The sequence below is a fragment of the Hymenobacter lapidiphilus genome (genome assembly GCF_013377885.1).
Taxonomy (GTDB): domain Bacteria; phylum Bacteroidota; class Bacteroidia; order Cytophagales; family Hymenobacteraceae; genus Hymenobacter; species Hymenobacter lapidiphilus.
The window spans coordinates 1-57,671 of record NZ_JABKAU010000008.1 but is presented as its reverse complement, the minus strand read 5'-3'; the positions used below and the strand labels follow the sequence as shown (position 1 = coordinate 57,671).

The window sequence follows — 57,671 nt, the reverse complement described above, 5'->3', positions numbered from 1 at the left end:
TCGCTTTTTTTATTGGCTTCTCTAGCTGATGTTTACGTATTCAGATAACTGACCCGGCCTCTACGTGCCCCTACCACTGCTACTGGCCCTCACGCTGCAACAAGCAACCACCCTGCCGCCCGACACCACCCGCCTGCGTCAGCAACTGCCCGACGTGGCGGTGCGGGCCACTCGCAGGGTGCTCGCGTTACGGGCTCCGGGCGAAACCAAGGGCCTACAAACTGCCTTTGGACGGGAACTGACCCCAACGGCGGCCGTGGCCGTGTGGCACGGACCACCCGATTCGAGCCGGGTGTACGTGGTACGGGCCGTGCGGGTGCGCCTGGGTTCGCGTCCGCCCACAGCCGCTAAAGATGTACCCAAAGTCCGCCGAAATTTCTCGGAAGGTGCCATCCGGCTGTGGCTTAGCCCCGGCAGCCAGACCGGTGGACCGCAACCCGCGCAGAACCTACTGGCCGCCCCGCTCCTGCTCACGGCCAATACGACCGCCAAAAAGGGCTGGGTGCGCTTTGATGTGATGCAGCAGCGGCTGGTGTTGCCGGCCCGGGGCCTGTTTGTGGTGGCCGAAGGCGAAACGACAGGAAGCGAAACGTACGTGAAGCAACGTAGCCTGGCGCGCCCACTGAATGGAAAAAATCTGCCCGAAGATATTGACTTCCAGAAAGCAAAACCGAAAAAGGGCCACAAAGGCGTTGAAACGTTTCGCTGCGTAGAGCTGCGCCGCGCCGATGGCAGTAGCCGACTCGCGTTGACCAATGCATTTCCCACGCTGGCCTACCGCCAGGTTCCAGCGCCTGCCAACTCTCAGTCTTGGATTCGCCGGATACGACAGCCGGATAAAACCGTGTTCTGGCGTAGTGTCCCGCAGGATTTAGCCCCCTTGCGCAAAGCGTTTCCCGAGGTTTCTGCCCCGGACTACAACTACGAGCTGGAGTTGGAAGTGGAGGAACTGTAGCCCCGCGCCTACTTCTCACCCGTCTGTCCGCCCAGGTTTACCACAATGCCGATCTGAAACACCGAATTGGCGGCCTTGAGGTACTTGCGGTGCTTGAGGCCGAAGTTGTAGCCGCTGATAAACTGGCCGTCGAGCGGGCCGATGAGCTTGACGCGGGCGTAGGTGATGGGCTCAAACAGGATATTGTCTTCGTTGAAGGCGGGCTGGCCGTCGAGGCGGAAATCGGTGAGCGTGACGTAGCTGGCGCGCAGGGCCGTGCCGTAGGTCAGGGGCCAGTCGCGGCCCAGCAGGTGGTAGCTTTTCTTCTCTTTCGAGCTATAATTTACCTGCACGAAGTACTTGTTCAGGCCTGCTTCGAGCGTGCGCGTAACGCCCTCGGTGGGGTTGCGCTCCACGCGCTTGGTGCGGCCACCGCCGTAGCCGCCGTACACTTCCAGCACCCGCTTATCGGGCAGGCGGGTGAAGTAGCCCACGCCCAACTCGGCAAAGTCGTGGTCAACGGCTTCCTTCTTCTTGTTGGTGTGCAGAAACGAGGCCGAGCCCATCACGCCCAGATGGTCGGTTAGGGCGTAGGCACCCTGCACGGCGGTGTTCTGGCTCAGGTTGGTGTGTACGCCGGCGCTCCATTCGCCCTTTTGGGTGAGCAGCGGCACTTGGGGCGGCGGCGGGAAATAGAGCGACGCGCAACCCGTCAGCAACAGGAGCAGCAGGGGCAGGATGAAAACCGCGCGAAAAGGCAAAAACATGGGCAGGCAGAGGTAAGCCGATGCGGTAAGATAGAAAAGGAGCGCCAAAGTTGGGGTAACGTGGCCGCACCGTGGCCCTGGCTGCGGGCCTAACGCAGAAACCCCGGATTCGTTGTCCGGCCGGAAGTGCGGCGGCTGCGTACAGAGGGCGGGGGCGGCTCTGACCTGGTCCCTACTCTCTGCCAAATTCCGTTTTCATGCCTGCTACCTCCTACGACGCTCTTATTATCGGCTCCGGCCAGGCCGGCACCCCGCTGGCGTATGCGCTGGCCGACGCCGGACGCCGCGTGGCCATCATCGAAAGCGCCTACCTCGGCGGCTCGTGCGTCAATTACGGCTGCGCCCCCACCAAAATGATGCTGGCTTCGGCCCAGCGCGCCCATTTGATACGCACGGCTAGCGAGTTAGGCATTGAAGTCCCTGCCCCCGTGGTGGATTTTGCCGCCGTAGTGGCCCGCAAAGACCGGCTGACGCAGAACTCGCGCGACGGCATCGAACGGAAGCTCACCACTGCCCACCCCAACATCCGGCTGGTGCGCGGCCGGGCGCGCTTCACGGCCCCCAACACCCTGCACGTTGAGCTGAACGATAACGCCGGTCAGGAGCAGCTGACGGCTCCGCTCATCTTTCTCAATACCGGCACCCATGCCGCCGTACCGCTTATTCCGGGGCTTGAACTGGCGGGCTACCTTACCAACGATACGCTGCTGCTGGGGTTGCAGGAGCTGCCCGAGCACCTCATTATTCTGGGTGGCAGCTACATTGGGGTTGAGTTTGGGCAGATGTTCCGCCGGCTGGGCTCGCGCGTGACCATCATCGAAATTTCGGCCACCATCATGGACCGGGAGGATACTGATGTGAGCTTACCGATGCAGGAGTTGCTGGAGGCCGAGGGCATCGAGTTCCTGCTCGACGCAGAGGCCCGGCATGTGTCGCGTAATGAGGACGGTGTGCTCACGCTTACGGCCGACACACCCAGCGGCGAGCGGCGTATCCGCGGCTCGCACCTGCTGGTGGCCACCGGCCGCGTGCCCAATACCCTCGATATGGGCCTGGAGCTGGCCGGCATTGAAACCGACGAGGACGGCTACATTGTGGTAGACAGCCAGCTGCGCACACCCGCCAAAGGTGTGTATGCCCTCGGCGACGTGAAGGGCGGCCCCCAGTTCACCCACATCACTTACGACGACTACCGCATCGTGCGCGACCAACTGCTGCACGGCCGCGCCCGCGACACCCACGACCGACCCGTGCCCTATGTAGTTTTCACCGAGCCCCAGCTGGGCCGCATCGGGCTGTCCAAAGATGAAGCGCGTAAGCAGAAAATCCCGTTCCGCGTCAGCCGGCTGGGGGCCAACACTATTGGCCGGGCCGTGGAAACGGGGCAGATTGAGGGCTTTGTGGAAGTGCTGGTGGGCGACGACGACCGGCTACTTGGCGCGTCCGTACTCTGCGAGCAGGGCGGCGAAATCATGACCATGTTTCAGCTGGCCATGACTGGCGACCTGCGCTACCAGCAGCTCGAAAACCTCATCATTGCCCACCCTACCTGGGCCGAAGTGCTCAACAACGCGTTTCAGAAGCTGGAGCGCGGGTAGCAGCTGCATGAGTGCATGCTTAGTGCTGAGCTATTGAAGCTGTTTAGAAAGTCAAAAGGACGTCATGCTTCATCTGGCGTCCGCGTAGTCGAAGCATCTCTACCGTTTCGTTACAGTCATTCAGCGAAGCGGTAGAGATGCTTCGGCTACGCGGACGCCAGATGAAGCATGACGTTGTAATTGATTCCGGGTACTTCCTAAACAGCTTCATTACGGACATGGTACCAGCCAAAAACGGTGACATATCATCAGCCAAAATAAAATGTATCACAAGTTTCAATAATTACTGAAACTTGTGATACATTTGAAGCGGATAGAAATATCAGCCGCTGGAACCCTCCAGCCCCTGATCCTTCCGCCAACCGGCATGGGGCAAGCTAAAATGGTAATTGCGGGCGGCAACGGGTTTCTGGGCCAGCACCTGCAACGACACTTCCAGAACCTGGGCTACGAGGTGGTGATTTTGAGCCGCACCACGAAGCACCAACCGGGGTACGCGCACTGGGATGCCCAAGAACTGGGGCCCTGGACTGCCGAACTGGAAGGCGCTGATGTACTGGTGAACATGGCCGGCCGCACCGTAGACTGCCGCTATACTACTACCAACCGCCATCAGATTATGGCCAGCCGGCTCGACAGCACCCGGTTGCTAGCCCGAGCCATCGCCGCATGCCAGCAACCTCCTAAGGTGTGGCTCAACTCCTCCACTGCCACTGTCTATGCCGATACGCCAGGCACACTGCCCGCCAATACCGAGGCCGGTGGCGTGATTGGCGAGGGTTTTTCAGTGGACGTAGCGCGGGCCTGGGAGGCCGCCTTTGCCGAGACCGAATTACTCGCCACGCGCCGGGTGGCGTTACGCACGTCGATTGTGCTGGGGCCCGATGGCGGGGCTTTTCCGGTAATGGCTCGACTGGCGAAGTTGGGGTTGTGCTCGCCGCAGGGCTCCGGCCGGCAGTGGATCAGCTGGCTTCATGTAGCAGACTTCTGCCGGGCCGTGGAATTCCTGATTGACACGCCGACGGCCAGCAGCGCCTTTAACGTGTGCGCCCCCAACCCGCTGCCCAACCACGAATTCAACCAGCTATTGCGCGAGCGGCTGCAGCCCTGGCTGGTGCTGCCGCAACCCCGGTGGCTGCTCGAAATCGGGGCGTTCGTACTGCGCACGGAAACGGAGCTGATTCTCAAAAGCCGCAAAGTGTACCCGCAACGGCTCCTCGATTCGGGGTTTGAATTCCGCTACGCGCAGTGCGCCGATGCGCTGGACGACTTGTTAGCAGCATAAATTCGGGCCGTGTGTAGCCGCCAATACCATCCGGGCCATCCGGAAGCATTGAGCACTACTCGGGTATCACGCTATTTATCAGACAATCAGTTCAACACCAAGCATGGAACCAAGCATGAGTCTGGCAGAAGCCAAAGCGCAGTTTATTCATACCTGGGGCGTATCGGGCTCTAGCTGGGGCGTGAGCAAAACGCTGGCCCAGGTGCACGCACTGCTGCTGGTAAGTGCCGAAGCACTGAGCACCGAAGATATTATGGAGCAGCTTACCATCTCGCGCGGCAATGCCAGCCAGACGGTTCGCGAACTGCTCGACTGGGGCCTCATTTACAAGGAATTGCGGGCGGGCGAGCGGCGCGAGTATTTCGTGGCCGAGAAGGATATGCTGCAAGTAACGCGCTGCATTATTCGGGCCCGCAAGCGCCGCGAGCTGGACCAGATGAAGTCCAGCATCGACCAACTGGCCGCTCTGCCTGGCAACCCCGACGATGCCGATTACCGAGCGTTCCATTCCGTGCTGACCGACATTCAGCAGCTGGCCACCGTGTCGGACAAAATGCTCACCCGGCTGATGCAGGCCGAGCGCAGCTGGTTCTGGGACAAGTTCATGCGCCTTTTTCTATAGCCGCCCGGCCAAGGTCGCGGGGCATTTTCCTTTATGTTTTAGCATAGATGCACAATGGAAAATTCTGAAAATCAGCCACCTGCTAAGGAGCAGCGAAACCGTCGGCCAGTTCCTACCTGGCGTACCAGTGCCTGGGGCAGCGCCTGGACGTCGGTAGTGGGCACGGCGATGGTAGCAGGTTTTGTTGGAGCTGGCCTGATGTGGGTATCGGTGGGCAGCTACGAGTCGTATGGCATCAGCCTGTTTTGCCTGTCGCCCTTCATTTGCAGCTTTGTGGCCGTCATCATCAACCAGTGGCGCAACCCCGCCGCGGGCCGCGACATGTGGCCCGTGGTCCGCGCAGTGGTGGGGGTGCTGGCCGTGGTTACTTCAATGGCCTTACTTATTCTATCCCGCGGCGAGGGGTTGATATGCGTGGTGATGGCGCTGCCGTTCGCGCTGGTAATGGCCCTGTTCGGCGTGCTCTTGGGAAGTGTAGTGATTGATTTAGGGGGCGGCCGCCGCCCGGTGCCGCTGCTTTCGGTGGTGCTACTACTCTATCCCGCCATCCAGCACTACGAAGCGGCTAGCCCGGCCCCGGCCGTTGCGCAGCTGGTTACCACTACTGTAACAGTGAATGCCGCGCCTGCCGCCGTATGGCGCGCCCTAATGCAGCCCACGAACTACCCGGCGGCCTCGGGCTGGTTTCGGGCGGGAGTCGTGTACCCCACGCGCACGGCTTTTGCTCTTGACAGCGCTACCGGCCAACGCACGCTGGTATGCCACTACTCGCAGGGGCTGGCGCGGCTGCCGGTAGTAGACTGGGAACCCGAACGCCGCCTCACGTTTGCCGTGCCGCCCCCTGCTATGCCCGCCCCCATGCGCGAGCTCAGCCCCTACCCCGACATCCACGCCCCGCATTTACATGGCTATTTCCAGGTTGATAGCGGTACGTTCCGGCTGCGGCCCCTGCCGGGCGGGCGCACCCTGCTCGAAGCCCGCACCATTTACCGCCACAGCATCGGCCCGCAGTTTTACTGGCACTGGTGGAGCAACTACCTGCTCAATGCCATGCACGAGCAGGTACTCACTACCCTCGGCCACCGCGCCGAGTCCCTGTCGGCCATTAACCGCACTTCCACACCTGCTCCGCTGGCAACCGTCGAATTGAGTTCATCAGCAGCCGGAACTTCGGCAACCGTTTATTCAACCCCGAATTTCCATGAGTAGCACCGCACTCTTGGCTCTGCCATTCCAGGCGTCGGTCCCTACTCCGGCAGTACGTCCGGCCGCGCTGCCCGCTCGGGCCGGGCACTACCAGCCAGCATGCATCCGGTCCCTTTTCGATGAGTTGGCCGCCACCTACGACTGCGCGGCCTGGCTATCGGGCGGGCTTTTGGGGTGGTGGCGCGCGCGGCTGGCAGCGGCCCTGCCCCGCCCGCCCGGCAGCCTGCCAGCCGTGATAGTAGACCTAATGGCTGGCGGCGCCGACTTGTGGCCGGCGTTGCGGCGGCGGTTTGGGCCGGGGCTGCGGGTAGCCGCCATAGATTTTTCGGCCCCCATGCTGGCCCGCGCCGCCCACCATGCCTCCAACCCGGCGCTGACACTGCACTGCGCCGACGCGCTGGCCACGCCGCTGCCCGACGCCTGGGCCACGGCCCTTACCTGCGCCTTCGGCCTCAAAACCCTGCCGACAGCCGCCTACCCTACCTTAGCTGCGGAGGCTGCCCGGCTTCTGCAGCCAGGCGGTACGCTGGCCCTTACCGAACTGGTGCTACTGCCGTCGGGCTGGCAGCGCGGCCTGTTGCTGCACTACCTAGCTGCTATGCCACGGTTGCTGGGCCGGCTGTGGCCCGCCGCTACCGCCCACGCCGCGCTACTGCGCTATGCCCGCTCCGGTCCCGACCTGCCGGCTCTAACCATGGCGCTGCGGGCTGCGGGCTTCGAGCAAATACAGCAGCAGCGCCTGTGGCCCGGGTGCGCCGTACTGATATCGGCGCGTAAACCCAGCGAGCCACTATAGGCAATTCGGTTACTGCCGAGGTTTCTCCCACGCAACCAGGATCCGTTGGACGAGGACGGTAATCGGCAAACGATTATACCGCCCTCCGGGGCGCCGGCCCGTATAGGAAGCATGTAGCTGGTATTCCACCGATTAAGCTACGTGTTCCCTTCGCCTTAAAAACCGTCCATGACCATCCCCTGCAAAACCACCATTACCACCAAAGAAACACTGAGTGAAATTCCCGGCACCTGGCAGCTTACTGACTACCGCTCCATTATGAGCGCGGCCGGTTTCACCGACGGCGACACCATTTCGGAGGCTGAAACCCGCGAAATGACCTTGATGGCGCTGGCCGACCTCGACCCTTCTGAAGCCGCCACCGTGCTGCTCAGCTACCGTCTGGCCGACGATCTGAGCGACGGCCAGATCGACCAGATTTCGCACGATATGCAGAACGACAAGATTTTCGAGGAATACCCGGAAATCGGCCTGCACCGTCATCTGTTCGACGCCAACCAACTCCTACGTCTGGCCTACAACGGCAAGTTTCCGAACGGCGTGGCTGTGTTGGTAGAGGCTACCGTGCAGCTCACTGGCCCAGATGCCCCTACAGAACTTACTGCTGGCCTGGCACTGCGGGCCCTGGCCCCGGCCCTCTCCGACCGCTCGCTCATCAAGCGCCTCTACGCCGCCGACCTAGAGTCCTCAACCCCCTTCGAGGCCGCCGACAACATCCTCTGGGAGCTGACCGCTACGCCCGACTCCAATGCCCCCGGTACCTTCGCCGTGCGCCTGATTTCGTCGGAATACTGGTTGCAGGATCTGGCCGATTCCGGCGAATTCGAGGGTGAAATTGTGCTGCCTGAGGTAGTAGAGGAGTAGCAGCGTCGCCGCCACCTACCAGCCGCCCGCTTTAAACAGATGCGGCAGGATAATAATGCTCACCGTCAGGCAGGGAACCTCTTCCGCCAATTGGCTGGCCACAAACGATGGGCTGATGGCCGGGCGCTGGTTGAGGCTGGTAGAACCGGTAACTGCTACTTGCCCGCGTAACCAGGGAACGGCTCCTTCGGGGCGGCCGAGCTGGCAAAACACCATGGGCTCAAAGCGGGGCAACCGCCGTAGGCCTACAGGCTGGTTGTTGAACGTCAGGGCATCGTAGCGGACGTCGGTGAGGCGGCCGGCCACGCCCAGCGTGAAGCCGTTGTCGGTGTAAGAGGCGGCCAGCTCAGCAAACAGCCGGTGGTAGCGGGCTTCGTAGCGGCGGTATTCCCGGTCGGCGTAGCGGTTATCGGGCCCCAGGTCCCAGTAGGCGTAGCCGCTACGGGCCTGCCCAAAACCAGCCAGCCCGCTCACCAACCAGCACCGCCCCAGTGGGTAGTAGCCTCCGGCCGCCAGTTCGTACTGCCGGCTTCGGGCGAAAGTGCTGTCGTCACCCCGGCTGGTGCGGATACCCCCGGCGGCCCGCACCAGCACATATTTGGCGGGCGAATAAGTGGCGCCAGCTTCCCAGCGCCGATTCAGAAATGAGGTGCCGTGGATTTCCACCTGGCCTTTTTCCCGGATCTGCGGGGCCGCCGGCAACATGGGTACGTACAGCGAGCAGCCCGTCAGCGAGCCGCTCACCAGACCAGCCAGCGCCTTTTTCTGCCATGATTTCAGTTGCATGAAGTAGCGCGGCTGGGTTGAGTGTCTGAGAAGTAGTGCCGGGGCGCAGGCACCCGGGCGTAGCTACGGGAGCCCACGCAGTGGCTTACGGTTGCAAGAAGCACGAAAAAGCCCGCCGGAAATGCAACCGGCGGGCTTTTCTTGTGGAAAACGGTTTATGCAACCGGGCTACTTGGCGTAGGCCACGGCGCGCATTTCGCGGATTACCGTGATTTTGATCTGGCCGGGGTACTGCATCTCCTTCTCGATTTTCTGGGATATTTCGTAGCTCAGCTCGGCGGCGCGTTCGTCGGTTACGTTCTCGGCATCTACCATCACGCGCAGTTCGCGGCCGGCCTGAATGGCGAAGCACTGATTGACGCCCTTGAAGCCGTTGGCGGTTTCTTCGAGCTGCTTGAGGCGTTTGATGTAGCTCTCCATCATCTCGCGGCGGGCACCCGGGCGCGAGCCCGAAATGGCGTCGCAGGCCTGCACGAGCGGCGAAATCATGGCCGTCATCTCCATCTCGTCGTGGTGGGCACCGATGGCGTTTACCACGTCGGGGTGCTCCTTGTACTTCTTGGCCATCTCCATGCCCAGAATGGCGTGGGGTAGCTCGGGCTCCTCGGTGCTCACTTTACCAATATCGTGCAGGAGGCCGGCACGCTTGGCGTGCTTTACGTTGAGCCCCATTTCGGCAGCCATCGTGGCGCAGAGGTTGGCTACTTCGCGGCTGTGCTGGAGCAGGTTCTGACCGTAGGAGGAGCGGAAACGCATCCGGCCTACCATTTTAATCAGTTCGGGGTGCAGACCGTGGATACCGAGGTCGATGATGGTTTTCTCCCCGATTTCCACGATTTCCTCGTCGATGTTCTTGCGGGTTTTGGCCACAATCTCCTCGATGCGGGCCGGGTGAATCCGACCATCTTTCACCAGCAGGTGCAGGCTCAGGCGGGCCACCTCGCGGCGCACCGGGTCGAAGCCCGAGATGATGATGGCCTCCGGCGTGTCGTCCACAATGATTTCAACGCCCGTGGCGGCTTCCAGAGCCCGGATGTTGCGGCCTTCACGGCCGATAATCTTGCCTTTTACGTCGTCGCTTTCGATGTTGAAAATGCTGACGCAGTTCTCAATGGCGTGCTCGGCGGCGGTGCGCTGAATGGTTTCGAGTACAATTTTCTTGGCGTCCTTGGTCGCCGTGAGCTTGCTCTGGGCCACCACATCCTTGATATAGGAACTGGCCTGAATCTGGGCTTCGTTTTTGAGGCCTTCCACCAGCTGCTCGCGGGCCTCGGCGGCCGTGAGGCCCGAAATAGCTTCGAGCTGGCTGGTAATGGCGCTGATTTTCTCGGTGAGCTGCTGGCGGATCTCGCGCAGCTCGGTTTCTACCTCCTGCTCGCGGGTTTCGAGCTTGGCCAGCTGCGTTTCAAGTGTCGCTTTGCGCTTTTCTTCCTGGATTTCCAGCTTTTCGCGTTGCTGCTGGGCCTGGGTTTCGAGGCGTTCCTTGGCCGCATCAAGCTCCTGCTCCTTGCGCTGTACCTGGTCGAGTTGCTTCTGGGTGGTTTGGGTGAGCTGCTTGATGCTCTGCTCCTGCTCTACTACGCTGGCGCGGCGCTCGGTCAGCTCCTGGTCGAGCGCCTGTTTCTGGCGGCGGCTTTCCTGCTCAAATTCCTGCTTCAGATTACGGAATTTGTCTTTCGATTGCTGAATCCGCTCGTCGCGGATGCGGGTGGCTTCGACTTCGGCTTCGGCCAGCAGCTGCTTGGCTTTGGTGCGGGCGTCGCCCTCATGGTCCTGCCGGGCCTTGCCGGCCTGCAAGCGTCCCAGCACCACGCCAACCACAAGGGCCAGCACGGCTGCCAGAACAATATAAAGAGTTTGAGACATGATCTTAAGGGGATTGAAATTGGAAGTTGAATGCTGATTCTCAGCTTTCAGTTCTTGCTTTTGGTCTGGCAGGAGTCAAAGCTGACTACTACCAACCATAAACCAACAACCAAGTGCTCAGAACCATTACTCCACAGCCCCCGCTGGAAACGCCAAAGGCCCGTACGATGGCCGGGCCGTTTGCCCCGCCCCGCACCGGGCTGTTACTTCGCGCCGAACCGGCCCCGTGCCCACGTAGGGCGGCCGGTTCAGACCAACACCGTCCCCGATAGCAGCTCGTCCAAACGCGCCAGGCGCTCGGTCAGGGCTGCATCGGTCCCATCCTTTTCCGTCGTGACCTTCAGGCGGTCAGCCATGGTCGATAAGGCAATCATGGCCAGCAGGTCCTGTTTGTCCTGAATGCCGTACTGGTCCCGAAATTCCTTCAGCCGCTCGCCTAGCAGCCGGCCTGCAAGGCGCAGGCGCTCCTCATCCTGGGGGCTTACCTTCATGGGGTAGTCCCGGTCAGCAATTCGGATTTTAATGGAAAGATCGGACATCAGCAGGTTGCTGGCAGTGGTAGGTTACGTTTGGGTTGGTTCGGTATGGATTACTCCCTCAAATAGGCAAGGCACTTATCTATTTCGCGGATGTATTCGTTCAGGCGAAGTTTCAGCTCGTTGACATTGGCCGGTTCCCCGGTCGCTATGGTATTGACAAGTTTAGTGATATTCTCCTGATTCTGGAAATCCTTGATGGCTCGCTCCCGGTCGCGCACGTCGGCCTGCAGTTGCTGAACAGTAGTCTGGGCGTCGGCCAGCTCCTCGCGCAACTGCTGATAGGCAGCCACTAAAGTGGTTACCTGCCGCTCCAGGCGGTCGAGTTGGGCAAGCTGCTGGGTGGATGCCATTTTTTGGTTTTTGGTGGCTTGAAGTTATAAATGTATCCTAACTCCTCAATTGAGATGCCTCGTCTGAGGGCAGTAGTTTTATCAATTGTTCTTTGGCAATCACGCCAATAGCTACAATTCTACGCCATTCTAGATCATTGACTATTGCCAGATCGTTGTAGTTTTCGTTGTTAGGTGCTTTATGGGCATCTAACAACTCATGCCAGTCCTTGACGCAATCATACTCAGCTTCAGAAATCCAGCCATCCGATAGGAAATCCTCATATTTCCTTCCTTGGAACACGTCATCAAAATAGCAGCACATGAACTCTACGTACCCCCAATGAGGATTCGCATTGCTTGCATCTAGCCACTTCTCAATCTGTAAGTCGAGATTAGTCAACTCAGCAATTGAACTGAGCCACATGGAGCGCCAATACTGCTTGTCCATTTTCCACTCTTTTTCCATATTAGAAGGAGGAATGTGAAATACTTACCGCCGGATAACAGCGCCGGCCTGCTGCTCGAACTGCTGAATGAGGCGGTTCATCACCTGGTCGATGGCCTGGTCGGTGAGGGTCTGGGTGGCATCCTGGAGCAAGAAGCTGACGGAGTACGACTTCTTGCCTTCACCCAGGTTGTCGCCCTCGTACACGTCGAACACGTTGATTTGGCGTAGCAGCTTCTTTTCGGCACGGCGGGCAATCTGTCGGAGCTGGTCGAAGGTTACGGTGCGGTCGACTACCAGGCTCAGGTCGCGGCGCACTTCCGGGAACTTGGGCAGCTCCTGGGCCATGAGGCGGCTCTTGTACTTGCGCATCAGGCCATCCCAATCCAGCTCGGCATACCACACCGGCTGGCTCACATCGAGGCGCTTAAGCACGGCCGCCGACACGGCCCCGAGCTGGGCTACCGGCTGGTTCTGGGCCAGCAGCGTGAGCCCCCCCGCCAGGTAGGGGTGCTCGACGGGCTTCGAAACGGGCTCGGGGAAGCCCAGCGCGGCCAGCACCTGCTGCACGGCGCCGGCCAACTGGTGGAAGGAGCTTTTGGCCGATTTCTGCTGCCAGGTTTCGGCGGCCGTATTGCCAGTGAGGTAAATAACGAGCTGGTTCTGCTCCTGATGGCTGCCATCGGGCAGCTGGCGGTAGGTTTTGCCAAACTCGTAGAGCTTCAGGTCGCGCTGGCGGCGGTTCACGTTGTGGCGCACTACCTCCAAGCCGCTGGGCAGCAGGCTGGGCCGTAGTACGTTCAACTCGGCGCTGTTGAAGTTGAGCAAATGCACCAGTCCGGCATCAGGCGCGTCCTCGGTTTCGAAGTAGCGCGAGTTGGTGATGGAGTTGGTGATGATTTCCGAAAAGCCCTGCCCGCTCAACAGCCGGGCCACATGCTGGCGGATAATTTCGGGGTCGGGGTTCGGGAATTTGGCCAGGAACGAGGCCGAGTTGTGGGGCCGCAGCGCCACGTGGTTGTAGCCGTAGATGCGCAGAATCTCCTCAATCACATCAGCCTCCCGCGTCACGTCTACCTTATGCGGCGGCACCGACAGAATCCATTCCTCATGGCCGGCTTCATCGGTCAGTTCCTCCGTGATGAGGACATCAAGGTCAGTAAGAATCTGGCGGATGCGGGCGGGGGCAATAAACTGGCCGACGAGCTTTTCCACACGGGGCAAGCGCAGGCGCACCAGCGTAGAACCGATGTGCGTAGGATACGCATCGACAACGGGCGCGGCCACGGTGGCACCCGCTACTTCCTGCAGCAGCAGCGCGGCCCGCTTCAGGGCCAGCGGCACCATATTGGGGTCGGTGCCCCGCTCGAAGCGGAAGGAGGCGTCGGTTTTGAGCTGGTGCGTCTGGGCAGTTTTGCGCACTACGGCCGGCGCGAAGTAGGCGCTTTCCAGGAACACCCGGGTGGTGGTTTCGCTCACGCCCGAGGTCTGCCCGCCGAATACGCCGGCCAGGGCCAGCGGCTGGCCGTTCGTGTCGGCAATGACCAAGTCGTCAGCCTTCAGGGTGCGCGTGACGCCATCGAGAGTAATGAACTTCTCCCCGGCTTCGGCCCGCTTCACGCGGATGTGGTTGCCGGCCAGCTGGTCGGCGTCGAAGGCATGCAAAGGCTGGCCCAGCTCGTGAAGCACGAAGTTGGTGACGTCGACTACGTTGTTGATCGGGGCAAGGCCGATGCTGCGCAAACGGCGCTGCAGCCACTCGGGCGAGGGAGCTACCCGCACATTCTCCAGCAGCAGGCCGGCGTAGCGCGGGGCGGCCGCAGGGTCTTCCAGCGTAACGTTTATGTTGGCAGCCGCTTGGGCGGGGGTCTTAAAGCCACTCACGTCGGGCAGCTGGCAGGGCTGGCGCAGCAAAGCGCGCAGCTCGCGGGCCACGCCGTAGTGCGAGGCCGCGTCGGCCCGATTCGGAGTCAGCCCTATTTCAAACACCGAGTCGGAGCCCAGGCCGAAGTAGTCGGCAGCGGGCGTGCCGTTGGGCAGCTCGGTTTCGAGCACCATAATGCCGGCGTGCGACTGGCCCAGACCGATTTCGTCCTCGGCGCAGATCATGCCTTCGGAAGCCGCGCCCCGGATTTTCGACTTCTTGATTTTGAACGGCTCGCCGCCCGTGGGGTACAGCATAGCGCCATCGAGGGCTACCACCACGCGCTGGCCGGCGGCCACGTTGGGGGCACCGCACACAATCTGGCGCGGGGTGGCGTCGCCCACATCCACGGTGGTCAGGCTGAGCTTGTCGGCGTCGGGGTGCTTTTCGCGGGTGAGGACCGTGCCCAGCACCAAGCCGCGCAGGCCGCCGGGCACGCTCTCCAGCTCCTCAATGCCTTCTACCTCCAGCCCCGAACCGGTGAGCAGGGCCCCTATTTCGGCGGCGGGTTTATCGGTAGGTATAAGTGTGCGGAGCCAGTCGTAGGATATCTTCATTTCAGTTGCCAGTGGTCGGTGGTCAGTTGCCAGGGTGCAATGGGCCGTTGCCGGGTTGCTTGATGAACAAACCGGCAACTGACCACTGACTACTGGCAACTAAATTCGGGCAAAGGTACAGATTCGGGCGGGCGGTATGAAGCGGTGCGCCGCGCCACGCCGACTGGCATATGTGGCAGCCGGCCGGCGCGGGCTAACCTCAACAGCTATACCTGCTTAAAATGCGGGTCTTTTGTTGAACGAATGGCATGTTTGCCGTAACTTTCCGGACCTTCCTTCAATTTCAAAGTGAAATTTCTGCCTATTTGATGAAAAAGTTACTTACCGTGCCGGCATTGCTGGTCAGCCTGGCTGGTTTCAGCCAGACACCCAAGTTCACCCTCGACTCTGCCCCCGCTCCGGCTACCATCTGCTATGCGCGCCCCGAGAGCATGCACACGCAACTGCCGCCACCCGCCGCCTACCTGGAGCAGCAGCGTAGTGGCCGCCGCGTTAACGGAGTCAAAATTGAGGTAACCTACACCGGCTTTTCGCCCGAAGCGCAGGCCGCCTTCCAATACGCCGTTGACATCTGGCAGTCGGTGCTGATTTCGCCGGTGACCATCCGGGTGCAGGCCAACTGGACCACGCTGGGCACCAACGTATTGGGTTCGGCCGGCCCCACGGCCTACTACCGCGACCTAAACGGGGCTACCCGTGCTGGCGTGTTGTATCCGGTGGCCCTGGCCGAAAAAATCAGCGGACAGGACCTGAACCTGCCAACCGACCCCGACATTACCACCCGTTTCAACAGCAGCTTCAACTGGTATTACGGGCTCGATATGAAGACCCCGGCCGGCAAGCACGATCTGGTGTCGGTGGTGCTGCACGAACTGGGCCACGGGCTGGGCTTTATTGCCGGTACCAGCTACACGGCTCCCAACGGGTTTTATGGCAACCCGCCATCGGTTTTCAGTACCTATATTGAAAACCTGGCCGGCGAGCAGCTCACCAACAACCCCGCTTTCCCCAACGGCTCGGCCGCACTCGGCGCGCAGCTGATTAGTGGGCAGCTTTACTTCAACAGCCCGCTGGCCCGCTCTGTCAACAACGACAACCGTCCCCGGCTATTCGCGCCGGCTACCTATTCGGCCGGCTCCAGCATTTCGCACCTCGATGAGGCCACGTACCGCGCCGGCGACATCAACTCGCTGATGACGCCCCAGATTGGCGCGGCCGAAGCCATGCACAACCCCGGCCCGATCACGCTGAAAATGTTCGACGAGATGGGCTGGTTCAACACGGCCATCCGCACCACGCCCCTCAAAGACTCGGAAGTGGCCCGTGACTTCCCGGTTACGGCTACCATCATCAGCGACGGCACCGTTACGCCCGGCTCGGTGAAGCTTAACTACGCCATCGACAACGCCGCGCCCGTGGCCGTTACGATGACCAATACCAGTGGCAACATTTACCAGGGCGTTATTCCGAACCCGGGCCTCAACCACACCGTCAGCTACTTCATCACGGCTACCGATAACGAAACCAAGCGCACCTATACCGCCCCGGCTGTTTACCAGCCCAACGTGGCCACCGTCGACCGCTACTCGTTTGTGGTGGGCCCCGATGCAGTAGCACCGCTCGTGCAGCACCGGGCCGCGACCTACGTGTTTGCCGATAAGCTGCCATTGAGCCTGCAGGTGCAGGCCACCGACAACCTGGGCGTAAGTACCGTACAGGCCGAGGTATTTGTGAATGGTGTGGCCCGGCCCACCATTACGCTCACCCGCCAGGGCACTTCCAACAACTTTGTGGGCAACCTGACGGCCGCGGGCGTAGTAGCCGGCGACGTGCTTACCTACCGCATTGTAGTTCGCGACGTGGCCACGACTCCCAACCAGACCCTGAACCCCGCCAGTGGTTTCTACACGGTGAATGTGGTGAGCTTCAAGCCCGCCCAGGATACGTACACCAACAATTTCAACAGCACCACGCCCCTCGATTTCGTGGGCGAAGGTTTCCGGATCAACCAGCCCGCCGACTTCGCCAATCCGGCTATCCACTCCGACCATCCCTACACCGACGACTCCACCCGCATCTACCAGATGCTGGTGCCTATCCGGGTGACGTCGAAGAACACGAGCATGACGTTTGACGAAGTAGTGCTGGTGGAGCCCGGCGAGCCCAATTCGACCTTTGGCACCCCAGAGTTTTACGACTTTGTAGTGGTAGAAGGCAGCACCGACCAGGGAGCTACCTGGAAGCCTGTGGCCGACGGCTACGATTCGCGCCTGCAGGCCGACTGGCTGGCAGCCTGGAACGCCAAGGTTACGGCAGCCGGTAACTCCACTGCCGTGGGTTCGGCCTCGTTGTTTAAGCCGCATACCTTCAACCTGGGCAGCAAATACAACGTGGGCGACGAAGTGCGCCTGCGCTTCCGCCTTACCTCCGACCCCGGCGCATTCGGCTGGGGCTGGGTCATCGACAACGTGGTGGTCAGCAATGTGGTGACCAGCGTTGCCTCGGAGCTGAAAGCCAGTGGCAGCCTCGTAGTATCGCCGAACCCCAGCGCGGGCCAGTTCCGAGTGCAGGCCAGCTTTAGCCGGCCCACCAGCGGCCTCGAAGTGGTGGTGCGCAACATGTTGGGCCAGGAGGTGTACCGCCAGGCGGTACCCGCTACGGCCAACCTCAACCTACCCATCGACCTGGGCCAGCTGGCCAACGGCATTTACCAGCTCAGCCTGGGCAACGGTGCCGATGCTGCCTCGCGCAAAATCCTGATTCAGCGGTAGGTGTTTTGAGCTGTTAGCCATTAGCTGAAAGCTGTTAGCTTTTTGTTTTCATCGAACTGAAGCTGCGCAAAAAGAAAAGGGCGGCCCCTCCACATTGGAGGGGCCGCCCTTTTCTTTTTGCTGGAACTCTTCACCTCAACTTGGGCATTCGGGTTGAAATGCACCAGCAGCTAGTGACATTATTTGAACGCCATTTCGCCGGCTTCTATTTGCAGCTTCAGGCGGTTATCGGCCGGGGGTACGGGGCAGGCATAGTCGGCGGAGTAGGCGCAGTAGGGGTTATAGGCCTGGTTGAAGTCGAGCAGCACTTCGGTATCGGCGGCGGCGGGCAGGGAGGCGTCGAGGTAGCGGCCGCCGCCGTAGCTGCCGAAGCCGTTGGTGCGGTCGGTGAAGGGCACAAACAGGGTGGTGTCCTTACCATCGGCCTTCAGGAAGAGCGTGAGTTGATACTCCTGCTTATTGAAGATGAACTTGGCCCGGCCCCAGCGCAGGTATTTATCGGCTTTGCCGTCGGTGAGGGGCATTTCGACGGTGTCGCGCTGCGGGAAGTGCTCTAGTTGCGCCTCCAGGCGGAAGTCGCGGTTGGGCGGGTAGAACCGGAGGCTGTCGAAGCTTTGGCGCAGCTCGGTGCTGAGGGGCGAGGAGTTGGGCCGGCGGAAGGCGTTGTTCTTGGCTTCGCGCTGCTGTAGCAGCCGGGCAGTGTACTGGTCCTGGCCCAGCACAAGGTCTTGCACAAAGTAGCCGAACACGAGCAGCAGGCCCAGGCCGATGAGGAGTTTAGGGTTGAAGCGCACTAGAAGGAGGTAAAAAGTAAACGAGGAAGTAAAAGTCGGAAGAACAAGTGGCAAACCATGCCGGAGGCGGCAGAAGCACGCTGCTACGCAATGTGCCACCTCTTCTGCCAGCCTGTTTGCTTAGCCTGCTTTCCCTTTTTCGCCTCGCGTTTCTACTTCACCCCCTCATAGCATCCCTTCATCGGCGAAGCTATGGTAGCCCTGGTCAGTGAAGATGAGGTGGTCGAGCACGGGCAGGTCGAGCAGCTGGCCGGCTTCCTTGAGCTTGCGGGTGAGGGCAATATCGGCGGCCGAGGGGTTGCGGTTGCCGCTGGGGTGGTTGTGCACCAGCACAATGCTGCTGGCCAACTGCTCCAGCGCCTCCTTGAAGATGAGCTTGGGGTCGGCCACGGTGCCGGCCACCCCGCCCCGGCTGATGCTGACGGTGCGCATCACCACGTTGGCCCGGTTCAGCAGAATAACCCAGAATTCCTCGTGGGGCAAATCCTGCAGGTGCGGTTGCATCACGTGGTAGATGTCGCGCGAGCAGGTGATGGTGTTGCGGGCGGGCGTATCGGCTTCCTTGCGGCGGCGGCCCAGCTCCAGGGCCGCCACAATGGTAATGGCGCGGGCCTCGCCGATGCCTTTCTGCTTCATCAGCTCCTTCACCGAGAAGCGGGCCAGCGTGTTGAGGTCATTCTGGGCGGCTTTGAGCACGAGCTTGGCCACATCAACGGCCGACAATTTGGCGGTACCCGAACCGAGCAGGATGGCCAGCAGCTCGGCATCCGAGAGCACGGCGCGGCCTTTCTGAAGCAGCTTTTCGCGCGGCCGGTCTTCTTCGGCCCAGCTCTTGATGCCGCTGACGACCGGGGTATAGGGCACTGGCGCTCCATTGGAGGTGATTGGGCCGGGCGGCGCCGGGTTTTCCGACAGCTTGTCAAACTCTTGCATGGGGCACCGTTGTTGTAGGCCCGGAATTTACTTTAAAATCCGGAGGCCCAGCATACCGTTGCCAGCCTCAGTGCTTTACTTTGTGGTCCCATTTACGGGAGCCCGCTTTCAATTATGTCCCGCAAACTCTTTTTGCCCATATTTCTGGCCCTGATAGTCGCTGCCGAGTGGTATGCGTTCCAGGCCGTTCGCACGCTTGTTCAATCGGTTTCGCCTGGCGTACGCCGCACTACGGTGGTGTTGTACTGGTTTATTACGGCCCTGGTGTGGGGGCTAGGCATGTGGGCCGTGAGCAACCGCCGCGAGCATGCCTCTTACAAAGCCTACCTGGGCGGCGTGCTGCTGGCAGTTATTGCGGCCAAAATGGTCGTCATTGTTCCGCTGCTGCTCGAAGACGCGGTGCGCCTGGGCCGCTGGGTTGTGCAGCTGGTGGGCCGGCCGGCCGGAGCCGGCTCAGGCCCATCTATTTCGCGCAGCGAATTCCTGAGCAAAGCGGCGCTACTTGCCGGGGCCATACCGTTTGTGGCGCTGCTCTGGGGCATGTTCAAGGGCCGTACCGACTACACGGTAAAGCGCGTAGTACTGCGTTTTCCCAACCTGCCGGCCTCGTTCGATGGGTTCAAAATGCTCCAGATTTCCGACCTCCACGCCGGCTCGTTTCAGAGCCTCGCGCCCCTGCGCCGGGCCGTAGCCATCATCAACGAGCAGGCCGCCGACCTGGTAGTGATGACTGGCGACCTGGTAAACAACTACGCTACCGAGGTAGAGGAGCATATCAACACGCTGGCCGGCATCCGGGCCAAGCTACCGGTATACTCGATACTGGGCAACCACGATTACTCCGACTATGTAGACTGGACCAAGGAGGGCGGCTTGCCGGCCAAGCAGGCCAACCTGGCCCGCATCAAAGCCAACCATGCTAAAATGGGCTGGAACCTGTTGCTCGATGAGGCCCGGACTATTGAGCGCGAAGGCGAGAAAATCAGTCTGCTCGGAGTGCAGAACTGGGGTGCCCGCGGCTTTGCGCAGTACGGCGACCTGGCCAAGGCCCACGCCGCCGCCGACCCCGCGGCCCCATTTAAAATCCTGCTCTCCCACGACCCTTCGCACTGGGATGCGCAGGTGCAGGAGTACCCCGACATCGACCTGATGCTGGCCGGCCACACCCACGGCATGCAGTTCGGCGTCAACCTGTCGTTTCTGAAATGGAGCCCCGTGCAGTACGCCTACAAGCAGTGGGCGGGCCTGTACCAGCGGGGCCGCCAGCACCTGTACGTGAACACCGGCCTGGGCTTCATCGGCTACCCCGGACGGGTGGGCTTCCTGCCCGAAATAACCGTGTTTGAGCTGCGGCGCGGGTAAAAGAAGGCTGTTCGCCCCGGGGGCTGCACGATGCGCGAGTGGGCATTTCGGCGGGTTTCTACCTGTTCGAAATGCTCACTCGCTTCTTTTTGCGGCTACTGCTTGCCCGGTGCTGCAGCGGCTAAACTTAAAAACTTCCCTTGCCGTATACGCGCCATTCGTTCTCTCTCCTGAATTTCACTCTCTCCCCATGAAAAAGACCCTGCTCCTGCTTTCGGCCGCCGCTGCTTTCACACTCGGCTCGTGCTCCGACAACACGCCCGCCGAAACGACCACCACGACCACCGACACCACCATGACGACGACCACAACGGCCGGCAGCATGGATTATTCGCCGGAGGCCGTTAGCAGCCGGGCCGACCGCATGGCCGCCGACATGGCTACCAGCATGCAGCTCGACGAGCCGACCCGCACCCGCGTACGCGACATTTACGTTACCCGGGGCCAGCGCATGGCCGAGCTCAACCAGAAGTACATGACCGACACGATGGGCATGGCCGCCGCCCGCCGCGACGTGTACGCCAACACCGACACGGAAATGAAAACCGTGTTCACCGACCCCACGCAGTACTCGGCTTACGAAAGCAGCCGCAGCAGCTACTACGACGACCGGTACATGGGCAACACTACCATGAGCTCGTCGGACAATATGTCGACCGGCAGCTCATCGGCTGATATGACCAGCTCCGATATGGAGAAAATGAAGATGAAGGGCGAAGACGGCAGCAAAATGAAAATCAAAGCCGACGGCGACGTAAAAATCAAAGATGCCGAGGGTAACAAGGCCAAGATGGATGGCGACGATGGCACCGTGAAAATGAAGCCTGAAGACGGCGACAAAACCGTTATCAAGTAATTCTTTTCGGCGGCCAGCATATTTTCGGCCGACGATTTGTTAGCCTACAGAAGCCCGCACCTGCAACGGTGCGGGCTTCTTTTGTCTCCTTCCGGCGTTATGGCCAACTGTCGGCCGGCCCACCGAGCGGCGGCTGGGGAGTATTTTCCCGCCGTGCTGCCGTAGTTTACCTATTGATGCTGTTTTCTGCCCTCCCATCCGTCGGTCCTGTTCGTTTCCTGGTGCTGCTGCTGGCGCCGCTGCTGTTGCTGGCCGGGCTGGCAACCGGGCAGGTACGCGTAACGGGCCGCATTTCGGAAGAAGGCTCGCGCCGGCCTATTCCGGGCGCCTCTATCACGGTGCGGCGCACGCAGCTGGCCGTGGTGGCCGATGCCAGCGGCGACTTCGGCGTTACCGCCCAGCGCACCGACACGCTTATTTTCCGGGCCGTGGGCTTCAAGCCCCGGCTGCTGCCGCTGGGTGGCACCGGCCTCTCGCAGCTCGTAGTCCAGATTCGGCTGCGGCCCGATACGGTGCAACTGGGCGAAGTGCGCATTGTAGAAGGCCGGCCCGACCAGGAGCTCATCGACCGGGCCCTGCGCAACATCAAGCGGCCCAGCAAGGCCCCCACCAGCGCCGTAAAGCGCCCGCCCGCTCCCAAGCCCATGTTCCCCGTCGATTCGGCGGCGCCCAAGGCCCCTACGCCCACCCTGGCCAGCCCCGTGAGTTTGCTGTATGAGCAGTTTTCCAGGGCCGGTAAGGAGCGGGAAAAGCTACGGGAGATTGAGGCCCAGGAAGCCGCCAAAAAGGCGCTGCAGGAGCGCCGCCGCTACAACCGCAACTTCAAAGACAACCGCGGCTACGAGTAGGCACGTAGGGCGGGCCGGTAGCGGGCCAGAGGAAACAGGTGATTCCGAAAGTGACGCTAACGACCTGACGGAAGGCTCCAGCTTTTGGCCGCGAAGGGCTTTTTTGCCGTATGCCTGCTGAAACAGCACTTCCTGCCCTTCTCCCATCCGCGCCTCTACCATGCGAATCGGTTATCCCTGCGTCAACGAAACGCTCGACTGCACTTCTACCAGCACTTTCCGGCTGGCTTCCTACACCGATGAGCGCCTAGAGCTGACGGTAGCCAACAACCTGCGCTGCCTGCTCCGGATTTTGGAGTGGAACGTGGCCCATGGGCTGCTGTTTTTTCGCATTGGCTCGGGCGTGGTGCCCTTCGGCTCTCACCCCATCAACACCTTTCCCTGGCAAACGCGTTTTGCGGCCGAATTCCGGGCCATCGGCGACTACGTGCGGGCCAATAGCCTGCGCATCTCGTTTCACCCCGACCAGTTTGTGGTGCTTAACTCGCCCGATGCCGGCATTGTGGAGCGCAGCATCCAGGAGCTCATCTACCAGGGCTCGATGCTGGATTTGATGGGCCTCGACTCCAGCCACAAGCTCCAGATTCATGTGGGCGGCCTCTACAACGACCGGGAGTTGGCTATCAGCCGCTTTATTGCCACCCACCAGCGCCTGCCTGAAGCCGTGCGTGCCCGCCTGGTTATCGAAAACGACGACCGTCTGTTCAGCCTCCAGGATTGCCTACGGGTACATGCGGCGGTGGGCATTCCGGTGCTGTTCGATAATTTCCACCACGAGTGCCTCAACCACGGCGAACCCATGGCCGAGGCCCTGCGCTTGGCCGCCGCCACCTGGCACCCCACCCACGACGGCGTGATGATGATGGATTACAGCTCGCAGGCTCCCGGCGAGCGAAAGGGGAAGCACACACCCACGCTCGAAAACGACCTGTTTGCCGGTTTCCTGCGCGACCTGGGCGACCTGGACGTGGACATCATGCTCGAAATCAAGGACAAGGAGGCCAGTGCCCACCGCGCCTGCGCCACCATGCGCGGGGCCGGCCTGCTGCCCGGCATACCGGCCCCGGTGGCAACCTGACCTTTACAGCCACTTTTTGCGTAAGCCTAATTGCCCACCGGGCTATCCGTTTTTCTTCTGCTTTTTCTTTTCCTATGATTTTCACCGACCTGCTCAACGCTACCACTCACTCCCTCAGCAACGGCCTCACCGGCATCCCGCTGAGCGCCGCCCAGGACAATACCGAAACCTGGCAGCAACACCTGCTGCAAAGCGGCGAGCCCCGCCTCCAGGATATCGGCCGCGAAATCGGCAACCTCCAGTCCTTGCTCAGCGAGGGCGATGTGGGCCTGAACGGGCCGGCCATCGGCCGCTCGCTAAGCATGCTGGCCTCGCAGACTGCCCAGGTAGTGGCCCAGGCCCCCGACGAAATCCGCGCCAGCCTCACCGAACTCTCCGACCTGCTGCTGCGCGCCGGCGGCCAACTGGAACAGAAAGCGTAACTACCGGCACCAGGCATAAAAAAACCGGCCCGCACGATGCGGGCCGGTTTTTTTGTGCCTGCCTAACGCAACGGCGTACTACCTGATTGGGGCAGTGCTGCGCGGTACGTTGGCCTTGCGGGTCGAGCGCCTGGTTGTGGTAGTGCGGGTGCTCCGCGGCTCCGTGGTCGTCATAGTGGAGGTACGGCGTTCGGCCTCAATGGTCGTGCGACTCTCCACGGCCGGGGTCCGGTCCATCGTCCCGACACTGGTTTGGGTGGGGTTGCTGGTAGTAGGCGTGCGCTGGTCGAGCGTGCCGGGGTTGGTGGTCGGGTTGGCCGGATTGGGTAACGTGTTGGTCGATTGGTTCAGCGTACCACTCTGGGTTGCTCCGGTGCTCATAGTCTGGGCCGAGGCGGCCGTGGCGGTGCCCACAAACAGGGCAGCGGCCAGCAGGAAATTGCGTTTCATATAAAATCAGCTGTAGGGTGAATAGCCCTGACCCAGATAGGGCCAGCGGCAGGATTCTCATACGTTTAAAAGATAGCGAAGGCCGGAAAAGTCCGAACTTTTAGCTCGCACAACAATCTATATATCAGATAATTAATCTAAACCGTCGGGCTGCGCGCCGGGCAAATAAAAAACCCCGCCGGCCGAGGCCAGCGGGGTTTTTACATCGTTCAGAAGTGGAGCTGCAGAGATTCGAACTCTGGTCCAGACAAGGAAAACGTCGAGCTTTCTACGTGTGTATCTATGCTTGGATTGTCGAAGGAAACCAGGCGCACATCAGGCCTTTGATTTCCCCTTATCTGTTTGAGTTTCGCTCGCAGGTCACAGCGCCCCACGAACTATCCTAACTGCTTTCGACGCCCCGAACTCACCCGTGAGCAGGAAGACGGATGCGGGACGATGGCATTACTTAGTACCTAGACTAAGCAGCCATGGCGTAGCTATACTCGCCAGTTGTGTTTTGGACGGCTTTTTTTACGGGAGATTCATCCAACTCCCGACACGCTTACTCGCGCAGTGCACAAGCTGTCAATTCCGGTCAGCCCCAGTTGTGAAAGAACGATGCCCGCCACGAATGGCGAGGTGCGAATGTACGCACACTACCCGATAAACGTTGTGCCGGCCCCCGAAAGTTCCGGCCAGGGCCCAACCGACGGGCCAGAAAAGCGGGTGCCACCACTCCGGCCGGGGCCGGCAAATGGCCGGCGGGCGGGCTTCCAAAGCCGGGCTTTTCGGGGTAACTTTGTGGGAAGACCTATGGAGAATTTCGTTGTTTCGGCCCGCAAGTACCGCCCGGCCACGTTCAGGAGCGTGGTGGGGCAGCAGCACGTTACCACTACGCTGCAAAACGCCATTGCCTCCCAGCATCTGGCCCAGGCCTTCCTATTCTGCGGTCCGCGGGGCGTGGGCAAAACCACCTGCGCCCGCATTCTGGCCAAAACCATCAACTGCGAGTTCGTGGAAGAGCACGTGCGCCGCGGCCGCTTGGTTTCGGAGCTGATTGCCCAGCAGCCCGGCATCGTACCCGAGGCCCTGCTGACCGCCGCCGACCCCGACAACACGCCCTTCGAGCTGGAGGCCTGCGGCAAGTGCGGCTCGTGCCGGGCCTTCCAGGAAAGCGCCTCCTTCAACGTGCACGAGCTGGATGCGGCCTCCAACAACTCGGTCGAGGACATTCGCAGCCTCGTGGAGCAGGTGCGGTATGCGCCCCAGCAGGGCCGCTACAAGGTCTATATCATCGACGAGGTGCACATGCTCTCGAATGCGGCCTTCAACGCGTTTCTGAAGACGCTGGAGGAGCCCCCGGGCTACGCCATCTTCATCCTGGCCACCACCGAGCGCCACAAAATCATTCCTACCATTCTGTCGCGCTGCCAGGTATTCGACTTCAACCGGATCAAGGTAGACGACATTCGGGGGCACTTGCGCCACGTGGCCACCCAGGAGCAGATTGAGGCCGAAGACGATGCACTGCACCTGCTGGCCCAGAAGGCCGACGGCGGCCTGCGCGACGCGCTGAGCATGTTCGATCAGATGGTGACCTTCTCGGGCCACAACCTGCGTTATCAGGACGTGATTCAGAACCTGCACATTCTGGACTATGAGTACTACTTCCGGCTGACCGAGGCGCTGCTGACCGAGAACCTGAGCGCCACGCTGCTGCTGCTGGAAGAGGTGATGCAGAATGGCTTCGACCTGCACAACTTTGTGGTAGGCGCGGCCGAACACCTGCGCGGCCTGCTGGTGTGCAAGGATGCCGTGACGGTGCAGCTACTGGAAGTATCCGACAACATTCGGGCGCGCTACGTGCAGCAGGCCCAGGCCGCGCCACTCGCCTTTTTACTGTCGGGCCTGAACTTGGTCAGCCTCTGCGACCGGGAGTTCAAGCAGGCCAAAAACCAGCGCCTGCACGTCGAGCTGATGCTGATGAAGCTGGCCTACCTGAACGGGGCCGTGCAGTTTGCCCGCGACCTGAGCGCCGGCCCCGCCGCTTCGTCTGATAACGGCGAGGCGAAAAAAAAAAGTAGCGCAAGCACTCCCCCCCCCGCAGTAGCCCCCGCCCCCACCGGCCAGCTGGTGGCCGACGGTACCGCCGAAGCACCCGCCGCTTACATCACGGCTCCGTCTGCTCCGGTAGAACAACCTGACAACCAACAACCAATAACTGACAACCAGCTAGCCCACGCGCCCGCCGACCCCGAACCCATTGTGCCGGTGGAAAGCGGTGTGGAAGAGCTGCACGATACGCCCAGCATCGAGGACGAAACGGCTACCCAGGTGCCCACCACCAGCCAGCTGCGCGACACGGTGCCGCATATTGAAACCGGCCGCCCCAGCATTGCCGGCCACGAGCCGGGCATGATGCCCGTAACGGCTGCCCCGCTGCCCCCGCCCGTGCCCAAGCCTGGCATGCCGCCACTGGGCAAACCCCTGGGCCTGGGCACCAAGCTACCCGGCCTGGGCAGCCTGAACGCCATGAAGGCCCAACTGGCGGAGAAGGCTGCGGCCGGCAAAGCCACCGCCGAAGCCGAGCCCAGCGGCCCCGTAACCGGCCTACCCGCCATCGACGACGCTAAGCTGCAACGCGCCTGGAAGGAGCTGACCGAGGAGCGCAAGGCCGGCAGCATGATGCACTACAGCATCCTCAACCGCCCGGTGCAGGCCAACGAGCAGCACGTTATTCTGCTGACTGTGGATAACCCCGTGCAGGAAGACCAGTTCAACGACTTCCGGGGCGAATTTGTAACCGAACTGCGCCGCCGCACCGGCTACCCGCGCCTGAACGTGCAGGTAAGCATTGTAGAGCGCCAGGAGACCGGCCGTAAGCTGTATACTGCCACCGACAAGCTGGAATACCTGACCGAAAAATACCCCATGCTGGCCGAGATGAAGCAGCGCCTGGGCCTGGATGCCGACTAAATCACGGATTGGCGCGGACTTTAACGGATTCCACAGATTTTTCAGTCGATTACAAGACCACCTCTAAACAGGTGGTCTTTTCGGTATGAGCTTATATGGGCTCGGAGGCATATACCCGGCGGTCCTTCCATAAAATCCGTGAAAGCCGCTAAAAATCCGCGCTAATCCATGGTCCTATAAGCAATTTTTCGCAATTGAAAGGCGGAACGGTTATCGGTGGGCTTTTTATTCCCGGGGGGGACGCCTATCTTTGAGTTTATTATTAGAATCTGCTCTCTCCGCCTCCCTTCCATCGTGAGAAAATCCTTTCTGCTTTTCGTTCCGGCCTTGGCTACGCTTGGCCTGACCCAGTGCCAATCCAGCAAGCCCGCTACTTCGGTCTCAACCCCGGCCACTGAAGCGCCCGCAACGACCCGGCAGAAGGAATACACGTACCAGACCGTTCCCGGCGACCCGCTCAAGGCCCGCATCTACACCCTCGACAACGGTCTGACGGTGTATTTGTCGGATTACAAGGACGCCCCGCGCATCCAGACCTACCTGGCCGTGCGGGCCGGTTCGAAGAACGACCCGGCCACTGCCACCGGCCTCGCCCACTACCTGGAGCACATGGTGTTCAAGGGCACCTCGCAGCTGGGCACCCAGAACTGGGCCGCCGAAAAGCCTGAGCTCGACAAGATTGAGGCGCTGTACGAGCAGTACCGTGGTCAGCGCAACGACCCCGCCGCCCGTAAGAAAACTTACCACCAGATTGACTCCATCTCGGGCGTGGCAGCCAAGTACGCCGTGGCTAACGAGTACGACAAGGTGATGGGCGCCATCGGCTCGCAGGGCTCCAATGCCTACACCTCGGTCGAGCAGACGGTGTACCAGGAAGATATTCCGAGCAACCAGCTGGAGAAATGGGCCGCCATCCAGACCGAGCGCATGGGCGAGCTGGTACCGCGCCTGTTTCATACTGAGTTGGAGGCGGTGTACGAGGAGAAGAACCGGGGCCTCGACAACGACTTCAACAAGGAGTTTGAGGCCCTGAACCGCACGCTGTTCCAGCAACATCAGTACGGTACCCAGACTACCATCGGCACCATCGAGCACCTGCAGAATCCGTCTATCACGGAAATCAAGCGGTATTTCGAGGCCTACTACGTGCCCAACAACGTGGCCCTGGCCCTGAGCGGCGACCTGGACTACGACCAGACCATCCGCACCATTGACAAGTACTTCGGCCAGCTGAAGCGCAAGCCGGTGCCAGCCTTCACGGTGGCCCAGGAGGCTCCGCTAACGGCCCCGGCAATTACCAAAATCGTGGGCCCCAGCGCCGAGAACGTGATGCTGGGCTTCCGGTTTCCGGGTACCAGCACCCCCGACGCGCTGGTGCTGCGCATGATTGACAAGATTCTCAGCAATGGCCAGGCCGGCCTGATTGACCTCAACCTCAACCAGCAGCAGAAAGTGTTGCAGGCGGCTTCGTTCACCAACATCAACAACGACTATTCGGCTCACATTCTCTATGCTACGCCCCGCCAGGGCCAGAAGCTGGAGGAAGTGCGCGACCTGCTGCTGGCTCAGCTCGACAAGGTGAAGAAGGGCGACTTCCCGGAGTGGCTGATTCCGGCCATCATCAACAACGACAAGCTGCAGCGCACCAAGAGCTACGAGAGCAATGAGGCCCGCGCCGGTGCTTTCGTGGATGCCTTTGTGGCCCGCACCGACTGGAAGGACTACCTGCAGCAGGTAGACGAATTCGGCAAAATCACGCGTGCCGATGTGATGCGCGTGGCCCAGCAGTACTACGGCCCCGGCTACGCGCTGGTGTACAAGCGCACCGGCGAGGACCCCAACAAAGTGAAGGTGGTCAAGCCCGCTATTACGCCCGTGCCTGTCAACCGCGAGGTATCGTCCGGGTTCTACAAGCAGGTAATGGCCATGTCGGCGCCTGAGCTGCAGCCGGTGTTTCTGGATTACAAGCAGGATATCAAGGAAACCAAGCTGGCCTCGGGCATCCCGGTGTTCTACACCCGCAACACCGAGAACAACCTATTCAACTTGTACTACGTGCTCGATATGGGCACCAACACCAACCCGCGGCTGGGCTTGGCGACTGATTACCTGCAGTACCTGGGCACTGGCAAATACTCGGCCGCCGAGCTGCAGCAGGAGTTCTATAAGTTAGGCTGCTCGTTTGCCGTGCAAAGCTCGCAGGACCGCACCACCGTTAGCCTCAGTGGCCTCGACAGCAACATGGAGCCCGCGCTGGCGCTATTCGAAAGCCTGTTGGCCGCGCCCAAGCCTGATGCCGCCGCCCTCAAAAACATGGTGGCCGGCGTACTCAAGGCCCGCGAAGATGCCAAGCTTAACAAGGGCGTGATTCTGCAGCAGGCCATGGTGAACTACGCTAAATACGGTGCCAAGAACCCCTTCACCACCCAGCTCAGCGAAAAGGAACTGAAGGCCCTCAAGCCCGAGCAGCTCACCAGCCTCATCCAGCAGCTCCCGACCTACCAGCACCGGGTGTTATACTACGGGCCCAAGCCAGAAACCGGCCTGACTGCTACGCTTAACCAGCTGCACAAAACGCCCGCCACACTGGCCGCGGTACCTGCCAACAAAGATTTCACCGAGCAGCCGCTGAATACGGCCAAGGTGTACTGGGTGGATTACAACATGGTGCAGGCCGAAATCCTGTTCCTGAGCAAAGGGCCCATATTCGACAAGGGCCTTGTGCCTACCACCAGCCTTTACAACGAGTACTTCGGGGGCGGCATGGGCAGCATCGTGTTTCAGGAGTTGCGCGAGAGTCAGGCGCTGGCCTACTCGGCCTCCTCGCGCTTCTCCAACGCCGATAAGCTGGGCCGTAGCTCTTATAACATGAGCTACATCGGGGCGCAGGCCGACAAGCTGCCCGAGGCCATGGCCGGCATGCAAACCCTGCTCACCGATATGCCCGCCGCCGAAGCCAACCTGCAGATTGCCAAGGCGTCCATCCGCAACAGCATCGCCACCGACCGCATCACCAAATCCGACATCCTCTTCAGCTACGAGCGCGCCAAACGCCTCGGCCTCGACTACGACCTGCGCCGCGACGTGTACGAGCAAACGGCCAACATGAGCTTCGCCGACCTGCTACAGTTTCAACAGGCCCGCGTGAAAGGCCAGCCCCAAACCATCTTGGTCATCGGCTCGAAAGACCGCCTCAACTTCAAGGCCCTGGCCAAGTACGGCAAGGTCGAGCAGCTGACGCTGAAGGAGATTTTCGGGTATTAGGAATAGGGCTCAGATGGAACAGAACGTCATGCTGAGCGCAGCAAAGCAGAGCCGAAGCATCTCTAACGCAATGCTAACCCAGTCGTTGAGTTTACCACTGCGGTAGAGATGCTTCGACTTCGGCTTACGCCTCCGCTCAGCATGACATTGCTCTTTTTCTCACCCAGCTCACTGCTTACCCACAACACACGCACTAACCTCAAAATACCTGTCACGTAACACCTGACACCTTTTTTTCAACAATGGCAGAGAAAATAACCATTAAGAACGGCAAGCTCAACGTGCCGGATCAGCCGATTATTCCGTTCATTGAGGGCGACGGCACCGGACCAGATATTTGGGCAGCGGCCGTCCGCGTGCTAGATGCGGCGGTAGAGAAGGCCTACAACGGCAAGCGCAAGCTCGAGTGGAAGGAAGTACTGGCCGGTGAGAAGGCCTTCAAGCAGGTAAACAACTGGCTGCCCAACGAAACCCTCGACGCCTTCCGCGAATACCTGGTGGGCATCAAAGGCCCCCTAACGACGCCTGTGGGCGGCGGTATCCGGAGCCTGAACGTGGCCCTGCGCCAGGAGCTCGACCTGTACGCCTGCGTGCGCCCCGTGCGCTGGTTCGAGGGCGTGCCTTCGCCCGTGAAGCGCCCCGAGCTGACCGACATGGTTATCTTCCGCGAGAACACCGAGGACATCTACGCCGGCATCGAGTACATGAACGGCACGCCGCAGGCCCAGAAAATGCTGGAATTCCTGCAGGATGAGATGGGCGTGAAGAAAATCCGCTTTCCCGAAACGTCCTCCTTCGGCATCAAGCCCGTGAGCAAGGAAGGCACCGAGCGCCTCGTGCGCTCGGCCATCGAGTACGCCATCAAGCACAAGAAGCCTTCGGTGACCATCGTGCACAAGGGCAACATTATGAAGTTCACCGAGGGCGCGTTCAAAACCTGGGGCTACGAGCTGGCCGAGAAGGAGTTTGGCGACAAGGTGTACACCTGGGCCCAGTACGATAAGGTGCTGGCCAAGCAGGGCCAGGAAATGGCCGATGCCCAGCAGAAGCTGGCCCTCGACAGCGGCAAAATCCTCATCAAGGACAGCATTGCCGATGCCTTCCTGCAGCAGATTCTGCTCCGCCCCTCCGACTACTCGGTAGTGGCCACGCTCAACCTGAATGGCGACTATATTTCCGACGCGCTGGCCGCCATTGTGGGCGGTATCGGCATTGCACCGGGTGCCAACATCAACTACGAAACCGGCCACGCCATCTTCGAAGCCACCCACGGCACAGCCCCCAAGTACGCCAACCTCGACAAGGTGAACCCCGGTTCGGTTATCCTTTCCGGTGCCCTGATGCTGGAGCACCTGGGCTGGAACGAAGCCGCCGACCTCATCTACAAAGGCCTCGAAGCCGCCATCGCCAGCAAGCGCGTCACCTACGACTTCGAACGCCTGATGGACGGTGCCACCTTGCTCAAGTGCAGCGAATTTGGCGACGAAATTATCCAGGATATGTAGTAGCTTGGCGCAAGCCAACTACCTCAACCGCAACCCCCGCGTTGGCTGTAAGGCTGCCGCGGGGGTTTGTTTTTTAATCATCCAGAAATCATAATGCAAAAGGGTAAACTGTTCTCGTTTCTATTCCGGGGCTACTTCGGTTCTTATGGTTTTCTCTCCTTCGTATTCGGCGTTTTCTCTCTCTGCGGAGTAATGCCGGCAAATCTGAACGGCACTTCTTATTACGGCATTACTGGATTCTTTATTACGATATTATTTGCCCCTTTATTTGCGCTTATTTTCGCTGCAACCAGCTGGATATTCATTGCTCCAGGATTAATAGTGTATGATTTCTTTGCTGATGTATTTCAGAATTTACGGCGCTCATCTTAACTAGTCCTCGTGCAAACCAGCCAGCAACTCGTTGGCTACTCTACGCGGCCTGCTGTCGCTACTCCATATGCAGCACCAAGTCAGAATTACTCACCCGTGTAGAGCACGAAAAAGCCCGGACTTCTCTGTGTAGAGAAACCCGGGCTCTTTCGCCTTGATAGCCATTAACCCGCCGAATCATTCTTGCCACCTTGCGCCGGCCGCGGCTCGGGCTGCGGCTGCTCAGTTGATTCGGGTAGCTGCAATGGCTCGGCCTTATTGTCGGCCAATTGGCGCTGCTGCTCCGCGTGTTTCTCGCGTTGCTCCTGCTGCGCCTGGGCCCGCGACTGGGGCACGTCGCCGGAGCCGGCGGGCCAGCCTTCGCGCTGCTGTTTGCGGTTACCGTCGGTAACTTCGGTCTGGTCGTGGAAAAGGATTTGCTGGGTCGGGAAGGGCAGGTCGATGCCGGCTTCGGTGAGCTTGTTCTTGATGGCCGTGAGCACCGCGTCCTGCGAGTTCATGTAGTCGGCGCGGCGGGGCGGGTTGATCCACCAGCGGGCCCGGATATTCACGGTGCTGTCGGCCAGCTCGACTACCAGGGCCTCGGGGGCCGGGTCGGACATGATATCGGCAACCGATTTGACGGCCTCCAGAATCAGCTGGCGGGCCTTTTCAATGTCGTCGCCGTAGCCGATGCCGATGTCGTACTGCAGGCGGCGCTTGTCGTAGGCCGTATTCACGGTAACGGCATTGATGAACAGCTCGGCGTTGGGAATCACCACCCGGCGGCCGTCGTAGGTTTTAATGGTGGTGGCCCGGGTCTGGATGGTTTCTACGGTGCCCTCGAAGTCCTTGTACTTGATCTGGTCGTTGATGCGGAACGGCTCGGTGAGCAGCAGCAGCACCCCGGCCAGGAAATTCTGGAAGATGTCTTTGAAGGCAAACCCAATAGCCACGCCCCCTACCCCGAGGGCGCTGAGCAGGCTGGTGGGCGTGAAGCTGGGAATCATGATGGTAAACATCACCAGCACGCCCAGGATAAGCACGAACACATAGGCCAAGCGGCTCAGCAGCAGCGTCAGGCTCTGGTGGCGGCTGGCCGTGAAGCGCTGCACCAGCGAACGGACGGCCCGGGCAATGAACACAAATACCACGAGCACCACCACCCCGATAAGCAGGTTGGGCAATATGGCCATAAAGCTGCGGCCCATGGCGTTGAGCTTCTGCCAGGCAATAGAAAAATCCATACAACGTCGGGGAATAAGGGGAAATACGGGCCGTTGCGTAGTGGCCAGCAGTATAGCACACGTAATTTCCCGGCCAATAGTTATAGCGGCCGCCAGCCCCGTATCGGCCCGACCGCCGCTTTCTACGTAGGCCCTACCATGACGAAGCTGCACACCGCGACCCCCGACTCTCCCCTCGAACTGCGCGACCGGCTGGCCATGGAGCGCACCCGCCTGGCCAACGAACGGACGCTGCTGGCCTACCTGCGCACCGGCCTGACGCTGGTTATTGCCGGCTTAACCTTCTTCAAATTCTTCCGCAGCAGCGCGTATGTGTGGGCTGGCGTGTTGTTTATACCCCTGGGCCTGGCCATTGTGGTATTGGGCTGGCGGCGCTATCAGGTGCGCGCCCGGCACATCGAGCAATTCGTGGCGGCGGCCGATGCCATGGCTTAAGTAACCGGCCTTTCCTGCCCTCACCAGCTCGTGTATAATTATGTCATCACGCATGACTACCTCTGCCTCAGCCATATATAGAGGCAGCCACTTACAGGTCTGGATTAATTGCACTGAAATGGGATACAGGGCATTTTTCGGGGGAGGCTACACATGGCGGGAAGCGCTACGCAGGCAGGCAGGTGAGTGACTGGCGGAGTCGGGGCCAGCTGCTTTTTCGGCGCGAATGAAATATTGTTTTATCATTGGCGTTTCGACCACACTCCACAACCAAACCCTTCTATCTCATGTTCAAACCATCATTTTCCGCCCTGGCCTATTTGGCCTTATTTGGTACTATTTCATTAGCGAGCTGCAGCAAAGAGCAGCAGGTCCAGCCCGACCAGCCCGAGCAGGTGGCCCAGGACCAGGCCGAGCTGGCTTACCCTGGCCAGACCGGGGAAGCGAAAGCCGGGGAGTGGGGCGGCCAGCCCGTCAGCTACCAGGAAATCAACGGAGATAAAGTGTACGAAGGCGACATTCTACTCACCAGCGAGCAGCTAACCTCCGGCTCCGATGGCGACCAGCAGCGCCCCGGCAGCGCCGGCCGCACCACTGGCCGCTGGCCTTCGGGCATCGTGTATTACACCATTGATGCAGCTCTGCCTAATCAGGCCCGCGTAACCGATGCCATTGCGCATTGGCAGGCCAACTCGCCCGTCCGGTTTATTGCCCGCACCACCCAAACGGCCTACGTAACGTTCCGGGTGGGCTCGGGCTGCTCCTCCAACATCGGGCGCACCGGCAGCCGCCAGTACATCAACCTGGCTTCGGGTTGCAGCACGGGCAACACCATCCACGAAATCGGCCACGCCGTGGGCCTGTTCCATGAGCAGACCCGCAACGACCGCGACACATTCGTTAACATTCTCACCCAAAACATTCAGTCGGGCTACGAAGGCAACTTCACCAAGTACTCTGCCTCGGGTTACGGTGGCACCGACTACGGCGCCCTCGACTTTGGCTCTATCATGATGTACGGCTCGTTCTCGTTCTCTTCGAACGGCCAGCCGACCATCACCAAAAAGGATGGCTCCACGTTTAACATCCAGCGCACGGGCCTCTCGGCTGGCGACAAGAGCGGCATCGACGCCATGTACTAACCCACAACCATTGGGCACCTCGTGGGCCTGCTAAGCACCTACCAGGTATTTTTATAGTGAATCGGGCGGCTTTCCTTCGGGGAAGGCCGCCCGATTTTTGCTTCTCAGTCTGTATCGAAGCCCGGTCGTTCTGCGTTTAAGGCATGTTGGGAGTTGCCCTGCTTCATTCGCTCGCCAACGCCTGACCGAAGCAGTGTTTTTCACCGGCTTCCAATGCGTTCCTTACCAGCAGCCTTCAATCCATTCAGCGTGTCCAAGCAGTACCTGCCGGCCATCTGCCGTTTACTCCTATGCCTGCTACCGCTGCTAACGGCAGTGCTACCAGCCGAGGCCCAGCGCCGCCTGCGCTATACCGACTGGCAGCTGGTTTTTCTGGAAGACTTTGATACCTACCGCGACGTGGCCGACATGGCGGCCCGCTCGCCCTGGCAGTTTACGCCCGACAACGCCCCTACCCTCACCGGCAATCAGTACGAGGATGAGTACTACGATTCGGCCGCCATTTCACTGAAAAACGGTTACGCCTACCTCACAGCCCGCCCTTTGCCCGAGCCGCGCACTTTCACCTTCAAAGTAGCCGGTCGCGATACGGTGAAACAGCTGCACTTCGAGTCGGGCTGGCTAAGCCTGAAACCTGCATTTGGGGCAAACCGCGCGCTGGGTGATACGGCGCGCTGGCCGGGTAATCAGGGTTTCGAGTATGGCCTGTTTGAAATTCGCTGCCGGTTTGGCGGTGGTGAGGGCACCTGGCCGGCGTTCTGGCTGTACAGCGGCCCCACCGAAATCGATATATTCGAGGGTGGTGCTGGCCACGAGTACTCCAACAATGTCCATTACAACCGCGAGCAGCCTGCCCGCATCTCACAGGCCTCTTACCAGTCGCCGCCCTGGAAAGACCTGACCGCTGACTTCCACGTTTTCTCAGCCATCTGGACACCCGCCGAAGTGACGTTTTACTTCGACGGCCGGCGGCTACGTACGGTGCCATCCAGCCAGTTGCCCACCTTCCCGTCCCCGGCCACCATTATTGTCAACCAAGCCGTTCTGTCGTATGCCAACACATCGACTTGGCCTGTAGGCCCCAGCGGCCCTTATAGCAGCCTGGTTGTTGATTATATAAAGGTGTACAAGCCGAAGAAGTAGCCTTAGCCTACCCGAACAGCCACAAAAAGCCCCAACGCCTTTCGCATAAAGCGGGGCATTGGGGCTTGCTTTTTGGCATTTTTCTGAACCAAGCAGTAGGCAGCTTAAATCAGGGGGCTGCTACTGAGCAGCGTATTCACGGCTACATCCTGGTCCAGGTATTTAGAGGAATAGCGGGTATCGGGGCCGTTGATGAACATGGCGGTTTGGCCGCCGATGGCTTCAATGATGGCATCCTTCTGGTCCATAGGCAGCGCCGGGCAACCCAGGCTGCGACCCAAGCGGCCGTTCTGGCGAATGAACTCGTCACTCACGTAGTCGGCACCATGCATTACCACCGAGCGCATGAGCGCATTCGTGTTGTAGCCTTCATCAACGCCAGCCAGCTTGAGCGAGCGGCCATGCTTGCCCACGTACTCGCCTTCGGTTACATAGAAACCCAAGCTGCTTTTATTCGACTCGTTCTCGTTGGAAAAAGTCGTGGCCATGTTCTCACCCGAGTTGCGGCCGTGTGCCACCAGCGTGTGGAACTTCACCTCCTTAGCCTCCAGATCGAGCACCCAGAGGCGCTTTTCGGTGGAAGGCAAGCTGAAATCGACTACGGTAAGCAGCTTTTTTTCGCTGAGCTTATCGGTTTCCTCCAGGTTGAGGTAGCCGGTCATGGCCTTCTCGAATACCTCGAAGGTCAGGCCCTGCTGCTCCACCTGCAGGTCGCGGTACAGGTCGTACACTTTTTGCTCGAATACAGTGGCTTTGGAAACGGCCACTGGTGCAGAAGCGGGCAAGTGCATTTTGGAACCGGTAACCGCGGCTTTGGAGCGCGTAACCGGTGCAGCCATGGGGGTAGCCATAAACAGGGCCGCCACAAACGGCAACACCCGCCGGGCAAGGCGGCGCGACTTTAATTTGAGCCGCTGACGTTGAACCACGCTTTTATTTTCCATCATCACAAGTCATTTCGGTTGCAGAAAAGGGCGTTACGCGCTTGGAGCGCCCGGGTGCCAGTATACGTAGCAGTGACGTAAACGGTTGAACGAACATACTATCGGGCCCGGTACCTGATTAAACATAGCCCTAACCCGATAAATTCCCCGGCCCAGACCCAAGCGGCCAAAACACTACCAGTATGCAGCAATACAACACCGGTATTTTACTATTTAAATACCGAATTTGTGTTACCTAATTCCGTGCCTTCCAGCCGGCTCTGCTCTGCGGTTTTCTGACTGCCAATTCTCAACTAATTTCCCCAATTCCCACATGCACACCTCTACCAATGCCTGGTGGCGTAGGCTCACGCTTGCCGCCACTGCCCTGCTCGTACTGGGCGGCCAACCTGCAAAAGCCCAAAAAGTAGTCCTGCAAGGCTACTGGTGGGACTACTGGAACACCAACTACCCCAATGGCTGGGCCAACTACATTGCCCTGCTGGCCCCGCGCCTGAAAGCCATGGGCATCGATGCGGTCTGGCTGCCCCCAAGCATCAAGAACGGCAACCAGGGCAACGGCTACTCGCCCTTCGATAACTACGACTTAGGCGATAAGTACCAAAAAGGCTTTACTGCTACCCGCCTGGGCAACAAGGATGAGCTGCTGCGGGCCGTGGCGGTGCTGCATGCCAACGGCATTGAGGTGGTGCAGGACATCGTGCTCAACCACAACGACGGAGCCGGCTCGCAGACCGGCGGCGGCGGCCAGGACCCAGCCGCCTGGGAGGACTTTACCACCAGCAAGTACAAGAACTTCCGGTACGTGAGCTACAGCAAGCCCGCCACCGACGAAACAGCCGCCAACTACCTGGCCCGCAATGGCCGCTTCCCTAAAAACTGGCAGAATTTCACCCCCAACCCCGGCAACAACTCCACCTCCGGCGACCAGAACCAGGTGCTGTTCGGCCCCGACATCAGCTACTATAACGGCTCGTATGGGCAGAGCTCCAACGCCACCTTCAATCCGGCGCAGGGGGCCGACTACATGCGCACCGGCCAGCGCAACTGGCTGGTGTGGTACAAGAAACAGCAGGGCTTTGATGGGGTGCGCCTGGATGCAGTGAAGCACTTCCCCGAATTTGCTATGGAGGATTTCCTCTATAATATGCAGACCAATGCCGGCTGGGCCAACGGCGGTGCCACCATGTACGCCGTGGGCGAATGGGTGGGCAGCAGCGGCCAGATGGACAGTTGGGTGGCCAACGTGCAGAACCGCGCCGGCACCTTCGACTTTTCGCTTCGCAACGCCTTGTACAGCATTGTGAGCGGGGGCGGCAACTTCGATTTGGGTTCGTTGCCGGGTTACCAGCAGAACGCCCGCGTGTTCAACATCAACGGCACGTTCGTGCACCGCACGGTACCGTTCGTAAACAACCACGACACATTCCGGCCCCAGGTAAGTACCACTGGCAACTACACCGGCTGGAATTCGGGCCAAGAGCTGGCCCCCCACATCGACCCGTTCGACCCGCGCCTCTCGGCTGCCTATGCCGCCGCGCTGGCTGTAGATGGCTCGCCCCAGATTTTCTTTGAAGACCTGTTTAACATTGGCAACACGGGCAAACGGTACTCGCACCAGCCCACCAGCACCGTCGACCTGCCACAGCGCTCCGATATTGAGAACCTGATTTGGTGCCACCAGAACCTGCGTTTCAAGGACGGCGCGTACAAAGTACGCTGGCAGGCCGCCGACCACCTCGTGATTGAGCGTAGCACCAAGGCCCTCATTGGCATCAACGACAACTTCAGCACCTGGCAGAACAGCACGGTCAGCACCGATTTTGCGCCCGGCACCGTGCTCAAGGACTACTCGGGAGCCAACGGCACCACCACCGTTACGGTAAGCGGCTCCAAAACCGTAACCATCAACACGCCGCCCTGCAACGGCACGGCCGCCGGCGGCCGCCGCGGCTACTCGGTGTGGGCCCCCACGGGCATCGGCACCAACTACGTGCGGGCTGCTATGCCCACCACCCAGGAGTGGGAGCTGGCCGACGATTTGGGCGACTCGCACCCTTCGTCGCTTAAGCAGGGCGGGCAGCTGCCGGCCTCGTCTACGGCCTACCGCACGGCGGGCCGCATTTATGTACAGTCTGGCAAAACGGTTACCTACACCCTCTTCCCAACCGATGCCACGCGCAGCCTGGCCGTGGAGCTAGTGAGCCCCGCCAACGCCATTCTGAGCAGCAAAACCGGTACCGGCAATCTCACCGGCACCTATTCGCCCACCACCACCGGCTGGATAACGCTGCGGGCCAAGAACACCTCCACGGCCAACCCCGCCCAGCGAGCCTTCCTGAAGGCGACCTACACCGCCCCGGCCGTGCTCACGAGCGTTGCCCTGCGCGAAAGCGTTGTCACGTCCACTGCTTCGGCCGCCCCTACCGGCACCGATCTGCTGGTGTACCCCAACCCCACCAGTGCCGGCCGCATCGATGTGGTACTCCAGACGCCCCGCGACCTGACCGCCACCCTGCGTCTCGTCGACCTTACGGGCCGCCTCGTACACGAGCAGCGCGTCCGCCTCTACCCCGGCTCTACCGAGCAGCGCCTGAACCTGAACCGTGCCCTGCCCGCCGGCGTGTACCAGCTTAGCGTTCCGGAGCTGAACTTGAGCCGAAAAGTAGTGGTGCAGTAATTCGTCCGTCTCCCGATAAGGAAGCCCCGCTGGAATGGTCCGGCGGGGCTTTCTTATGTCTCATTTTTCAAAAATTTGATTATGCTATCCAAGCTAGCTAATTGCTTTTCCTCAAGTTTAGGCCAATCATGTTCTTCGTGCTCGTAGGAAGCCAGCTTTTTGATGGCCCGGCAAAACGGCAGAATAATTTCAGTGGCAGTACCAGTAGTTTCGTATAAAAATTCCTGTGCCCGACCATTGGGCTGATACTTAATAACCAGACAGTACAGCCGTGATTGTGGCTGACTGAAATCGAAGTAATAACCCGTTGGCTCCAGGTGCCACCATACTCTTGCCTCAATTCCATCGACCACATCGAGAATTGCCCTGTACAATAAGTAAACAGGATTTATAGGGACGTCTGAAGCGTCAATATCCAGCCTGAAATCATTGCTACTGAATTTGACAGGTAACCAGCCGTGACTTGGCTGTTCAAAACTGACGCGGATGCAGTTAGTAGATGCCATAGAGACCAACAGCTTACCGCCACCCTTGGGCCGCCAGCCGCTGGGCGGCACCGGCTGCGTCGAGCCACTTCGATTCGAGGCCGGGGCCGCTGAGGTAGAGGCAGCCGCCCTCGCCCACGGCGCTGATAATGGCCCGGTACTGGTCGGGGGGCAGGGCGGGGCAGCCGCGGCTGTTGCCAGCCTTGCCGTGGCGCTCCATATAAGCAGTGCTCACATAGTCGGCGCTGTGCAGCACCACGTAGCGACGCAGGGCGTTGTCGTTGTGGCCGGCATCGAGGCCGCGCAGGCGGCGCGAGAGCCCGTGCTTGCCCCGGTAGGTATCCTGGGTGCGGTAGAAGCCCAGGGCTGTGCAGGCCGATTTGATGGTATTGGAGAAGCGCCGGGCCTGCACGCCCTCGCCCGAGCCGCGGCCGTGGGCCACGGGGCTGCGGTGGAGCACCTGGCCGGCCCGCAAATCGAGCACCCACAGCCGTGGCTCGGAGGACGGTAAATCCATATCAGCAATGGCCAGCATGCCCGGCCGACTGATGCGGCCGGCCTGCCGCAGGTTGAGGTAGCCCACGCAGGCCCGTTCCAGCACCTCGGGCCGCAGCGCAGCGGCTTCCGGCCCCAGCCGGCCGCGCAGCTCCGCCACGGCTGCCCGCAACTCCGGCGACACATCAGGCAACGGGGCCAGCGACGTGGGAGCCAGCGGCGTGGGGGCCAGCGAATGGGCGGCTGGCACTAGCGCCACGGCCGGCGCTGGGGCCGCTACGGCTACTGCTGCACTTTGGCGGGCTACGGCCACCTCGCCCCCCGCCGACTGGCAGCCGGCCAGCAGCCCGCCCGTTCCCAACAGGGCCAGTAGCATAACAGGAAGGCCGGAGAAGGAAGCGGGAAAAGTCATGAGCAGCGGTTGGTTGGAGGGCCAAAATTCGCATTTATGCCACCGGATGCAAACGCAATCCTTCCCGCACCCGACTTCAAGCCATGAAAAATCCGCTTCCCAAACTGGAAAGCGGCTTTCAGAAATGACCCAGATTGCACAGAACGGCGTAGGGTGCGGGGCTTGTCCCCGCCCGCCATTTAACGGAGCCACTGGACGGCTGGGTTGGCTTCTTGGGTGCCCGTTCTAATGGCGGGGGCGGGGACAAGCCCCGAACGCCACGCCGTTCTAACAGCCTATTCCGCAGTTCGGATTAACTACCAGCGTTTTGCGGAGCTGTGGGGCGCAGAGCGGGCGTGCATGCGGCAGTGCGCCTGGGCCCGCCCCTCGCGGTGGCGGCGCTGGGCGCCCGGTGGCAGCGGTGGCAGGGCTCCCACGTCAAGTGTAGGCAGAGAGGTGGTGCTGGCCAGGACTTGGCGGATAGCAGATGATGTGCTGGCGGAAATTGTGAGGGAGAAGAAAGACATAAGGCAGTTGAGTTGGAGTTGGTCTGCGTGCCGGCAACCACTAGCTCGGGCAGTTGCCGGCACGCAGACCATCATTTGGAAGCAGCCGCGAAGCTGACTCTCTTGTGAAGTTTAGAAAAACACGCTGGCATTGAGCTTGGCGTAGAAGGGCGTACCGGGCGTGAAGTGCAGCTCCGACACCGGGACAGCCTCGTTGCGCAGCCGGGTGGTGGTGTCGAACTGGGCTTGGTTCCACTCCACATTCAGCAGATTCTCCACGGAGGCGCCCACCTGAAAGCGGCTTTTCGTGTAGCTCACGATGGCATCGAGCAGGAAGTAGCCCTTGGCCCGCACCGAGTTGTCCTCGTTGGCCGCCCGCGAATCGATGTGGCGGTAGCGCAGGCTGGCGCCGAGGCCGCCGGGGGCCCGCAGCGTGAGGCCCCCGAGGCTGGTGAGGCTGGGGGCCAGCGGAATCCGGTTGGCGCCGTTCGGCTCGTCTATCAGCCGGCCGCGACTCAGGTTTACATCTACATCAGCAAAGAGCAGACGCGTGAGCTGGTAGCGGGCCGAGAGGTCGAAGCCCAGGCGGCGGGTGCGGCCGGCGCTTTCCACTACGCCCTCGTCGCCCACATACACCAGCTCATCCTGCAGGTGCAGGGCCCACAGCGCGGCATTCACCACTAGCGCGGGTACCGGCTTAAACGTGCCGCCCACTTCGTAGCCGATGGCCCGGGGCAGTATATTGGCCGCAACGTTGGTTACCACTGCCCGGGCATCGTTGGAGTGGAAGCCGAAGCCCGAGCGCACGAACAGCTGCACGGCCGGGTTCACATCATAGTACAGATTCAACTTGGGGCTCACGCGCCCCTTGCCCGCCCGGCCCGATACCGAGTCGGCCGCCGCCCGGTCTTCGCGGAAAGCAAAGCGGAAGTAGTCGGCCCGCAGCGCGGCGTTAAGTGTGAGCCGGTCGGTGAGGCCCAGCGTGCCTTCGAGGTAGCCATTGATGTTCTGCTCGTATACCTGGCCCGAACGAATCGTGTCGAGCACTACGCGGCGCACCGAGTTGCGCAGGGCAATGTGGGTGTCGTCGAGGCGGGTACCCAGGCCGGCCACGGCGCGCAACGTGCGGCTGCCCAGCTGAAGGTCGCGGCTGTAGGTGCCGGTGTAGCCGTAGAGGTTGCGCGCGTCGGTCTGCCGGATTCCGTCGCCGTTGACCGGGTCGTTCAGGAAAAACGTGAAGTTGGAGTACAGGTTGAAATCGTAGCGCGTGTAGTACACCTGCTGGCGCAGCACGGCGTTGTGGGGCAGGTCGGTGGTAAGCACGGCCGTGGCGTTGGTGCGGCTGGTGGAGCCGCCCTCGGTGGGGTCGATGCTGCCGAAGCGCGAAATCGTGCCGTCGTCTACACCGCGCTCCGGAATCTGGCCCGAGGCGTCCCACTTCGAGGCAAACTGCGAGCCGAGCACCATCAGCGAAGTGCGGTCGGAGAGCTGGCCGGTGTACTTGGCCAGCCCATTGAAGCGCCTGAAATCCTGCTTGGCGTCGAAGTACGAGTTGGTAAAGGTGTACTCGGCTGCCACGTAGGCGGCGGCTGGCCGCTGGCCAGTGGGCCGTACCGGTAGCAGGTTTACCAGGGCTACCGCCCGGCGGGTGTCAAACTGGCCCACTTCCAGCTTTACCTGGCTTTGGGCTAGGCGGGTTTTGGTGGTGAATTCGCCCGCGCCGGCCGTGGCAAAGTTGCCAAACCGGGCCGTGTAGGGGCCTTTATACACCCGCAGCTGGTCCACGGTTTCCGGTATCACAAAGTGGAAATCGGCGTAGCCCTGCCCGTGGGCGTGGCTGACCATGTTCACGGGCAGTCCGTCAACGCTCACGTTGAAATCGGTGCCGTGGTCGGCATCGAAGCCGCGCACGAAAATCTGCTCGGCCTTGCCGCCGCCCGCGTGCTGGGCAATAACCAAACCCGGCACCAGCGGCAGCAGGTCCTGGGCCGAGTTCACGGGCCGCAGCAGCTTGTCTATGTTGGAAATAATGGCCAGCGACTGGTTAGGGTCGTGGGGCTGGGCCACGGTTACTTCGGAAAGCGCCAGCGCAGTTGTGGGTAGGCGCAGGACCAAGGCAGCGGTTTGGCCGGCAGCCACGGCTACCGTTTGCTGCCGCGCCGCCAGGCCCAGGCCGTTGGCCCGCACTACGTAAGTACCAGCCGGCAGCCCCGCCAGCCGGAATCGACCTAGCTCGTCGGCCACGGTGGCCTCTGCGCGGCCGGCCAGCCGCACACTCACCCCGCCCAGGGGTCGGCCCGAGGCCGAATCGGCTACTGTGCCGCGTAGCACGGCAGTATTCTGGGCACAGGCTTCGGGCCCGCACCCCCACGCCGCCAGCACCGTACCGGCAGCGGTTATCCAATAAAAAAGGCGCATACAGCCGCAATACAACGCGCCGCGCCCGGCCCGGGGCCCTGTGGCGGCGCGTCTGAGTCAGAAGATAAGTTGACAATGGCCTACGCCAACGGCACAGGCCCGCCTCCCTGTGCTGGGGAGACGCATCCACTTATCCGCGACGGGGCGGCTGTTCCGGAATCGGCCGGTTTCCGACTATTATGGCCGGCGCGGCGGCCCGCTGGTATCCGACAAGCTGCCGAAACTGGGCCGCTTGCAGGCAGGGCACTTCGGGCAGGCAATGCAGGTCGATGCTCTTGGCCGACGCCAGCAACTGGGCCGGCGTCGTGCGCTCGGTCTGCGCCTCTACGGCCGACTGGTTGCCGTTGCAGGTATCGAAGCAGTCAAGGCGCAGGTAGTTTTTGTGCTGGCAGGCCTCGTTGTGCACGTAAGGGTGCGCGGCAGTAGGCCCCGCCGGCTCAGGCCGCCCCACCAGGCCCGCACCGATGCCTCCCAGGTAGGGCAGCAAAAGCAGCAGCAGGAGCAGATGGCGGAGCATTCGGGTTGGGGCTTAGTTGTTAGTAAGGAACGTCATTCAGAGCGAAGCGAAGAATCTCGCGTGATGATGTTGCGGCGACTGGTCAACGAGTTCGAGCGAGATTCTTCGCTTCGCTCTGAATGACGTTTCATTATCATCTTTTATCTCTAATCCCGCTAACTCAGCCGTTCAAAGGTCCAGTAGGCGGCCATGAGAGCAATAACTACCGACGCGGGCACCAGTATCCGGCGCTTATACCAGGGCTTGTCGGCGGCCCAGCGGCCAATCAGCAGCCAAGCCAGAACAATTACCGAAACCTGCCCCAATTCCACTCCAATATTGAAAGCCACCAACGACTCCACAAACATATTAGGCGGTAGACCCAAGCCGGTGAGAGCCCCGGCAAAGCCCAGTCCGTGTAGCAGCCCAAACCCAAACACCACCACAATACGCCACGGATTCAGGTGCTCGACCACGATGTTCTCGATGGCCACAAATAGAATCGACAGCGCAATCAGGGGCTCAATCAGGCTGGCCGGTGGCGACACCACGCCGTACATGGCCAGCCCCAGCGTAATGGAGTGGGCCACCGTGAAGGCCGTAGCCTGCCAGAGCACCGGCTTGAGGCGCGGTTCCAGCAGGTACAAACACAGCACGAACAGCACATGGTCGATACCCAGCGGCAGAATGTGCGTGTAGCCGAGCTTTAGGTAGGTGAAGAAAATATCGGTACGCGAAAGTTTACTCAGATCCTCATCCAGCACATGCGCGTCGGCCAGCCCCGGCAGCAACAGCAGCAGCGCAGCAAGAAGTGGCAGTAAGCGAACGAGGCGAGTGGCGCGCATGGAAGGTTAGAAATTAGGGATTAGAGGAGCACCAGTCATGCTGAGCGCAGCGGAGTTGAATCATCTCTATTGCTTCGTTGATTAGTAGGGGGTTACCATTGCGGTAGAGATGCTTCGACTCCGCTCCGCTGCGCTCAGCATGACACTGTCCTAGCTTAGCAGTCCACTTTACCCCTACCGGGTGGCCAGTAGCTGGCGGCCTTCCTCGGCAAGGTCGAGGCTGAGGTAGGGGTTGATGGCCAGCGCCTGTTTGATGAGAGCCTGTCCTTCGGTGGGGTTGCCATTTTTGGAGGCAATCAGGCCGGCGCGGCACAGCAGCACCGGGCTACGGGAGTTGGTGCGGCGGGCCGCTTTCATATAAGTAGCGGCGGCCGGATATTCACCGCGCTTGTACGAAACCCAAGCCAGGGTTTCGTTCACGTCGATGTTATCCGGTCGTCGGTCGTATTCAATTTTGGCGTGTTCGAGGGCTTTATCCAACTCCCCGGTTTCGAGGTAGGCGTAGGCCAGCTCCCGGTCGGCGTAGTGGCCCAGGTCCTCGTTCTCGTCGGCAGCGTTGGCGTCCGAAGCAAGCATCCCGATGGCTTCGGCTTTCATTTTGCGAGCCTCGGCGGGTTGGTTGTTAAGCTGATAAAGGGTGGCCAGTTCTTCGGCAAAAGTGTAGTCTTTCACCGTATTACGGGCCTGCTCCAGGTACTTGATGGCTTCGGGGTAATTGCTACGGGCCTGCTCAACGCGGCCCAGTCCGGCCAGCGCGTAGGCGTAATACGGGCGGGCCGTCAGCGCCATCCGATACGCCTGCTCGGCATTGGTCAGGTCGCCGGTGGTTTCGTAGAGGTGGCCCAGCGTAATGCGGGCCCACTCGGTTTGCTCCAGGCCGGCGTAGCCAGCCTGCACGGCCATTTGCATGGCTTCAATAGCTCCCGGCAGGTCGCCGTGGATTTCACGTAGGTACGAAACCCGCGAATAGGAGCGCAAATCGGGGCGCACGGCATTCATCTTATCGGCCATTTTAATGGCCTCCTCATAGCGGCCCAGCTCCACGTTGGCGTCGCAGAGCAAGCCGTATACAAAGGCATTGTTCGGGTTCAGGGCAACGGCTTTTTCGGCAATGGCCAGCCCTTCCGAGAAATGGTGCTGGGTCAGGCTCAACGAGGCTTTGCAGCACAGGGCCTCAAAGTTCTCGGGCTCGTCGCGCAGCACTTCGTTCAGCAGCTGCATGGCGGCCGTGTCGTAGTACGGATGGTCGCCGGTCACGCGGGCTTCCTGCATGTAAGCCTGGGCCAGCAGTACTTTCGATTTTGTGTCGTCGGGTTTGGCCCGCAGGTTGGCTAACAGTCCTTCAATGGCCGCTTTGGTGTTCACCCATTCTCCGCCAGCCGCTAAGTCGCCGCGCCGCGCCCGCAGTTGCGGTACGGGGTCGGGCGTGCGGGTCAGGTAAATGGTTACCCCCAGGGCCAGAAACAACAGGATAAGGGATGGGTAGAGGTATTTTCTCACGTATTCGGCGTATATATTCCAGTGATTAGGGAGTGGCTAACAGCCGCAAAGGGAACCGGCCTGGTGGCCGGCTCCCCCGTCGGCAGCCAGTAAGATAGGCAGACTCACCCAGGGCCCGGCTATCCGTCAGCAGCTGGCCGGCACGGGTACTACCCGCGCCGGCCAGCGTCAAACCGACTTACTGGTTATGCACCAGCTTCATCGATTGCAACACGGTTTTGCCCGTGGCAATGGTTAGCACGTAGGTGCCGGCGGCCACTTCGGGGCCGGGCTTCCAGTCGAGTTCAAACTTCCCTACTTTGTGGTTTTTGCCATCCATCAACGTGGCCACACGGCGGCCCGTCAGGTCGCTCACGAACATCGTCAGCGGGGTTTTGGTGGCTACCTCGTAGGTTATTTTGGTAACCTCATTGAACGGGTTCGGATAGTTCTGCGCGGCGGCTACAATCTCCGGCTTCAGGCTGAAACCAGCTGCGCCGAGTTGCGAAGTAACCGTGTTCTGAGCCTTGGTACCGGCCCACGGCAACTGCATGTAAGGGAAGCCCGCGCGGAACGTGGTATCATTTGCCTCGATGCCCGTGCGGAAAGCCAGAGCGCCGGCCAAGCCGGGCGAGCCAGCCTCGTAGGGCAGGCCAATGGCCGCCAGCACGATACCGCCCACGGCCTGCAGCTCAATGCGGGTAATGTCATCCTCTAAACGACGACCATTCGGGAAGCCGTCCATGTTTGGGATGGCTTGCAGGGTATTGGTCGTGTTAAAACGGGCATCGGTCAGGCCCAACACAGCAGCAGCCAACAGGCCCTCCGAGCTGAAATCAGCCGAGTTACGGGGCGTCGTTGGTACGGCCATGTTCAGGCGCAGCATGTCGCCACCTACACCAGCCGGAGCACCCACATTGTCGATGAGCGGCATGAAGTTGTTGACGAACGGCTTACCAGCAGCCAGTGGCTGACCGGCAGGCTTTATGTTAGCCAGCTGGTAAGGCGGCAGGTTGGGCACACCCGTATGGAAAATAGGCAGAATATCCACCGAGCGGGGCTTGCCCGGGCGCAGCAGGTATTCGGCGAAGCCACCGTTGGCCACTTTGGCGAAAGCCGTGCCGGCAACATCGGCAGGAGCCGCGTTGAGCAGCGCCGAAACACCGTTTTTGCCGTTGGCAAAGTCAAACTGGCCCAGCGAGTTGCGCTGAATGCGCAGCTGGTTGAAACCGGGTACTGCCGTTCCGAAGTAGCCTGCGCCCTCGGCCATGTACAGGCCCAGTTCGGGGTTCGAGAGGTAGTCTTCGGTGCTGGCCTGCTCGGTGTAAGGGGTGTCGTAGTTCCAACGGTCCTTCGAGCCAATGGGCTGAATCACCTCGTTGGTCAGCGGCATGCCCAAACGCGAAACCTGTACCCAGTTGCCACTGTGGGCCTGCGTGCCATCGGTGGTGTTAATGGTGCGGATAGACTGGCGGCTGGCCGAGGCCCATACGCCGATGATGTAGTCACCGTCGAGAATGTTGGCAGCCTGCGCGCCTGTCTTGCCATCCTTCTGGAGCTTGGCAATCGGAATCTGCAGGGCGATAGTGTGGGTGTTCTTGCGGGCTACGCCGTCGCGGGCCGAAGCCGTGCGGATGCCGCCTAAGTCAAAAATACCGCCCAGATCTACGAAGAACGGGTCATCAACGGGTCCGCAGAAAACTTTGATGTCGCCATCCACCGTCTGGATTGCTCCCGTGAAGAGGCTCTCGTAGCTCGGTGCGGCCAGGCCAGCGGCTCCGGTAATGGAGCGCGGCCCAATGTTGGGCGGCGGCACCACGCCATCGGTTTTAAGGGTTGTGAAAGCGCCGCCGTTTACGCTGCGCTCCATGGTGTACGTGGCCTTCAGGTTCTGCTTGCCCAGCCGGATGTTGAAGAACGTGGTGGGGTCCTCGTTTACCCGCTTAAAGGTGAAACGGTAGGTGATGTCGTCGGCGTTGGCCTTGCTGCCGTCGTTTTTAATGTGGATTTCGTAGCGTACATTCTCGCCAAACGTGTTGTAGTTAGGGCCGCCCTGGGGCAACTCCAACGGCACATAGTTGGCGATAAGGTTGACCATTTCCGCGTTGTTGGGGTCGCGGAAGGCATATACATCGGTGTTGTCGGCCAACGGGTCGTCGGCAATAAGAGGTGCCTCGCGGTGGCTCGATGCTTCGAGGGTAGTCTGCTGGGCAGTCCAGGCCATCAGGCCAGCCACAGTAGCGGCAGCCAGCGCGATAGGCAGAATAGGACGAGTAAGAAATTTGGGCATGATGAAAAGGATAAAAAATGAAAAAAGAACCGGCCACAGCGACCGGAACAGCAGATAAGACCTCCCGAAGGAGACCTGAAAGACGAGTGCAACAGGGTCGAAAATGACCCATACCACCAGTACTCTATTGGAACGTCACGGCTGGCTAAGCGGCCTTCGGCAGATAATGGTTAAGCGCGGTGGGCGAGTGGTAGGAACCACAAAAAAGCGTACGCGGCGCAGCCCGATAGTGGATTTAAATAATCGTAATTATGTACCATTTATTTACAAGAAACCGCAACCCTGCTCATTCAGCCTGATTATCAATCCTCTCAACTCTGCTATTTGTTATCAATGTGGTAAGCACACCCGACGCTTGGCACGCAGCAGTGGTAATCGAGGGAGGTTTGGGCTACCCGGCCGGGCCGGACTTTTGTTGCGTAATTTTGGCCCTTTCGATCGGGCAGCTGTTATAGCAGCCAGTCCGATCCGTTTCCCTGCTTTCCGTGCGGCCCCGCCGCCTCGTTGTTCCCTATGGCTAAAGTTGCAATCAACCTTTCTACCGGCAGTATTCAGCAGGAAGAAATTATCGTGGGTATCGACCTGGGCACCACCAACTCGCTGGTTGCCTACATTCACCCCGAAAACCGCCAGCCACTGGCCATCAACGACCAGGGCCGGGGCACCATCGTGCCGTCGGTGGTGCACTTCCCGCAGGGCGGCGAGTCGCCGCTGGTAGGCAACGAAGCCAAGGAGTATCTGCTGTCTGATCCGCAAAACACCATTTACTCGGTGAAGCGCCTGTTGGGCAAAAGCTACCACGACCTGACCCAGCACGCCGGCGCGCTGGGCTACAAGGTGATTGACGATAACTCGGAGGGTATGGTGAAAATCCGGGTCGGCGACCGGTTCTACTCGCCCATCGACCTATCGGCCGAGATACTGAAGGAGTTGCGCACACGGGCCGAGCACGCGCTCAAAACACCCGTCAACAAGGCCGTCATTACGGTGCCGGCTTATTTCAACGACTCGCAGCGCCAAGCCACCCGCGACGCCGGCCGCCTGGCCGGTTTGGAAGTACTGCGCATTGTAAACGAGCCTACGGCGGCGGCCCTGGCCTACGGCATCGGCCTGAACCCCGAAGAAGAGAAGACGGTGGCCGTGTACGATCTGGGCGGCGGCACCTTCGATGTGAGCATTCTGAAGCTGCATCAGGGCATTTTTGAGGTCCTGAGCACCAACGGCGACACCTACCTGGGCGGCGACGACCTCGACCGCGCCGTGGCCGAGCACTGGACCAGACAGCACGATCTGGCGGCCCAATTAGCCATCAACGGCTCGCTGCAGCAGGAACTGCGGCTGCTGGCCGAATCGGCCAAGCGCTACCTGAGCCAGCACGACGACTTTGCCGGCAACCTCGGCAACGACGTGGTGATACGCCTCAGCCGCTCGGAATTCGACGAGCTGGCCCGCCCGCTGGTGGAGCGCACGATTGACTCGTGCCGGCGCGCCCTGAAAGACGCGGGCCTGACAGCCGACCAGCTGGATGCCGTGCTGCTGGTGGGCGGCTCGACCCGCGTGCCGCTGGTACACGAGTCGGTATCGGCCTTCTTCGGGCAGGAAGCCAACAACTCACTCAACCCCGACGAAGTGGTGGCGCTGGGCGCGGCCATTCAGGCCGACATTCTGGCCGGCAACCGTCGCGACGTGCTACTGCTCGACGTAACGCCGCTCACACTAGGCATCGAAACCCTGGGCGGCCTGATGGACCCGATTATCCCGCGCAACTCCAAAATCCCGACCAAGGCCGGCCGCCAGTATACGACCAGCGTGGACGGGCAGGTGAACCTGAAAATTTCGGTGTATCAGGGCGAGCGTGACGTGGTGAAGGAAAACCGCAAGCTGGCCGAGTTCGACCTGCGCGGCATCCCGGCCATGCCCGCCGGCCTGCCCAAGGTCGATGTCAACTTCATTCTCAATGCCGACGGCATCCTGAAAGTCGAGGCCATCGAACTGCGTTCCGGCACCCGTCAGGAAGTCGAAATCAAGCCCCAATACGGCCTCACCGACGAGCAGGTGGAGCAGATGCTGATGGACTCGCTTACGCACGCCCGCGAAGACGTAGCGGCCCGCATGGTTATCGAAGCCCGCACCGTAGCTGAGCAGATGCTCTACCAGGTGGAGCGGTTCGTAACCAAAAACGGCCAGCACCTCACCGCCGAGGAACTCACCCAGACCAAGGCCGGCGTAACGAAACTGAAAGCAGCCCTGCAAACCCCGGAAAAGGACGTGATGCTGAAAGCCGTAGACGAGCTGGAAGAACTCACCCGCCCCTTCGCCGAGCGCGTGATGAACATCAGCATCAGCCAGGCCATGGCTGGTAAGAAGATTGAGTAGGGATTAGGAATCAGGTAAGAACGTCCTGCTGAGCGCAGCCGAAGCATCTCTACCGCATTGGTAAATCTGTCATCGGATTACCACTGCAACGAAGCGGTAGCGATGCTTCGGCTGCGCTCAGCATGACGTTCTTCTATTATTCACCGACCACAAAAAGCATGCACCGTCTCGCCCAACTTGCTCAGCAACCCAGCCGCCGCATTATCGGGCTGATGTCGGGCACCTCGCTCGATGGGCTGGATGTGGCCCTGTGCCGCCTGCACGGGCACGGCACGGCCACGCGGCTGGAGTTGGAGCATTTTGCCACGGTACCTTACGAGGAGGAGTTCCGGCGGCGAGTGCGGCAGGTGTTTGCCCGCGAACAGGTGAGCCTGGAATACCTGACGCTGCTCAACCCGTGGATAGGCCAGCAGCACGCCCGCATGGTGCTGGGCTGCCTGTATGAGTGGCAGGTGGCTCCGGCCGAGGTCGACCTGCTGGCCAGCCACGGCCAGACGGTGTACCACGCCCCCGCCCACCAGCACCAGCACCCCGAATTTCCCGGCCTGAACGCCACGCTGCAGCTCGGCGACGCCGACCACCTGGCCGTGGGCACCGGCATCATCACCGTGGGCGACTTCCGCCAGAAACACATAGCGGCCGGGGGCGAAGGCGCGCCGCTGGCCACCTACGGCGACTTTCTGCTACTCAGTAGCCCTACCGAGGAGCGTTTGCTGCTCAACCTGGGCGGCATTGCCAATTTCACCTACCTGCCCCCCACCAACTCCGAGAACACCCAGACTGCCAGCGCCGCGTTCAGTACCGATACCGGCCCCGGCAATACCCTGCTCGACGCCGTAGTGCGCGCCCACTTCCCGCAGCTGTCTTTTGATGAGGACGGTAGGTTGGCAGCCGCCAGCACAGCGCACCCAAATTTGCTGGCCGAACTACTCAACCACCCATTCTTTGCAGCGGCATTACCCAAAACTACTGGCCCCGAGCTGTTCGGCCTGGCATACCTGCACGCCGCCCAAGCCCGCACCGGCACGCAGGCCCTGCCAGTCGAGGGCCTGCTGGCTACGCTGGTGGAGCTAAGCGCAACCGGCGTGGCGCGAGCAGTACAGCTGGCATTGGGCGAGCAGCCGGCCCTGGCCGTGTACGCCAGTGGCGGGGGCGCCCACAACCCCGTACTGCTGGCCGCGCTACAACGCCACCTGCCCGCCTGCAATTTCGCCAGCACCGCCGCCCTCGGTGTGCCGCCCGATGCCAAGGAGGCCATTCTGTTCGCGCTGCTGGCCAACGAGGCCGTAGCCGGCCGGCCCTTCAGCATCGGGGCTGGTCGTCAGCGCGTGCCAGCCATCCGGATGGGCAAAATCTCGCTACCCGATTAGGGTGAGCTGGTGCGCTGCACCACCCGAAAGCTTTGCACCTGGCGAGCTGCGGAGTCCTGAAAGCTGACGTGCAGCTGGAAGTGCGGGCGCGCAGCCAGCGTGTCGGTGCGGAAGCTGTAGGTAACGAAGGTTTCGGGTACGGCCGTTTCGCGCAGCCGAAAGCCCAGCTTATAGAGGTCGATGACCGGGCCAAACCGGCGCACCGGGTCCCGCAGTTGCCGGATAGAGTGCCGGAATTGCTGCGGACTTGTGGTAGCCCGGGCGGCGGGAGTCAGCCAACGGTATGCCGGCCGCCACTCTTGCCCTATAGCGGCCAGCCAGAACTGCCGCGCCACCTGTACCTGAGAGTTCGTGCGCTGCTGGGCCAGCCCCGGCGCGGCCAGTAGCAGGCTCGCAGTCAGCAGGGCCGCAGTCAGAACGCCGGTTCGCGCTTGCATCAGCCGGGCTGGGTTAGTTCTCCTCTTGGGGCACGAGTACGAACACGTCCTCTCCCGGTCGCTTCATAATGTATTTCTCGCGGGCAAATTTCTCCAACAGTTCGGGGCTGCTCAGCAGTTCGGCGCGGTCCTTCTTCACCTTGTCAATCTCCCGCAGGTAGTATTCCCGGTCGCCCTGCAGCTCCTGCCACTTGGCGTACATGTCGTATTGCCGCACCAAATCGTTGGCATCAAACAGAAACATCCAGATCAGAAACGCCAGCCCGGTCAGGAAATAGAAGTTGCGCAGAAAGCGGGGGATGCGGCCGAATAACTCTCCAACTCTCATAATTAACAGGTAGTTCAGATTTCGCCAACGCCACAGATACCGACGTCAGCCTGACAAATATCCGTTATTTCAACCAACTACCCTATCAGGGCAAATCAGCCATTCCCGGCCTTCCTACCCGCTAAAACCAAAACGGTACCGCCCCCAAAGGAGCGGTACCGTCTGCCAACAGAACATAAACGTCAGCGGAATTACATTTTGCGGCCGGGGAAGTAGGCAATTTCGCCCAGTTCTTCCTCGATGCGCAGTAGCTGGTTGTATTTCGACATCCGGTCGGAACGGGAAGCCGAGCCGGTCTTGATCTGGCCGGTGTTGAGGGCCACGGCTAGGTCGGCAATGGTATTGTCCTCGGTTTCGCCCGAGCGGTGACTCATGATGCTCTTGTAGCCGTGGCGACGGCCCAGGTTGATGGCGTCAATCGTTTCGGAGAGCGTACCAATCTGGTTTACCTTGATGAGGATGGAGTTGGCAATCTGCTCATCGATACCGCGCTGCAGGCGGTCAACATTGGTCACGAACAGGTCGTCGCCCACGAGTTGAGTGGTTTTGCCGATGCTGTTGGTCAGGTCCTTCCAGCCGCTCCAGTCGTCCTCGTCCATGCCATCCTCGATGCTGATGATGGGGTACTTTTTGGTCCAGTCGGTCCAGTAGCTCACCATCTCCGACGAGGTCAGCTTGTCGCCGGTGCTCTTCTTGAAGTGGTAATGGCCATCGGAATAGAACTCCGAAGCAGCGGCGTCCATGGCAATCATCACCTCGTCGCCGGGCTTGTAGCCGGCCTTCTCGATGGCCTGCAGCACAATCTTGATGGCGTCTTCGTTGCTCTTGATGTTGGGAGCAAAGCCGCCCTCGTCGCCCACGTTGGTGCTGAAGCCCTGCTTCTTGAGCACTTCCTTGAGGTGATGGAAGATTTCGGTACCCCAGCGCAGCGCCTCCGAGAAGCTCGAAGCGCCCACCGGCATAATCATGAACTCCTGGAAGTCGATGCTATTATCGGCGTGCGAGCCCCCGTTGAGGATATTCATCATCGGCACGGGCAGCGTGGTGGCATTTACGCCGCCCACGTAGCGGTACAGCGGCATGCCCACCTCGGCAGCGGCGGCACGGGCCACAGCCAGCGACACGCCTAGAATAGCATTGGCACCCAGGTTGGCCTTATTGGGCGTACCGTCGAGCTCCAGCATGATTTTGTCGAGCAGGCCCTGCTCGAACACCGAAAAGCCCACCAGTTCCTCGGCAATGGTGGTATTCACGTTCTCCACTGCCTGCAGTACACCTTTGCCCATGTACATAGCCTTGTCGTTGTCGCGCAGCTCCACGGCTTCGTGCTTACCGGTGCTGGCGCCGCTGGGTACGGCAGCGCGGCCTACGGTGCCACTGTCGGTGGTTACGTCCACTTCCACGGTCGGATTGCCGCGCGAGTCAAAAATCTGGCGTGCGTGGATTTCGGTGATAATGCTCATGAGCGAAAGGGGTTGATGAAACGGATTACGAGTTAACCAACAGCTTTACGGCCGCTGGCCCGCAAGGTAAATAGTATCCCCGACCTTTCTCCCCTTTCCCGGCCGTCCCTACCCTTCCAGCCAGCGCCGGAACTCGGGCGTCTGGGCCGCACTGGTCATCAGCGAAGCGGACCCCGCCCGCAGCTTTACCACCAGCCGGTTGTTGAAATAGGGTTCCACGCGCTCTACAAACGCCACGTTCACCAGCTCCGAGCGGTTAAGACGCCCGAACCGGGCCGGGTCGAGCTGGGCCTCCAGTTCCGTGAGCGTGCCGGTAAGCGGGTGGCGCGCACCAGCTCTATCCACGGCGAATACTACGCCCTCGTCGGCCTGCAGGTAGGCCACGTCATCGGTTTGCAAGACGTAGAGGCCGTTGCGCACCCGCACCGACAGCCGCTGCCGGTACTGGGGCTGGCTTCCCTGGCGCAAGGCCGCACTCAGCTCCTGCACCAACGCCGGACTAAGACCAGCCGGCGGTGCCGGGGCGGGAGCCGGAGCTGGGGCGGCGAAGTTGCGGCGCAGCAACTGGTATTTGGTCAGGGCTTCCTCGAACTGCTCGTAGGTAAACGGCTTGAGCAGATAAGCAATGCCGTTGCCCCGGAAGGCCGGCAGTAGAAACTGGTCGTAGGCTGTGGTGAAAATGATGGGGCAGGTGACCTGAAACCGCTCGTAAAGGGCGAATACGTTGCCATCGAGCAGCTCGATATCGGACAAAATCAGATCCGGCATGGGACTGGTTTGCAGCCAGGCCAAAGCTTTTTCCACACTCCGCAGCACCGTCAGGTCCCCTTCGTTCAGCCCTGCCCGAATGGCAAACGCCACCACTTGTTGAGCGGCCAGCGCCTCATCTTCCAGAATCAGAATGTGCATACGAACAGCAAAAGCAAACTACAATGAGTTATTCAGAACGTAGGGGCGGGGGGCAAGCCCCGCCCCTACGTTCATAAAACCCGCATCAGCGGGCACCCTGGCCGGCGACTGGGCCAGCACGGGCACCGTCACGGCAAATGTGGCGGCCGTGTCCACTACCCTGATTTCCTGGTCGAACAGCAGCCGGTACCGCTCCCGCAGGTTTGCCAGCCCGGTCCCAGTCGAGTCGACGGCCGTCAGCTTGGGCCGGCGCGGGTGGCGCACCGTCAGGCTATCCGCCGTGGCTGTAATTTCGATTACCAGCGGATCGTCTTCGTTGCCGGCGTTATGCTTGATGGCGTTTTCGAGCAGTTGCTGCAGCGTACCCGGCACCACCAGCCGCTGGTCCCAGGCGGGGCCAGGCTGCAACTCGAGCCGGAACTCGTAGGCCGTCCCGAAGCGGTGGCGCAGCAGGTAAACGTATTCCTCTATGAAGCGCAGCTCCTCGCTCACGCTCACGAAGTCCTCGTTCTGGTGCCTGACCAGCAGCCGGTAAAGCCCCGCGAACCGGTTTAGGTATTCGTTGGCCTCGGCGGGGTCCTGCTGAATGAGGCCGCGCAGCACATTGAGGTTGTTGAACAGGAAGTGCGGGTCGAGCTGAGCTTTGAGGTTGCGCAGCTCGCTCTGGGTCTGGGCCTGCTGGGTTTGCAGCAGCCGCTTCTGTACGTCGAAGTACCGCTTGCCCGCCATCAGAATACCCAGCATCCCGTAGCTCTGCGTATGGCGCATAACAGACCACAACACCCCCGCGACGCTCCATTGCAAAGGCCGGTCGGACAGCAGCGCGGCATAGCCCAGCAGGTACAAATGCGCATCGAGCAGCACGAATACTACCAGCGCCCCCAGTACCACCCAGGGGCTCCGGCGCGCCAGCGCCAGCGGCAGCAGTCCGAATACCAGCGCGTATACAGCCAGCGTATCAATTCCAATCGTGAACAAAATACCACTCACGGCCCGCGCCAGCCCAAAATCATGCAGGTAGCTATAGAAGATAATAGGCGCGGCCAGCAGCCAGTACACCAGTACCAGCAACAGGTCGGAGCGGCTGGGTCGGGGGAAGATGGGCGACATGCGGGCCGGGGTTAAAGGAGTGGAAAGATGCTACTCTTTGTCGGTTTTTACGCGGCCTCGCTCTTCTTCAAGGCCGGTGCTGCGCTTGCGGGCTGCCTTTAGCTGCTGGTTGCCCAGCTTCCAGCTTAGGCTCAAGCGTACCTGCCGGCTTTCGCCGTAGCTCCGGAAGGCTACATCCAGGTCTTGGTAGCGCACCGTGCCCCGCTGCTTGTTCGAAAACAGCACGTCGTTCACCCCCAGGCGCAAGGTGGCGCGGTCCTGCCACAGCGTCTTCTGCAGCCCCAGGTTCAAGGCCCCAAAGCCCCGGAAGTTGATCAGGCCATTTACGCCGGCCGTTTGGTAGTAACCGGAAGCCTCCAGCTTGATATTTTGGGGCAGTAGCAGGTTGGCCTGGCCGTAGAACGTAGCGGCCGTGCGGCCCGCCCGGTAGGTGCTGCCCAGGTACTGGCTCTGGTACTCGTTGTAGAACACGGTTACGCCGGCATAGCCCGTCAGCAGCTTACGGTAAGTCAGCGGCAGGTTCAGGGTGGCGCTGTAGTTGCGCAGGTTATCGAGGTTGGCCGTCGTCG

Annotated in this window: 49 protein-coding genes and 1 other RNA gene; 23 read left to right on the top strand and 27 right to left on the bottom strand. The window is 60.7% G+C overall.

The window, feature by feature from the left end; genetic code table 11:
- Window positions 1-64 precede the first annotated feature (64 nt).
- Entirely contained in the window at window positions 65-955 is an 891-nt protein-coding gene (locus tag HW554_RS05960; RefSeq protein WP_176907667.1) for a hypothetical protein, read from the top strand.
- An 8-nt stretch (window positions 956-963) separates the two neighbouring features.
- Here the strand turns inward: HW554_RS05960 and HW554_RS05955 are convergent, their stop codons facing one another.
- On the bottom strand, window positions 964-1,701 hold the full coding sequence (locus HW554_RS05955; RefSeq protein WP_176907666.1) for a hypothetical protein: 738 nt from the start codon (window positions 1,699-1,701) through the stop codon (window positions 964-966).
- 197 nt (window positions 1,702-1,898) lie between these two features.
- On the opposite strand from HW554_RS05955, the gene HW554_RS05950 reads away from it, so the two are divergent.
- From HW554_RS05950 to HW554_RS05925, 6 genes are all read left to right on the top strand, one after another.
- Entirely contained in the window at window positions 1,899-3,299 is a 1,401-nt protein-coding gene (locus tag HW554_RS05950) for a mercuric reductase (protein ID WP_176907665.1), read from the top strand.
- A gap of 367 nt (window positions 3,300-3,666) precedes the next feature.
- Window positions 3,667-4,584 carry a TIGR01777 family oxidoreductase gene (locus tag HW554_RS05945; protein ID WP_176907664.1) on the top strand — a complete coding sequence of 306 codons (918 nt, stop codon included), beginning with the start codon at window positions 3,667-3,669 and terminating at the stop codon, window positions 4,582-4,584.
- A 115-nt stretch (window positions 4,585-4,699) separates the two neighbouring features.
- Window positions 4,700-5,206, top strand: a complete 507-nt coding sequence (locus HW554_RS05940; RefSeq protein WP_246285125.1) for a GbsR/MarR family transcriptional regulator — start codon at window positions 4,700-4,702, stop codon at window positions 5,204-5,206.
- 54 nt (window positions 5,207-5,260) lie between these two features.
- On the top strand, window positions 5,261-6,415 hold the full coding sequence (locus HW554_RS05935) for an SRPBCC family protein (RefSeq protein ID WP_176907663.1): 1,155 nt from the start codon (window positions 5,261-5,263) through the stop codon (window positions 6,413-6,415).
- Entirely contained in the window at window positions 6,408-7,208 is an 801-nt protein-coding gene (locus HW554_RS05930; protein WP_176907662.1) for a methyltransferase domain-containing protein, read from the top strand. The genes HW554_RS05935 and HW554_RS05930 overlap by 8 nt, the downstream gene beginning before the upstream one ends.
- A 168-nt stretch (window positions 7,209-7,376) precedes the next feature.
- The gene (locus HW554_RS05925) at window positions 7,377-8,072 is read left to right on the top strand and encodes a hypothetical protein (RefSeq protein ID WP_176907661.1); all 696 of its coding nucleotides are present in this window, start codon (window positions 7,377-7,379) and stop codon (window positions 8,070-8,072) included.
- Window positions 8,073-8,087: 15 nt separating this feature from the next.
- Here HW554_RS05925 and HW554_RS05920 read toward each other — a convergent pair whose 3' ends face one another.
- The 6 genes from HW554_RS05920 to pheT form a co-directional block, all read right to left on the bottom strand.
- Entirely contained in the window at window positions 8,088-8,858 is a 771-nt protein-coding gene (locus HW554_RS05920) for a hypothetical protein (RefSeq protein WP_176907660.1), read from the bottom strand.
- 168 nt (window positions 8,859-9,026) lie between these two features.
- The gene (gene rny, locus HW554_RS05915) at window positions 9,027-10,724 is read right to left on the bottom strand and encodes a ribonuclease Y (RefSeq protein WP_176907659.1); all 1,698 of its coding nucleotides are present in this window, start codon (window positions 10,722-10,724) and stop codon (window positions 9,027-9,029) included.
- Window positions 10,725-10,972: 248 nt separating this feature from the next.
- Window positions 10,973-11,263: a cell division protein ZapA gene (locus tag HW554_RS05910; protein WP_176907658.1), complete on the bottom strand. Its 291-nt coding sequence runs from the start codon at window positions 11,261-11,263 to the stop codon at window positions 10,973-10,975.
- Window positions 11,264-11,313: 50 nt separating this feature from the next.
- On the bottom strand, window positions 11,314-11,613 hold the full coding sequence (locus HW554_RS05905) for a hypothetical protein (RefSeq protein ID WP_092769557.1): 300 nt from the start codon (window positions 11,611-11,613) through the stop codon (window positions 11,314-11,316).
- 37 nt (window positions 11,614-11,650) lie between these two features.
- Window positions 11,651-12,061 (bottom strand): hypothetical protein, encoded by a 411-nt coding sequence (locus tag HW554_RS05900; protein WP_176907657.1) that lies wholly within the window; start codon window positions 12,059-12,061, stop codon window positions 11,651-11,653.
- Window positions 12,062-12,085: 24 nt separating this feature from the next.
- Entirely contained in the window at window positions 12,086-14,521 is a 2,436-nt protein-coding gene (pheT, locus tag HW554_RS05895) for a phenylalanine--tRNA ligase subunit beta (RefSeq protein WP_176907656.1), read from the bottom strand.
- 308 nt (window positions 14,522-14,829) lie between these two features.
- On the opposite strand from pheT, the gene HW554_RS05890 reads away from it, so the two are divergent.
- Window positions 14,830-17,292, top strand: a complete 2,463-nt coding sequence (locus tag HW554_RS05890) for a T9SS type A sorting domain-containing protein (RefSeq protein WP_176907655.1) — start codon at window positions 14,830-14,832, stop codon at window positions 17,290-17,292.
- Window positions 17,293-17,471: 179 nt separating this feature from the next.
- On the opposite strand, the gene HW554_RS05885 is transcribed toward HW554_RS05890, so the two are convergent.
- Window positions 17,472-18,086, bottom strand: coding sequence for a DUF1684 domain-containing protein (locus HW554_RS05885; RefSeq protein ID WP_176907654.1), 615 nt, complete (start codon window positions 18,084-18,086; stop codon window positions 17,472-17,474).
- Window positions 18,087-18,251: 165 nt separating this feature from the next.
- Window positions 18,252-19,019, bottom strand: coding sequence for a RadC family protein (radC, locus tag HW554_RS05880; RefSeq protein WP_218134610.1), 768 nt, complete (start codon window positions 19,017-19,019; stop codon window positions 18,252-18,254).
- A gap of 114 nt (window positions 19,020-19,133) precedes the next feature.
- On the opposite strand from radC, the gene HW554_RS05875 reads away from it, so the two are divergent.
- The 5 genes from HW554_RS05875 to HW554_RS05855 all read left to right on the top strand — a co-directional run bounded on the left by HW554_RS05875 (window position 19,134) and on the right by HW554_RS05855 (window position 23,585).
- Window positions 19,134-20,381 (top strand): metallophosphoesterase, encoded by a 1,248-nt coding sequence (locus HW554_RS05875; RefSeq protein ID WP_176907653.1) that lies wholly within the window; start codon window positions 19,134-19,136, stop codon window positions 20,379-20,381.
- A gap of 190 nt (window positions 20,382-20,571) precedes the next feature.
- Window positions 20,572-21,237, top strand: a complete 666-nt coding sequence (locus HW554_RS05870) for a hypothetical protein (protein ID WP_176907652.1) — start codon at window positions 20,572-20,574, stop codon at window positions 21,235-21,237.
- Window positions 21,238-21,413: 176 nt separating this feature from the next.
- Window positions 21,414-22,085, top strand: coding sequence for a carboxypeptidase-like regulatory domain-containing protein (locus HW554_RS05865; protein WP_176907651.1), 672 nt, complete (start codon window positions 21,414-21,416; stop codon window positions 22,083-22,085).
- 160 nt (window positions 22,086-22,245) lie between these two features.
- A complete protein-coding gene (uvsE, locus tag HW554_RS05860) occupies window positions 22,246-23,163 on the top strand; it encodes a UV DNA damage repair endonuclease UvsE (RefSeq protein ID WP_176907650.1) in 918 nt (305 codons plus the stop codon).
- 74 nt (window positions 23,164-23,237) lie between these two features.
- Window positions 23,238-23,585 (top strand): hypothetical protein, encoded by a 348-nt coding sequence (locus tag HW554_RS05855; RefSeq protein WP_176897635.1) that lies wholly within the window; start codon window positions 23,238-23,240, stop codon window positions 23,583-23,585.
- Window positions 23,586-23,663: 78 nt separating this feature from the next.
- Here the strand turns inward: HW554_RS05855 and HW554_RS05850 are convergent, their stop codons facing one another.
- Both HW554_RS05850 and ssrA read right to left on the bottom strand, forming a co-directional pair.
- A complete protein-coding gene (locus tag HW554_RS05850) occupies window positions 23,664-24,035 on the bottom strand; it encodes a hypothetical protein (RefSeq protein ID WP_176907649.1) in 372 nt (123 codons plus the stop codon).
- A gap of 213 nt (window positions 24,036-24,248) precedes the next feature.
- Window positions 24,249-24,620, bottom strand: a transfer-messenger RNA (tmRNA) gene (ssrA, locus tag HW554_RS05845).
- A gap of 210 nt (window positions 24,621-24,830) precedes the next feature.
- On the opposite strand from ssrA, the gene dnaX reads away from it, so the two are divergent.
- The 4 genes from dnaX (at window position 24,831) to HW554_RS05825 (ending at window position 32,134) form a co-directional block, all read left to right on the top strand.
- Complete coding sequence (gene dnaX / locus HW554_RS05840; RefSeq protein WP_176907648.1) at window positions 24,831-26,993, top strand: DNA polymerase III subunit gamma/tau; 2,163 nt, start codon at window positions 24,831-24,833, stop codon at window positions 26,991-26,993.
- Between the two features lie 294 nt (window positions 26,994-27,287).
- Window positions 27,288-30,257, top strand: a complete 2,970-nt coding sequence (locus tag HW554_RS05835; protein ID WP_317170833.1) for a M16 family metallopeptidase — start codon at window positions 27,288-27,290, stop codon at window positions 30,255-30,257.
- A gap of 242 nt (window positions 30,258-30,499) precedes the next feature.
- Window positions 30,500-31,762, top strand: coding sequence for an NADP-dependent isocitrate dehydrogenase (gene icd / locus HW554_RS05830; RefSeq protein ID WP_176907647.1), 1,263 nt, complete (start codon window positions 30,500-30,502; stop codon window positions 31,760-31,762).
- A 93-nt stretch (window positions 31,763-31,855) separates the two neighbouring features.
- Window positions 31,856-32,134 carry a hypothetical protein gene (locus HW554_RS05825; RefSeq protein WP_176907646.1) on the top strand — a complete coding sequence of 93 codons (279 nt, stop codon included), beginning with the start codon at window positions 31,856-31,858 and terminating at the stop codon, window positions 32,132-32,134.
- Window positions 32,135-32,298: 164 nt separating this feature from the next.
- Here the strand turns inward: HW554_RS05825 and HW554_RS05820 are convergent, their stop codons facing one another.
- A complete protein-coding gene (locus HW554_RS05820) occupies window positions 32,299-33,360 on the bottom strand; it encodes a mechanosensitive ion channel family protein (protein WP_176907645.1) in 1,062 nt (353 codons plus the stop codon).
- 138 nt (window positions 33,361-33,498) lie between these two features.
- On the opposite strand from HW554_RS05820, the gene HW554_RS05815 reads away from it, so the two are divergent.
- From HW554_RS05815 to HW554_RS05805, 3 genes are all read left to right on the top strand, one after another.
- A complete protein-coding gene (locus HW554_RS05815; protein WP_176907644.1) occupies window positions 33,499-33,795 on the top strand; it encodes a DUF202 domain-containing protein in 297 nt (98 codons plus the stop codon).
- Between the two features lie 287 nt (window positions 33,796-34,082).
- Window positions 34,083-34,937 (top strand): M12 family metallopeptidase, encoded by an 855-nt coding sequence (locus tag HW554_RS05810; RefSeq protein ID WP_176907643.1) that lies wholly within the window; start codon window positions 34,083-34,085, stop codon window positions 34,935-34,937.
- A gap of 213 nt (window positions 34,938-35,150) precedes the next feature.
- Window positions 35,151-36,080 carry a glycoside hydrolase family 16 protein gene (locus HW554_RS05805; protein WP_176907642.1) on the top strand — a complete coding sequence of 310 codons (930 nt, stop codon included), beginning with the start codon at window positions 35,151-35,153 and terminating at the stop codon, window positions 36,078-36,080.
- A gap of 104 nt (window positions 36,081-36,184) precedes the next feature.
- Here HW554_RS05805 and HW554_RS05800 read toward each other — a convergent pair whose 3' ends face one another.
- Complete coding sequence (locus HW554_RS05800) at window positions 36,185-37,027, bottom strand: murein L,D-transpeptidase catalytic domain family protein (protein ID WP_246285123.1); 843 nt, start codon at window positions 37,025-37,027, stop codon at window positions 36,185-36,187.
- Window positions 37,028-37,337: 310 nt separating this feature from the next.
- Between HW554_RS05800 and HW554_RS05795 the strand changes: the two genes are divergently transcribed.
- Window positions 37,338-39,704: an alpha-amylase family glycosyl hydrolase gene (locus HW554_RS05795; RefSeq protein WP_176907641.1), complete on the top strand. Its 2,367-nt coding sequence runs from the start codon at window positions 37,338-37,340 to the stop codon at window positions 39,702-39,704.
- Window positions 39,705-39,757: 53 nt separating this feature from the next.
- Here HW554_RS05795 and HW554_RS05790 read toward each other — a convergent pair whose 3' ends face one another.
- The 8 genes from HW554_RS05790 to HW554_RS05755 all read right to left on the bottom strand — a co-directional run bounded on the left by HW554_RS05790 (window position 39,758) and on the right by HW554_RS05755 (window position 49,109).
- Entirely contained in the window at window positions 39,758-40,210 is a 453-nt protein-coding gene (locus tag HW554_RS05790; RefSeq protein WP_176907640.1) for a hypothetical protein, read from the bottom strand.
- A gap of 13 nt (window positions 40,211-40,223) precedes the next feature.
- Window positions 40,224-41,096, bottom strand: coding sequence for a murein L,D-transpeptidase catalytic domain family protein (locus HW554_RS05785; RefSeq protein WP_176907639.1), 873 nt, complete (start codon window positions 41,094-41,096; stop codon window positions 40,224-40,226).
- 296 nt (window positions 41,097-41,392) lie between these two features.
- Window positions 41,393-41,602, bottom strand: a complete 210-nt coding sequence (locus tag HW554_RS05780) for a hypothetical protein (RefSeq protein ID WP_176907638.1) — start codon at window positions 41,600-41,602, stop codon at window positions 41,393-41,395.
- Between the two features lie 111 nt (window positions 41,603-41,713).
- Window positions 41,714-43,999 carry a TonB-dependent receptor gene (locus tag HW554_RS05775; RefSeq protein ID WP_176907637.1) on the bottom strand — a complete coding sequence of 762 codons (2,286 nt, stop codon included), beginning with the start codon at window positions 43,997-43,999 and terminating at the stop codon, window positions 41,714-41,716.
- A gap of 130 nt (window positions 44,000-44,129) precedes the next feature.
- Window positions 44,130-44,516, bottom strand: a complete 387-nt coding sequence (locus HW554_RS05770) for a hypothetical protein (RefSeq protein WP_176907636.1) — start codon at window positions 44,514-44,516, stop codon at window positions 44,130-44,132.
- Between the two features lie 155 nt (window positions 44,517-44,671).
- Window positions 44,672-45,340, bottom strand: a complete 669-nt coding sequence (locus tag HW554_RS05765) for a HupE/UreJ family protein (RefSeq protein WP_176907635.1) — start codon at window positions 45,338-45,340, stop codon at window positions 44,672-44,674.
- Window positions 45,341-45,514: 174 nt separating this feature from the next.
- Entirely contained in the window at window positions 45,515-46,840 is a 1,326-nt protein-coding gene (locus HW554_RS05760) for a tetratricopeptide repeat protein (protein WP_176907634.1), read from the bottom strand.
- Window positions 46,841-47,018: 178 nt separating this feature from the next.
- A complete protein-coding gene (locus HW554_RS05755) occupies window positions 47,019-49,109 on the bottom strand; it encodes a DUF4331 family protein (protein WP_176907633.1) in 2,091 nt (696 codons plus the stop codon).
- A 513-nt stretch (window positions 49,110-49,622) separates the two neighbouring features.
- Here HW554_RS05755 and hscA point away from each other — a divergent pair.
- Both hscA and HW554_RS05745 read left to right on the top strand, forming a co-directional pair.
- Window positions 49,623-51,485 (top strand): Fe-S protein assembly chaperone HscA, encoded by a 1,863-nt coding sequence (hscA, locus tag HW554_RS05750; protein WP_176907632.1) that lies wholly within the window; start codon window positions 49,623-49,625, stop codon window positions 51,483-51,485.
- Between the two features lie 158 nt (window positions 51,486-51,643).
- The gene (locus HW554_RS05745; protein WP_176907631.1) at window positions 51,644-52,855 is read left to right on the top strand and encodes an anhydro-N-acetylmuramic acid kinase; all 1,212 of its coding nucleotides are present in this window, start codon (window positions 51,644-51,646) and stop codon (window positions 52,853-52,855) included.
- Here HW554_RS05745 and HW554_RS05740 read toward each other — a convergent pair.
- The 6 genes from HW554_RS05740 to HW554_RS05715 form a co-directional block, all read right to left on the bottom strand.
- Window positions 52,852-53,292, bottom strand: coding sequence for a hypothetical protein (locus HW554_RS05740; protein ID WP_176907630.1), 441 nt, complete (start codon window positions 53,290-53,292; stop codon window positions 52,852-52,854). The genes HW554_RS05745 and HW554_RS05740 overlap by 4 nt on opposite strands.
- A 13-nt stretch (window positions 53,293-53,305) precedes the next feature.
- Window positions 53,306-53,620, bottom strand: coding sequence for an FtsB family cell division protein (locus tag HW554_RS05735; protein WP_176907629.1), 315 nt, complete (start codon window positions 53,618-53,620; stop codon window positions 53,306-53,308).
- Window positions 53,621-53,811: 191 nt separating this feature from the next.
- Window positions 53,812-55,083 carry a phosphopyruvate hydratase gene (gene eno / locus HW554_RS05730; RefSeq protein WP_176907628.1) on the bottom strand — a complete coding sequence of 424 codons (1,272 nt, stop codon included), beginning with the start codon at window positions 55,081-55,083 and terminating at the stop codon, window positions 53,812-53,814.
- Between the two features lie 108 nt (window positions 55,084-55,191).
- The gene (locus tag HW554_RS05725; protein WP_176907627.1) at window positions 55,192-55,992 is read right to left on the bottom strand and encodes a LytR/AlgR family response regulator transcription factor; all 801 of its coding nucleotides are present in this window, start codon (window positions 55,990-55,992) and stop codon (window positions 55,192-55,194) included.
- 18 nt (window positions 55,993-56,010) lie between these two features.
- Window positions 56,011-57,102: a sensor histidine kinase gene (locus HW554_RS05720; RefSeq protein ID WP_176907626.1), complete on the bottom strand. Its 1,092-nt coding sequence runs from the start codon at window positions 57,100-57,102 to the stop codon at window positions 56,011-56,013.
- 30 nt (window positions 57,103-57,132) lie between these two features.
- Window positions 57,133-57,671 (bottom strand): outer membrane beta-barrel protein (locus tag HW554_RS05715; RefSeq protein ID WP_176907625.1); only part of this gene is annotated, 539 nt, incomplete at its 5' end.

Bases quoted from the DNA above. Each gene is read 5' to 3' on its own strand.
- HW554_RS05940 (WP_246285125.1), top strand. From the start codon at position 4,700: ATGAGTCTGGCAGAAGCCAAAGCGCAGTTTATTCATACCTGGGGCGTA.
- HW554_RS05720 (WP_176907626.1), bottom strand. From the start codon at position 57,102: ATGTCGCCCATCTTCCCCCGACCCAGCCGCTCCGACCTGTTGCTGGTA.
- HW554_RS05925 (WP_176907661.1), top strand. From the start codon at position 7,377: ATGACCATCCCCTGCAAAACCACCATTACCACCAAAGAAACACTGAGT.
- HW554_RS05815 (WP_176907644.1), top strand. From the start codon at position 33,499: ATGACGAAGCTGCACACCGCGACCCCCGACTCTCCCCTCGAACTGCGC.
- HW554_RS05785 (WP_176907639.1), bottom strand. From the start codon at position 41,096: ATGACTTTTCCCGCTTCCTTCTCCGGCCTTCCTGTTATGCTACTGGCC.
- HW554_RS05755 (WP_176907633.1), bottom strand. From the start codon at position 49,109: ATGCCCAAATTTCTTACTCGTCCTATTCTGCCTATCGCGCTGGCTGCC.
- HW554_RS05910 (WP_176907658.1), bottom strand. From the start codon at position 11,263: ATGTCCGATCTTTCCATTAAAATCCGAATTGCTGACCGGGACTACCCC.
- HW554_RS05800 (WP_246285123.1), bottom strand. From the start codon at position 37,027: ATGATGGAAAATAAAAGCGTGGTTCAACGTCAGCGGCTCAAATTAAAG.
- HW554_RS05945 (WP_176907664.1), top strand. From the start codon at position 3,667: ATGGGGCAAGCTAAAATGGTAATTGCGGGCGGCAACGGGTTTCTGGGC.
- HW554_RS05780 (WP_176907638.1), bottom strand. From the start codon at position 41,602: ATGTCTTTCTTCTCCCTCACAATTTCCGCCAGCACATCATCTGCTATC.
- HW554_RS05930 (WP_176907662.1), top strand. From the start codon at position 6,408: ATGAGTAGCACCGCACTCTTGGCTCTGCCATTCCAGGCGTCGGTCCCT.
- HW554_RS05850 (WP_176907649.1), bottom strand. From the start codon at position 24,035: ATGAAACGCAATTTCCTGCTGGCCGCTGCCCTGTTTGTGGGCACCGCC.
- HW554_RS05865 (WP_176907651.1), top strand. From the start codon at position 21,414: ATGCTGTTTTCTGCCCTCCCATCCGTCGGTCCTGTTCGTTTCCTGGTG.
- dnaX (WP_176907648.1), top strand. From the start codon at position 24,831: ATGGAGAATTTCGTTGTTTCGGCCCGCAAGTACCGCCCGGCCACGTTC.
- HW554_RS05805 (WP_176907642.1), top strand. From the start codon at position 35,151: ATGCGTTCCTTACCAGCAGCCTTCAATCCATTCAGCGTGTCCAAGCAG.
- HW554_RS05900 (WP_176907657.1), bottom strand. From the start codon at position 12,061: ATGGAAAAAGAGTGGAAAATGGACAAGCAGTATTGGCGCTCCATGTGG.
- radC (WP_218134610.1), bottom strand. From the start codon at position 19,019: ATGCAAGAGTTTGACAAGCTGTCGGAAAACCCGGCGCCGCCCGGCCCA.
- HW554_RS05825 (WP_176907646.1), top strand. From the start codon at position 31,856: ATGCAAAAGGGTAAACTGTTCTCGTTTCTATTCCGGGGCTACTTCGGT.
- HW554_RS05890 (WP_176907655.1), top strand. From the start codon at position 14,830: ATGAAAAAGTTACTTACCGTGCCGGCATTGCTGGTCAGCCTGGCTGGT.
- HW554_RS05905 (WP_092769557.1), bottom strand. From the start codon at position 11,613: ATGGCATCCACCCAGCAGCTTGCCCAACTCGACCGCCTGGAGCGGCAG.
- HW554_RS05870 (WP_176907652.1), top strand. From the start codon at position 20,572: ATGAAAAAGACCCTGCTCCTGCTTTCGGCCGCCGCTGCTTTCACACTC.
- HW554_RS05795 (WP_176907641.1), top strand. From the start codon at position 37,338: ATGCACACCTCTACCAATGCCTGGTGGCGTAGGCTCACGCTTGCCGCC.
- eno (WP_176907628.1), bottom strand. From the start codon at position 55,083: ATGAGCATTATCACCGAAATCCACGCACGCCAGATTTTTGACTCGCGC.
- rny (WP_176907659.1), bottom strand. From the start codon at position 10,724: ATGTCTCAAACTCTTTATATTGTTCTGGCAGCCGTGCTGGCCCTTGTG.
- HW554_RS05820 (WP_176907645.1), bottom strand. From the start codon at position 33,360: ATGGATTTTTCTATTGCCTGGCAGAAGCTCAACGCCATGGGCCGCAGC.
- hscA (WP_176907632.1), top strand. From the start codon at position 49,623: ATGGCTAAAGTTGCAATCAACCTTTCTACCGGCAGTATTCAGCAGGAA.
- HW554_RS05955 (WP_176907666.1), bottom strand. From the start codon at position 1,701: ATGTTTTTGCCTTTTCGCGCGGTTTTCATCCTGCCCCTGCTGCTCCTG.
- HW554_RS05775 (WP_176907637.1), bottom strand. From the start codon at position 43,999: ATGCGCCTTTTTTATTGGATAACCGCTGCCGGTACGGTGCTGGCGGCG.
- HW554_RS05790 (WP_176907640.1), bottom strand. From the start codon at position 40,210: ATGGCATCTACTAACTGCATCCGCGTCAGTTTTGAACAGCCAAGTCAC.
- HW554_RS05935 (WP_176907663.1), top strand. From the start codon at position 5,261: ATGGAAAATTCTGAAAATCAGCCACCTGCTAAGGAGCAGCGAAACCGT.
- HW554_RS05770 (WP_176907636.1), bottom strand. From the start codon at position 44,516: ATGCTCCGCCATCTGCTCCTGCTGCTGCTTTTGCTGCCCTACCTGGGA.
- HW554_RS05920 (WP_176907660.1), bottom strand. From the start codon at position 8,858: ATGCAACTGAAATCATGGCAGAAAAAGGCGCTGGCTGGTCTGGTGAGC.
- HW554_RS05725 (WP_176907627.1), bottom strand. From the start codon at position 55,992: ATGCACATTCTGATTCTGGAAGATGAGGCGCTGGCCGCTCAACAAGTG.
- HW554_RS05745 (WP_176907631.1), top strand. From the start codon at position 51,644: ATGCACCGTCTCGCCCAACTTGCTCAGCAACCCAGCCGCCGCATTATC.
- HW554_RS05950 (WP_176907665.1), top strand. From the start codon at position 1,899: ATGCCTGCTACCTCCTACGACGCTCTTATTATCGGCTCCGGCCAGGCC.
- HW554_RS05735 (WP_176907629.1), bottom strand. From the start codon at position 53,620: ATGAGAGTTGGAGAGTTATTCGGCCGCATCCCCCGCTTTCTGCGCAAC.
- HW554_RS05810 (WP_176907643.1), top strand. From the start codon at position 34,083: ATGTTCAAACCATCATTTTCCGCCCTGGCCTATTTGGCCTTATTTGGT.
- uvsE (WP_176907650.1), top strand. From the start codon at position 22,246: ATGCGAATCGGTTATCCCTGCGTCAACGAAACGCTCGACTGCACTTCT.
- HW554_RS05875 (WP_176907653.1), top strand. From the start codon at position 19,134: ATGTCCCGCAAACTCTTTTTGCCCATATTTCTGGCCCTGATAGTCGCT.
- HW554_RS05855 (WP_176897635.1), top strand. From the start codon at position 23,238: ATGATTTTCACCGACCTGCTCAACGCTACCACTCACTCCCTCAGCAAC.
- HW554_RS05740 (WP_176907630.1), bottom strand. From the start codon at position 53,292: ATGCAAGCGCGAACCGGCGTTCTGACTGCGGCCCTGCTGACTGCGAGC.
- HW554_RS05765 (WP_176907635.1), bottom strand. From the start codon at position 45,340: ATGCGCGCCACTCGCCTCGTTCGCTTACTGCCACTTCTTGCTGCGCTG.
- pheT (WP_176907656.1), bottom strand. From the start codon at position 14,521: ATGAAGATATCCTACGACTGGCTCCGCACACTTATACCTACCGATAAA.
- icd (WP_176907647.1), top strand. From the start codon at position 30,500: ATGGCAGAGAAAATAACCATTAAGAACGGCAAGCTCAACGTGCCGGAT.